57 protein-coding genes, 2 tRNA genes and 2 rRNA genes (2 of these 61 only partly in view) are annotated in these 56,015 nt (G+C 44.5%); 24 read left to right on the forward strand and 37 right to left on the reverse strand.

The window, feature by feature from the left end; genetic code table 11:
* The 3 genes from J8Z24_RS00175 to J8Z24_RS00185 form a co-directional block, all read left to right on the forward strand.
* Nucleotides 1-2,821 (forward strand): 23S ribosomal RNA (locus J8Z24_RS00175) (it extends 64 nt beyond the left edge of the window).
* 114 nt (nt 2,822-2,935) lie between these two features.
* Nucleotides 2,936-3,049, forward strand: a 5S ribosomal RNA gene (gene rrf, locus J8Z24_RS00180).
* A 773-nt stretch (nt 3,050-3,822) separates the two neighbouring features.
* Nucleotides 3,823-4,008, forward strand: a complete 186-nt coding sequence (locus J8Z24_RS00185; RefSeq protein WP_125253577.1) for a hypothetical protein — start codon at nt 3,823-3,825, stop codon at nt 4,006-4,008.
* Between the two features lie 17 nt (nt 4,009-4,025).
* Here J8Z24_RS00185 and J8Z24_RS00190 read toward each other — a convergent pair whose 3' ends face one another.
* From J8Z24_RS00190 to J8Z24_RS00210, 5 genes are all read right to left on the reverse strand, one after another.
* Nucleotides 4,026-4,406, reverse strand: coding sequence for a hypothetical protein (locus J8Z24_RS00190; RefSeq protein WP_176033742.1), 381 nt, complete (start codon nt 4,404-4,406; stop codon nt 4,026-4,028).
* A 9-nt stretch (nt 4,407-4,415) separates the two neighbouring features.
* Nucleotides 4,416-4,916 carry a hypothetical protein gene (locus tag J8Z24_RS00195; protein ID WP_128730125.1) on the reverse strand — a complete coding sequence of 167 codons (501 nt, stop codon included), beginning with the start codon at nt 4,914-4,916 and terminating at the stop codon, nt 4,416-4,418.
* A gap of 96 nt (nt 4,917-5,012) precedes the next feature.
* Nucleotides 5,013-6,389, reverse strand: a complete 1,377-nt coding sequence (locus tag J8Z24_RS00200; protein ID WP_125253580.1) for a class II fumarate hydratase — start codon at nt 6,387-6,389, stop codon at nt 5,013-5,015.
* A gap of 8 nt (nt 6,390-6,397) precedes the next feature.
* Entirely contained in the window at nt 6,398-6,808 is a 411-nt protein-coding gene (locus tag J8Z24_RS00205) for a hypothetical protein (RefSeq protein WP_176033741.1), read from the reverse strand.
* 110 nt (nt 6,809-6,918) lie between these two features.
* On the reverse strand, nt 6,919-7,101 hold the full coding sequence (locus J8Z24_RS00210; RefSeq protein WP_125253582.1) for a hypothetical protein: 183 nt from the start codon (nt 7,099-7,101) through the stop codon (nt 6,919-6,921).
* Between the two features lie 166 nt (nt 7,102-7,267).
* Here J8Z24_RS00210 and J8Z24_RS00215 point away from each other — a divergent pair, with 166 nt between their 5' ends.
* Entirely contained in the window at nt 7,268-7,858 is a 591-nt protein-coding gene (locus tag J8Z24_RS00215) for a DUF938 domain-containing protein (protein ID WP_252095074.1), read from the forward strand.
* Here J8Z24_RS00215 and J8Z24_RS00220 read toward each other — a convergent pair.
* The 3 genes from J8Z24_RS00220 to J8Z24_RS00230 form a co-directional block, all read right to left on the reverse strand.
* Nucleotides 7,838-8,968, reverse strand: coding sequence for a GNAT family N-acetyltransferase (locus tag J8Z24_RS00220; RefSeq protein WP_176033739.1), 1,131 nt, complete (start codon nt 8,966-8,968; stop codon nt 7,838-7,840). The two genes, J8Z24_RS00215 and J8Z24_RS00220, sit on opposite strands and share 21 nt — an antisense overlap.
* Nucleotides 8,961-10,235 (reverse strand): alpha/beta hydrolase, encoded by a 1,275-nt coding sequence (locus tag J8Z24_RS00225; RefSeq protein WP_128730134.1) that lies wholly within the window; start codon nt 10,233-10,235, stop codon nt 8,961-8,963. Before J8Z24_RS00225 ends, J8Z24_RS00220 begins: the two co-directional genes overlap by 8 nt.
* Nucleotides 10,236-10,298: 63 nt before the next feature.
* Complete coding sequence (locus J8Z24_RS00230) at nt 10,299-10,766, reverse strand: Lrp/AsnC family transcriptional regulator (protein WP_125253586.1); 468 nt, start codon at nt 10,764-10,766, stop codon at nt 10,299-10,301.
* A gap of 116 nt (nt 10,767-10,882) precedes the next feature.
* Here J8Z24_RS00230 and J8Z24_RS00235 point away from each other — a divergent pair, with 116 nt between their 5' ends.
* Nucleotides 10,883-12,070, forward strand: a complete 1,188-nt coding sequence (locus tag J8Z24_RS00235; RefSeq protein WP_252095075.1) for a PrnB family protein — start codon at nt 10,883-10,885, stop codon at nt 12,068-12,070.
* Entirely contained in the window at nt 12,057-13,163 is a 1,107-nt protein-coding gene (locus tag J8Z24_RS00240) for an aminotransferase class V-fold PLP-dependent enzyme (protein WP_252095076.1), read from the forward strand. The genes J8Z24_RS00235 and J8Z24_RS00240 overlap by 14 nt, the downstream gene beginning before the upstream one ends.
* On the opposite strand, the gene J8Z24_RS00245 is transcribed toward J8Z24_RS00240, so the two are convergent.
* From J8Z24_RS00245 to J8Z24_RS00260, 4 genes are all read right to left on the reverse strand, one after another.
* Nucleotides 13,160-13,909, reverse strand: coding sequence for an MBL fold metallo-hydrolase (locus J8Z24_RS00245; protein WP_125253589.1), 750 nt, complete (start codon nt 13,907-13,909; stop codon nt 13,160-13,162). The genes J8Z24_RS00240 and J8Z24_RS00245 overlap by 4 nt on opposite strands.
* 128 nt (nt 13,910-14,037) lie before the next feature.
* A tRNA-Ser gene (locus tag J8Z24_RS00250) sits at nt 14,038-14,130 on the reverse strand.
* 18 nt (nt 14,131-14,148) lie between these two features.
* A tRNA-Ser gene (locus tag J8Z24_RS00255) sits at nt 14,149-14,239 on the reverse strand.
* Between the two features lie 223 nt (nt 14,240-14,462).
* Nucleotides 14,463-14,609, reverse strand: a complete 147-nt coding sequence (locus J8Z24_RS00260) for a hypothetical protein (RefSeq protein ID WP_170178652.1) — start codon at nt 14,607-14,609, stop codon at nt 14,463-14,465.
* Nucleotides 14,610-14,894: 285 nt separating this feature from the next.
* Here J8Z24_RS00260 and J8Z24_RS00265 point away from each other — a divergent pair, with 285 nt between their 5' ends.
* The gene (locus J8Z24_RS00265) at nt 14,895-15,737 is read left to right on the forward strand and encodes a diacylglycerol/lipid kinase family protein (protein ID WP_125253590.1); all 843 of its coding nucleotides are present in this window, start codon (nt 14,895-14,897) and stop codon (nt 15,735-15,737) included.
* Between the two features lie 41 nt (nt 15,738-15,778).
* Here J8Z24_RS00265 and J8Z24_RS00270 read toward each other — a convergent pair whose 3' ends face one another.
* Nucleotides 15,779-16,693, reverse strand: coding sequence for a DMT family transporter (locus J8Z24_RS00270; protein WP_125253591.1), 915 nt, complete (start codon nt 16,691-16,693; stop codon nt 15,779-15,781).
* 108 nt (nt 16,694-16,801) lie between these two features.
* Here J8Z24_RS00270 and J8Z24_RS00275 point away from each other — a divergent pair, with 108 nt between their 5' ends.
* Nucleotides 16,802-18,277 carry an aminotransferase-like domain-containing protein gene (locus tag J8Z24_RS00275; protein ID WP_128731988.1) on the forward strand — a complete coding sequence of 492 codons (1,476 nt, stop codon included), beginning with the start codon at nt 16,802-16,804 and terminating at the stop codon, nt 18,275-18,277.
* On the opposite strand, the gene J8Z24_RS00280 is transcribed toward J8Z24_RS00275, so the two are convergent.
* Nucleotides 18,270-19,055 carry a DUF2884 family protein gene (locus J8Z24_RS00280; RefSeq protein WP_252095077.1) on the reverse strand — a complete coding sequence of 262 codons (786 nt, stop codon included), beginning with the start codon at nt 19,053-19,055 and terminating at the stop codon, nt 18,270-18,272. The two genes, J8Z24_RS00275 and J8Z24_RS00280, sit on opposite strands and share 8 nt — an antisense overlap.
* A 287-nt stretch (nt 19,056-19,342) precedes the next feature.
* On the opposite strand from J8Z24_RS00280, the gene J8Z24_RS00285 reads away from it, so the two are divergent.
* Nucleotides 19,343-19,528 carry a PA3496 family putative envelope integrity protein gene (locus tag J8Z24_RS00285; protein ID WP_010604204.1) on the forward strand — a complete coding sequence of 62 codons (186 nt, stop codon included), beginning with the start codon at nt 19,343-19,345 and terminating at the stop codon, nt 19,526-19,528.
* A 152-nt stretch (nt 19,529-19,680) separates the two neighbouring features.
* Here J8Z24_RS00285 and J8Z24_RS00290 read toward each other — a convergent pair whose 3' ends face one another.
* The 3 genes from J8Z24_RS00290 to J8Z24_RS00300 form a co-directional block, all read right to left on the reverse strand.
* Nucleotides 19,681-20,133 carry a c-type cytochrome gene (locus tag J8Z24_RS00290; protein WP_252095078.1) on the reverse strand — a complete coding sequence of 151 codons (453 nt, stop codon included), beginning with the start codon at nt 20,131-20,133 and terminating at the stop codon, nt 19,681-19,683.
* A gap of 87 nt (nt 20,134-20,220) precedes the next feature.
* The gene (locus J8Z24_RS00295) at nt 20,221-20,685 is read right to left on the reverse strand and encodes a DUF2721 domain-containing protein (RefSeq protein WP_125253595.1); all 465 of its coding nucleotides are present in this window, start codon (nt 20,683-20,685) and stop codon (nt 20,221-20,223) included.
* Nucleotides 20,686-20,697: 12 nt separating this feature from the next.
* The gene (locus tag J8Z24_RS00300) at nt 20,698-21,204 is read right to left on the reverse strand and encodes a TlpA family protein disulfide reductase (RefSeq protein ID WP_252095079.1); all 507 of its coding nucleotides are present in this window, start codon (nt 21,202-21,204) and stop codon (nt 20,698-20,700) included.
* 120 nt (nt 21,205-21,324) lie between these two features.
* Between J8Z24_RS00300 and J8Z24_RS00305 the strand changes: the two genes are divergently transcribed.
* Nucleotides 21,325-21,753, forward strand: coding sequence for a YqaA family protein (locus J8Z24_RS00305; RefSeq protein WP_128731991.1), 429 nt, complete (start codon nt 21,325-21,327; stop codon nt 21,751-21,753).
* A 21-nt stretch (nt 21,754-21,774) separates the two neighbouring features.
* On the opposite strand, the gene folX is transcribed toward J8Z24_RS00305, so the two are convergent.
* The 6 genes from folX to J8Z24_RS00335 all read right to left on the reverse strand — a co-directional run bounded on the left by folX (nt 21,775) and on the right by J8Z24_RS00335 (nt 28,469).
* The gene (gene folX, locus J8Z24_RS00310; protein WP_252095080.1) at nt 21,775-22,143 is read right to left on the reverse strand and encodes a dihydroneopterin triphosphate 2'-epimerase; all 369 of its coding nucleotides are present in this window, start codon (nt 22,141-22,143) and stop codon (nt 21,775-21,777) included.
* Nucleotides 22,144-22,150: 7 nt separating this feature from the next.
* On the reverse strand, nt 22,151-22,705 hold the full coding sequence (gene folE, locus J8Z24_RS00315; RefSeq protein ID WP_125253598.1) for a GTP cyclohydrolase I FolE: 555 nt from the start codon (nt 22,703-22,705) through the stop codon (nt 22,151-22,153).
* A 6-nt stretch (nt 22,706-22,711) separates the two neighbouring features.
* On the reverse strand, nt 22,712-23,428 hold the full coding sequence (folM, locus tag J8Z24_RS00320) for a dihydromonapterin reductase (protein ID WP_252095081.1): 717 nt from the start codon (nt 23,426-23,428) through the stop codon (nt 22,712-22,714).
* Nucleotides 23,429-23,503: 75 nt separating this feature from the next.
* Nucleotides 23,504-24,340: an NAD(+) synthase gene (gene nadE / locus J8Z24_RS00325; RefSeq protein WP_252095082.1), complete on the reverse strand. Its 837-nt coding sequence runs from the start codon at nt 24,338-24,340 to the stop codon at nt 23,504-23,506.
* A 61-nt stretch (nt 24,341-24,401) separates the two neighbouring features.
* The gene (locus J8Z24_RS00330; RefSeq protein ID WP_125253601.1) at nt 24,402-25,031 is read right to left on the reverse strand and encodes a YceH family protein; all 630 of its coding nucleotides are present in this window, start codon (nt 25,029-25,031) and stop codon (nt 24,402-24,404) included.
* An 87-nt stretch (nt 25,032-25,118) separates the two neighbouring features.
* Nucleotides 25,119-28,469: an ATP-binding protein gene (locus tag J8Z24_RS00335; protein WP_252095083.1), complete on the reverse strand. Its 3,351-nt coding sequence runs from the start codon at nt 28,467-28,469 to the stop codon at nt 25,119-25,121.
* A gap of 182 nt (nt 28,470-28,651) precedes the next feature.
* On the opposite strand from J8Z24_RS00335, the gene J8Z24_RS00340 reads away from it, so the two are divergent.
* A complete protein-coding gene (locus tag J8Z24_RS00340; protein ID WP_252095084.1) occupies nt 28,652-30,937 on the forward strand; it encodes a penicillin acylase family protein in 2,286 nt (761 codons plus the stop codon).
* Nucleotides 30,938-30,974: 37 nt separating this feature from the next.
* Here J8Z24_RS00340 and J8Z24_RS00345 read toward each other — a convergent pair whose 3' ends face one another.
* Nucleotides 30,975-32,042 (reverse strand): GGDEF domain-containing protein, encoded by a 1,068-nt coding sequence (locus tag J8Z24_RS00345; protein WP_252095085.1) that lies wholly within the window; start codon nt 32,040-32,042, stop codon nt 30,975-30,977.
* Nucleotides 32,043-32,199: 157 nt separating this feature from the next.
* Here J8Z24_RS00345 and J8Z24_RS00350 point away from each other — a divergent pair, with 157 nt between their 5' ends.
* The gene (locus J8Z24_RS00350) at nt 32,200-33,726 is read left to right on the forward strand and encodes a carbon-nitrogen hydrolase family protein (protein ID WP_125253605.1); all 1,527 of its coding nucleotides are present in this window, start codon (nt 32,200-32,202) and stop codon (nt 33,724-33,726) included.
* A 2-nt stretch (nt 33,727-33,728) separates the two neighbouring features.
* Nucleotides 33,729-34,043: a DMT family transporter gene (locus J8Z24_RS00355; RefSeq protein WP_128731190.1), complete on the forward strand. Its 315-nt coding sequence runs from the start codon at nt 33,729-33,731 to the stop codon at nt 34,041-34,043.
* Here J8Z24_RS00355 and J8Z24_RS00360 read toward each other — a convergent pair.
* Nucleotides 34,030-34,899, reverse strand: coding sequence for an EamA family transporter (locus J8Z24_RS00360; RefSeq protein ID WP_125253607.1), 870 nt, complete (start codon nt 34,897-34,899; stop codon nt 34,030-34,032). The genes J8Z24_RS00355 and J8Z24_RS00360 overlap by 14 nt on opposite strands.
* A 318-nt stretch (nt 34,900-35,217) precedes the next feature.
* Here J8Z24_RS00360 and J8Z24_RS00365 point away from each other — a divergent pair, with 318 nt between their 5' ends.
* Nucleotides 35,218-35,604 carry an MAPEG family protein gene (locus J8Z24_RS00365; RefSeq protein WP_125253608.1) on the forward strand — a complete coding sequence of 129 codons (387 nt, stop codon included), beginning with the start codon at nt 35,218-35,220 and terminating at the stop codon, nt 35,602-35,604.
* Here J8Z24_RS00365 and J8Z24_RS00370 read toward each other — a convergent pair.
* Entirely contained in the window at nt 35,582-36,292 is a 711-nt protein-coding gene (locus tag J8Z24_RS00370; RefSeq protein WP_252095615.1) for a pseudouridine synthase, read from the reverse strand. The two genes, J8Z24_RS00365 and J8Z24_RS00370, sit on opposite strands and share 23 nt — an antisense overlap.
* Nucleotides 36,293-36,369: 77 nt before the next feature.
* On the opposite strand from J8Z24_RS00370, the gene J8Z24_RS00375 reads away from it, so the two are divergent.
* Nucleotides 36,370-36,675, forward strand: coding sequence for a DUF6482 family protein (locus J8Z24_RS00375; RefSeq protein WP_128731192.1), 306 nt, complete (start codon nt 36,370-36,372; stop codon nt 36,673-36,675).
* A 19-nt stretch (nt 36,676-36,694) separates the two neighbouring features.
* On the opposite strand, the gene J8Z24_RS00380 is transcribed toward J8Z24_RS00375, so the two are convergent.
* On the reverse strand, nt 36,695-37,576 hold the full coding sequence (locus J8Z24_RS00380) for a dTDP-4-dehydrorhamnose reductase family protein (protein ID WP_176033723.1): 882 nt from the start codon (nt 37,574-37,576) through the stop codon (nt 36,695-36,697).
* A gap of 115 nt (nt 37,577-37,691) precedes the next feature.
* Between J8Z24_RS00380 and J8Z24_RS00385 the strand changes: the two genes are divergently transcribed.
* Nucleotides 37,692-39,026, forward strand: coding sequence for a hypothetical protein (locus J8Z24_RS00385; RefSeq protein ID WP_252095086.1), 1,335 nt, complete (start codon nt 37,692-37,694; stop codon nt 39,024-39,026).
* 33 nt (nt 39,027-39,059) lie between these two features.
* Here the strand turns inward: J8Z24_RS00385 and J8Z24_RS00390 are convergent, their stop codons facing one another.
* From J8Z24_RS00390 to lptM, 7 genes are all read right to left on the reverse strand, one after another.
* Nucleotides 39,060-40,571 carry a peptide MFS transporter gene (locus J8Z24_RS00390; protein ID WP_252095087.1) on the reverse strand — a complete coding sequence of 504 codons (1,512 nt, stop codon included), beginning with the start codon at nt 40,569-40,571 and terminating at the stop codon, nt 39,060-39,062.
* An 83-nt stretch (nt 40,572-40,654) separates the two neighbouring features.
* Entirely contained in the window at nt 40,655-41,356 is a 702-nt protein-coding gene (locus J8Z24_RS00395; protein WP_176033720.1) for an HAD-IA family hydrolase, read from the reverse strand.
* Between the two features lie 2 nt (nt 41,357-41,358).
* Entirely contained in the window at nt 41,359-42,282 is a 924-nt protein-coding gene (xerC, locus tag J8Z24_RS00400) for a tyrosine recombinase XerC (RefSeq protein ID WP_176033719.1), read from the reverse strand.
* The gene (locus J8Z24_RS00405; protein ID WP_147389220.1) at nt 42,279-42,902 is read right to left on the reverse strand and encodes a DUF484 family protein; all 624 of its coding nucleotides are present in this window, start codon (nt 42,900-42,902) and stop codon (nt 42,279-42,281) included. Before J8Z24_RS00405 ends, xerC begins: the two co-directional genes overlap by 4 nt.
* Complete coding sequence (gene dapF / locus J8Z24_RS00410) at nt 42,899-43,729, reverse strand: diaminopimelate epimerase (RefSeq protein ID WP_125253616.1); 831 nt, start codon at nt 43,727-43,729, stop codon at nt 42,899-42,901. The genes J8Z24_RS00405 and dapF overlap by 4 nt, the downstream gene beginning before the upstream one ends.
* A gap of 127 nt (nt 43,730-43,856) precedes the next feature.
* On the reverse strand, nt 43,857-45,110 hold the full coding sequence (gene lysA, locus J8Z24_RS00415; RefSeq protein ID WP_252095088.1) for a diaminopimelate decarboxylase: 1,254 nt from the start codon (nt 45,108-45,110) through the stop codon (nt 43,857-43,859).
* Nucleotide 45,111: 1 nt separating this feature from the next.
* Nucleotides 45,112-45,288: an LPS translocon maturation chaperone LptM gene (gene lptM, locus J8Z24_RS00420; protein WP_128731199.1), complete on the reverse strand. Its 177-nt coding sequence runs from the start codon at nt 45,286-45,288 to the stop codon at nt 45,112-45,114.
* Nucleotides 45,289-45,443: 155 nt separating this feature from the next.
* On the opposite strand from lptM, the gene cyaY reads away from it, so the two are divergent.
* From cyaY to add, 7 genes are all read left to right on the forward strand, one after another.
* Nucleotides 45,444-45,764 (forward strand): iron donor protein CyaY, encoded by a 321-nt coding sequence (gene cyaY, locus J8Z24_RS00425; RefSeq protein WP_252095089.1) that lies wholly within the window; start codon nt 45,444-45,446, stop codon nt 45,762-45,764.
* Nucleotides 45,764-46,420: an alpha/beta hydrolase gene (locus J8Z24_RS00430; RefSeq protein ID WP_176033717.1), complete on the forward strand. Its 657-nt coding sequence runs from the start codon at nt 45,764-45,766 to the stop codon at nt 46,418-46,420. Before cyaY ends, J8Z24_RS00430 begins: the two co-directional genes overlap by 1 nt.
* Before the next feature lie 45 nt (nt 46,421-46,465).
* On the forward strand, nt 46,466-47,398 hold the full coding sequence (locus J8Z24_RS00435; protein ID WP_252095090.1) for a DUF2914 domain-containing protein: 933 nt from the start codon (nt 46,466-46,468) through the stop codon (nt 47,396-47,398).
* A 104-nt stretch (nt 47,399-47,502) separates the two neighbouring features.
* Nucleotides 47,503-48,441 carry a hydroxymethylbilane synthase gene (gene hemC, locus J8Z24_RS00440; protein ID WP_128731202.1) on the forward strand — a complete coding sequence of 313 codons (939 nt, stop codon included), beginning with the start codon at nt 47,503-47,505 and terminating at the stop codon, nt 48,439-48,441.
* Nucleotides 48,442-50,259: a uroporphyrinogen-III C-methyltransferase gene (locus J8Z24_RS00445; RefSeq protein ID WP_252095091.1), complete on the forward strand. Its 1,818-nt coding sequence runs from the start codon at nt 48,442-48,444 to the stop codon at nt 50,257-50,259. It begins immediately after the preceding gene.
* The gene (locus J8Z24_RS00450; protein WP_147389215.1) at nt 50,256-51,359 is read left to right on the forward strand and encodes a heme biosynthesis HemY N-terminal domain-containing protein; all 1,104 of its coding nucleotides are present in this window, start codon (nt 50,256-50,258) and stop codon (nt 51,357-51,359) included. The genes J8Z24_RS00445 and J8Z24_RS00450 overlap by 4 nt, the downstream gene beginning before the upstream one ends.
* A 132-nt stretch (nt 51,360-51,491) precedes the next feature.
* Nucleotides 51,492-52,487, forward strand: coding sequence for an adenosine deaminase (gene add / locus J8Z24_RS00455; RefSeq protein ID WP_252095092.1), 996 nt, complete (start codon nt 51,492-51,494; stop codon nt 52,485-52,487).
* 20 nt (nt 52,488-52,507) lie between these two features.
* On the opposite strand, the gene J8Z24_RS00460 is transcribed toward add, so the two are convergent.
* The 3 genes from J8Z24_RS00460 to ubiD all read right to left on the reverse strand — a co-directional run bounded on the left by J8Z24_RS00460 (nt 52,508) and on the right by ubiD (nt 55,334).
* On the reverse strand, nt 52,508-52,918 hold the full coding sequence (locus J8Z24_RS00460; RefSeq protein ID WP_373865578.1) for a CBS domain-containing protein: 411 nt from the start codon (nt 52,916-52,918) through the stop codon (nt 52,508-52,510).
* A gap of 152 nt (nt 52,919-53,070) precedes the next feature.
* Nucleotides 53,071-53,784, reverse strand: a complete 714-nt coding sequence (gene fre, locus J8Z24_RS00465) for an NAD(P)H-flavin reductase (RefSeq protein WP_252095093.1) — start codon at nt 53,782-53,784, stop codon at nt 53,071-53,073.
* 77 nt (nt 53,785-53,861) lie between these two features.
* Nucleotides 53,862-55,334: a 4-hydroxy-3-polyprenylbenzoate decarboxylase gene (ubiD, locus tag J8Z24_RS00470; protein ID WP_252095094.1), complete on the reverse strand. Its 1,473-nt coding sequence runs from the start codon at nt 55,332-55,334 to the stop codon at nt 53,862-53,864.
* 456 nt (nt 55,335-55,790) lie between these two features.
* On the opposite strand from ubiD, the gene J8Z24_RS00475 reads away from it, so the two are divergent.
* Nucleotides 55,791-56,015, forward strand: partial view of a sensor domain-containing protein gene (locus J8Z24_RS00475; RefSeq protein ID WP_502934630.1) — the beginning only. The gene runs 2,388 nt beyond the window's last position; 225 of the gene's 2,613 nt are visible here — the first part of the coding sequence; the start codon lies at nt 55,791-55,793; the stop codon falls past the right edge of the window.

Below are 56,015 nucleotides of genomic sequence, written 5' to 3' on the forward strand. Positions count from 1 at the left end.
CTTGCGATAAGCCTAGTCAAGCCAGTAAGAGGCGCTTGAGACTAGGATTTCCGAATGGGGAAACCCACCTGCTTGCAGGTATCGTTAACTGAATACATAGGTTAACGAGGCGAACGCGGAGAACTGAAACATCTAAGTACCCGTAGGAAAAGAAATCAACCGAGATTCCGAAAGTAGCGGCGAGCGAAATCGGAGCAGCCCTTAAGCTTTAGTGTAGTTAGTGGAACATGCTGGAAAGCATGACGAAACAGGGTGATAGTCCCGTACACGACAACTTATCAAAAGTGAAATCGAGTAGGTCGGAGCACGTGAAACTTTGACTGAATATGGGGGGACCATCCTCCAAGGCTAAATACTCCCAACTGACCGATAGTGAACCAGTACCGTGAGGGAAAGGCGAAAAGAACCCCTGTGAGGGGAGTGAAATAGAACCTGAAACCGTGTACGTACAAGCAGTAGGAGCCTACTTGTTGGGTGACTGCGTACCTTTTGTATAATGGGTCAGCGACTTATATTCTGTAGCGAGGTTAACCATTTAGGGGAGCCGTAGCGAAAGCGAGTCTTAACTGGGCGCTTAAGTTGCAGGGTATAGACCCGAAACCCGGTGATCTAGCCATGGGCAGGTTGAAGGTCAGGTAACACTGACTGGAGGACCGAACCCACTAACGTTGAAAAGTTAGGGGATGACCTGTGGCTAGGAGTGAAAGGCTAATCAAACCGGGAGATAGCTGGTTCTCCCCGAAATCTATTTAGGTAGAGCCTCGGACGAATACTTACGGGGGTAGAGCACTGTTAAGGCTAGGGGGTCATCCCGACTTACCAACCCTTTGCAAACTCCGAATACCGTAAAGTACTATCCGGGAGACACACGGCGGGTGCTAACGTCCGTCGTGGAGAGGGAAACAACCCAGACCGTCAGCTAAGGTCCCAAAGTGTATGTTAAGTGGGAAACGATGTGGGAAGGCTAAAACAGCTAGGAGGTTGGCTTAGAAGCAGCCACCCTTTAAAGAAAGCGTAATAGCTCACTAGTCGAGTCGGCCTGCGCGGAAGATGTAACGGGGCTAAACATACCACCGAAGCTACGGCTGCATACGTAAGTATGCGGGGTAGGGGAGCGTTCTGTAAGTGGCTGAAGGTGTGCCGGGAGGCATGCTGGACATATCAGAAGTGCGAATGCTGACATGAGTAACGATAATGCGGGTGAAAAACCCGCACGCCGGAAGACCAAGGGTTCCTATCCCATGTTAATCAGGGTAGGGTGAGTCGACCCCTAAGGCGAGGCTGAAGAGCGTAGTCGATGGGAAACGGGTTAATATTCCCGTACTTGGTATGAATGCGATGGGGGGACGGAGCAGGCTAGGCAAGCATGGCGTTGGTTGTCCATGTGAAAGGCTGTAGGCTGGCGACTTAGGAAAATCCGGGTTGCTAAGGCTGAGAGTCGAGACGAGCCACCACGGTGGTGAAGTTGTTGATGCCCTACTTCCAGGAAAAGCCTCTAAGCTTCAGTTCATACTGAATCGTACCCTAAACCGACACAGGTGGTCAGGTAGAGAATACTAAGGCGCTTGAGAGAACTCGGGTGAAGGAACTAGGCAAAATTGTACCGTAACTTCGGGAGAAGGTACGCTCTTACTTGTGAAGACTTCGCGTCGTAAGCAGGCGAGAGCCGCAGTGACCAGGTGGCTGGGACTGTTTATTAAAAACACAGCACTGTGCAAAATCGTAAGATGACGTATACGGTGTGACACCTGCCCGGTGCCGGAAGGTTAATTGATGGGGTTAGCTTAGGCGAAGCTCTTGATCGAAGCCCCGGTAAACGGCGGCCGTAACTATAACGGTCCTAAGGTAGCGAAATTCCTTGTCGGGTAAGTTCCGACCTGCACGAATGGTGTAACCATGGCCACGCTGTCTCCACCCGAGACTCAGTGAAATTGAAATCGCAGTGAAGATGCTGTGTACCCGCGGCTAGACGGAAAGACCCCGTGAACCTTTACTACAGCTTGGCACTGAACATTGACCCTACATGTGTAGGATAGGTGGGAGGCTTTGAAGCGCAGACGCTAGTTTGTGTGGAGCCGACCTTGAAATACCACCCTTGTAGTGTTGATGTTCTAACTTAGGCCCCTGAATCGGGGTTGAGGACAGTGCCTGGTGGGTAGTTTGACTGGGGCGGTCTCCTCCCAAAGAGTAACGGAGGAGCACGAAGGTTTGCTAAGTACGGTCGGACATCGTACGGTTAGTGTAATGGTAGAAGCAAGCTTAACTGCGAGACAGACACGTCGAGCAGGTACGAAAGTAGGTCATAGTGATCCGGTGGTTCTGAATGGAAGGGCCATCGCTCAACGGATAAAAGGTACTCCGGGGATAACAGGCTGATACCGCCCAAGAGTTCATATCGACGGCGGTGTTTGGCACCTCGATGTCGGCTCATCACATCCTGGGGCTGAAGTCGGTCCCAAGGGTATGGCTGTTCGCCATTTAAAGTGGTACGCGAGCTGGGTTTAGAACGTCGTGAGACAGTTCGGTCCCTATCTGCCGTGGGCGTTTGAGAATTGAGAGGGGCTGCTCCTAGTACGAGAGGACCGGAGTGGACGAACCGCTGGTGTTCGGGTTGTGATGCCAATTGCATTGCCCGGTAGCTACGTTCGGAATCGATAACCGCTGAAAGCATCTAAGCGGGAAGCGAGCCTCGAGATGAGTTCTCACTTTGACTTAGAGTCAACTGAAGGGCCGTTGAAGACTACAACGTTGATAGGCGAGATGTGGAAGTGCTGTGAGGCATTAAGCTAACTCGTACTAATTACCCGTGAGGCTTAACCATACAACGCCAAAGTGGTTTAGCGACAGAAGTTAATAGACTGAAGTAGACAAAAGAATTTAATAGCTTTTTCCAGATTTATATTAATGAAGGATACTTCATTAATGAACAGAATTTCCTGATGACCATAGCGTTTTGGAACCACCTGACCCCATGCCGAACTCAGAAGTGAAACAAAACAGCGTCGATGATAGTGTGGGCTTCCCATGTGAAAGTAGAACATCGTCAGGGCCTTATTAGAGAAACCCGTTGCAGCAATGCGACGGGTTTTTTGCTATGTGGGGTTTGAAAAGAAAATCTCACAAGATAATCAACACCTCGAAAAGCAATCAATACATTACAAAACAATCAACACATCGCGAGGTAAACTCGCTCCCACCAGGACACCACCATAGTGCTGCACTGGTAGGAAGCGGTTTACCCGCCGAAAAGAAACCCTTTGCAGCAATGCAGCGGGTTTTTTGCTATGTGGGATTTGAAAAGAAAACCTCACAAGATAATCAACACCTCGAAAAGCAATCAATACATTACAAAGCAATCAACACATCGCGAGGTAAACTCACTCCCACCACAACATCAACATAGTGCAGCACTGGTAGGAGGCGGTTTACCCGCCGAGCTGTTGGGTTTGCCAAACAAAAAGAATAAAACATCCTACTTTGTAACATCGCGAGGTAAACTCACTCCCACCACAACATCAACATAGTGCAGCACTGGTAGGAGGCGGTTTACCCGCCGAGCTGTTGGGTTTGCCAAACAAAAAGAATAAAACATCCTACTTTGTAACATCGCGAGGTAAACTCGCTCCCACCACAATATCAACAAAGTGCAGCACTGGTAGGAAGCGGTTTACCCGTCGAGCTGTGCATCTGTACGACGTAAGAAATAGTAGGCTGTTCTTATTGTATTTTTGCTGGTGTGATCAACTATTCGGTTTTATGTAATAAGGGCTACATGGAAGGGCTAATTAACGATATGATTGACTAAAAACAGAGGGACTCAGTGTGTCATTTCATTTAATTGCGCTATTAGTTATATTTGCACTGTTTGGTACTTCAGCCACTTACCTAATTCGTTTTATGTACAGCTACTGGGTGAAAAAGCGGCTCGAAGTAAAGTACATTATCAATGCGAGTATTTGTGGACTTTTAGTCATGCTTGTTTCTGTGATCAGTGAACTTGCACGATGATTTAAGCACTTGTCAGTTTAAAGTGGTACTGCTTGGCAAGTGTTGGCAATACATAGTGTTTGCACTGGCATCACTGGCTCACAACTCACCGCTGGTGCTTTTTCTTCGTTATCCAGCTTTTCTTGTCTGGTAATATTGGCGACGACTTTTTCAATTTCTTGTTCATTGGTATGTTTGGTCGAATAAATTATATATTCTCTTGGACCCCCACATGTCAATCGCTCACCTATACCAACCACTTTACATTGGTAGCTTGCGTCACACTCAATACTAGCTCTGATATCTGAGAGCGTATATTGGCTATCTAGGCTACTTGTTACACTAGTTGATGTCATTTCACAGCCAGGTAGCACTATAAGGAGTGCACTGATGCAAGTGAGAGAGATAGCTAACTTCATTAATTGCCTCTAGTATGCAGAATGGTTCTTTTGGAGTTTAACACATTTATTTTCAACGCATTGTGTTGCCGGTTCAATTAAATGCTGACAGATACTCATCATTTGATTTTGCTTATTAAAAGCACGCTCAAGCTTTGTGATTTGATCCGCTAACTGCATTACTTGTTTTTCATTCGCAGACTTTGTTGAGTACACCAAATAAGAAGAAGGGCCGCCGCAGGCTCGAGCGCCAACTGCGATCACTTTGCATTGTGTATTGGTATCGCAACTTTTGTCAGCACTTACGTCTTCTAGTGATTGTTTGTAGGCGGCAATATCTGAACTATCTAGTTTTTGGCTGTCTACTTGGATGGCTAAGTTTGTCTCTTTGGGTTTTTTATCTTCAGCTTGTAGCCCGCTCTGCGGCTGTGCGTTAGTGGTATTTTGCGTTGTTACATCTTTTTTAATTGCTTCTCCCTGGCAGCCAAATAATAAAAATGTAACCAGTAAGGTGGGGATCATTTTGTTCATTATATGCTCTCCTCATGTTTGCTAATTAAACTACGCAAGTCCTTGAGGAATAGCAAGCTCAACAGCCTGTATCCTTACAGGCTGAAAAGGATTTATTTATAAACCGCCTTTGGTAAGTTTGTTCGGGTCAAGTAATGACTTGAGCTCAGCTTCACTCAGATCGGTTTGCTCCGCAGCCACCTCGATGATAGGGCGACCTTCTTTGTATGCTAGTTTGGCTATTTGTGCTGCTTTTTCATACCCGATCACAGGGTTCAGTGCAGTCACAAGGATCGGATTTTTTGCCAGAGCTTTTTGAATATTTACTTCATTAACTGTGAAGCTGGCAACGGCTTTATCAGCTAGAAGTCGTGCTGTGTTTGAGAGAATTTCGATACTCTGTAATACATTCAATGCAATCACTGGCAGCATCACATTTAGCTCAAAGTTACCAGATTGCCCAGCAACACTGATTGTGGCGTCATTACCTATCACTTGAGCACTGGCCATTGCTGCTGCTTCTGGAATAACGGGGTTTACTTTTCCTGGCATAATGGAAGAGCCGGGTTGGAGCGCCTCAAGCTCAATTTCACCTAATCCAGCAAGGGGACCAGAATTCATCCAACGTAAATCGTTAGCGATTTTCATTTGCGCCACGGCAAAAGTTTTAAGTTGTCCAGAAAGTCCCACAATCGCGTCTTGTGAACCGATATGGTAAAAAAAGTTACTGCCTTGGCTAAATCGGATCCCGATGTTAGTGCTCAGGTTTTGGCTAAATAATTTCGCGAACTGTGGATCGGCATTAATACCTGTGCCTACCGCCGTTCCACCTTGACCTAACTCGTACACTTTTTCTAATGAATGAACAATTCCCTGACAAGCGTTGTCTACTTGCGCTTGCCAGCCACTTAATGCCTGTGCGAATGTCACAGGCATAGCGTCCATTAGATGAGTTCGGCCGGTTTTGACATGATGACCGACTTGTTCTGCTTTTTGTTCAATACTACGAGATAAGTGTTTTAGTGCGGGTAATAGGTCATATACAGCAGTAATTGCACTACTGACATGAATGGCTGTTGGTATCACATCATTCGAGCTTTGACCCATATTAACATCGTCATTAGGGTGTACAGTCAGTCCGCTAAGTTGTGAGGCTAATGTGGCTATCACCTCATTGGCATTCATATTTGAACTGGTGCCAGAACCAGTCTGAAAGACATCAACAGGGAATTGATCTAAGTGTTTGCCATCAATTAGCTGTTGGCAGGCAGTCACTATTGCTTTTGCTTTGTCACTTGGTAGATGGCCAAGGGATTGGTTGGTTTCAGCTGCAGCTTGTTTGATGTAGGCCAGCGCTTTGATAAAGCTACTTGGCATGGTGATGCCACTAATAGGAAAGTTGTTTACTGCACGCTGTGTTTGCGCCTTGTAGAGCGCATGCTCTGGAACATCTAGTGTTCCCATACTATCGGATTCTTGACGAAAAGTAGTCATCGTTGCTCCTAATAAAAAGGGTTAAACTGCTGGCAGGTTTGGCACGCATCTCGCTGGAGCTTAAGAAATTGCTGCGACGAAGTATGGTGATGTTTATAAAACCGTTTTAATGCCAGCAAAGGCTTGAATAATTGATCCATACATTGCTTACGTATGGCTGTATCAACGAGAGGATCGGCAATCTGCTCTAATAGCTCAGATAATGTACTTCTGAGATAAAACTCTTGCAGCAGCGGGTTATTGTGGCGCTCATACCATTTAGCCATGTCTATTCCTGCTGAGATATATTCAGCAACTAAGAGCGGGGCCTCTAGTTGTGGCCGCTGGCAGTGGCGATTAAGCTTCGCACGGTAAGTCTGTAATAAAGTAGCAAGCTGCATAGATACAAAACCAAACGATGTAATGATAACAATTATCATTACATCGTTTGGTTAGCAATTCAAGCTTTTGTATTTACCCTACCAAACTTGAGTTTGGTATTCACCATAGCAGCTCACTATGAGTCTGAAATGAATTTAAAAAGTGAGTGTTAATTATAACCAAGGAGATACTGCTGTTCGGAATGTTCTTTTTCTTGCTCTTCAAGCTGCATAAGATTAGCGACTTCTTGCCGATAGGCGCGGCTTTTGGTGAACGCGTTTTTTCGCTGCTTCAGGACAAGTCCTTCGCTTTTTAGTTGGCTAGGCATTTGGGTGATCTCTGAAATTTTCATGCTCGCTTCTCCTCTTAGTACTCTTTAAACTTAGCAGAAGTCGTACCAAAATAAATTTCTTTCTGAATTTTAATCATTTAGTGAAACTTTGGGCTATTTACCTTGCAATTAATATAAAAGCTTGCCTCAATGAGGCGCATAATTTGATCAAAATAGTGCAAACGAGATGACAAAACCTTACTCTCAAGCGTGTGAAAACAATAAACATCCGATTTTAGAAAAGCTTACTCCTTATCTAAACAAGCCTGTGGAAGTCCTAGAGATAGGCTCCGGTACGGGTCAGCATGCAGTGCACTTTGCTGCGGCATTACCGCATTTAATATGGCAAACAGCAGATAGAGAGGTCAATCACGCTGGTATTTATGCGTGGCTGGATGACGCTGAGCTTGAAAATGTTTTACCACCATTGGCGCTAGACTTACACCATGGGTGGCCTATTAATCAGCGTTATGATGTGATTTATACTGCTAATACCTTGCACATTGTGTCATCAACCCTCGTGGAACGTTTAATTGCAGGAGTTGGACGGCACCTTAAAGAAAGCGGCTACCTGATAGTTTATGGGCCGTTTAATTATCAAGGCGAATTTACCAGCGAAAGTAATCGAGAGTTTGATACCTATCTAAAGTCGCAAGACCAGGATAGTGGTATTCGCGATCAAGAATGGGTATTGGCGCTTGCTAAAGAGCAAGGCCTTACACTACAGCAAGACTATGCGATGCCGGCTAATAATCGCTTATTGGTGTTTAAACGGTAGCTTTGCTTGGCACTCGATAAAGTAATGCTCGAGTGCATCAGCTTCGCGCTTGGTAAAATCTTCAAGCGCCTGCTGAAAGTCAGGTTGAAATAAGCGGTGATACGATTGCCTCCACACCGGCTCAAAGCCCCTCACCAGCTTATGCTCACCCTGAGCACCGGCATCAAAGACTGCAAGTTGGTTAGCAATGGCGTACTCTATACCTTGATAGTAACACAGCTCAAAGTGCAAAAAGTCGTAACTATCCTCAATCGCGCCCCAATAGCGACCATACAAGGTGTCACCATCCACAAGGTATAAACTAGTGGCAATAATGTCGTGGTTTAAGTAGGCACAGCAAAGGCGAAACTTATCTGGCATTAAGATGATAACTTGCTGGAAAAAGTCGCGCGAGAGATAGCCTTGGTGTCGTGAGCGTTTAAGGTAGGTAAGTTGGTAGCTGAGAAAAAAGGCATCGAGCTGTGCTGTGCTTATTTCTTTGCCATCAATCCAACTGATATTAATACCTTGGGCAGTCACGGCTTGGCGTTCTTTTGTGACCATTTTACGCTTTCTTGACGTGAGTCGCGCGAGAAAATCTTCGAACCCTGCGTAACCTTTATTGTGCCAATGGAATTGTACATTGCGGCGCATCGTTAAATGACTTTGAGTGAGTAAGTCGCTTTGTTGACAAAAATTAATATGGACGCCACTAATCCCCAGTGGAGCGAGGCTCGTGAGCGTCGCGTTAATATATTCAAGTAGATCAGCAGAGGGTGCTTTAGTTAAGATCCTTGGTCCCTGCGTGGGCGTAAAGGGGACGCCACACAGCCATTTAGGATAATAATCTACTCCATGACGCTCGTAGGCTTCAGCAAAAGCCCAATCAAAAACGTACTCGCCATAAGAGTGCGATTTAATATAACCTGGCAAAATCGCAATTAACTCACCTTGGCGTTCAATCATTAGATGATGAGGTATCCAGCCCGTTTCTTTGCTGGTGCAGCCGCTTAACTCTAATGCAAGCAGCCACTCGTAACTTGTAAATACATGTGGTGGTGAAACACGTTCCCACTGCGCTTCTGTCACTTCTGTCAGAGAATGAATAAATCTGTGTTGGTACTCAGTCATTGTGGCCGTCAAAAAATGCGAGCAGTGCTTGCTCAAAGTTGCTGTAATCAGGGTTAAATGTGATCCGTGCCAAAGGTTTGTGTTGCTTCATGTTTTCTTCGTGACGCTCACCAAAATGGACAGTTTTACCAGTGCGGCAGTTAACGAAGGCTTGGTCTTTTAAGTGGTAACTGGTGCAGTTACGATAAGGGCCTTTTTGGCCATAAAAAATATGATCAGGTGGCTGTAAAATACCAATATGAGACATATCGACAATGTTGTCGGCTCTCACGCTCCGATAATTCACACCCTGCTTAGTCGATGGCGTTTCCGAGTAGATAAATTGGGTCAATGCTGACTTAGGTTGCCACTTTTCGAGTAACTTTGCCGTTGCATGATTGTCTATAGTGGTATCAACATCGCTATAGCTGATAAACATCGGTACATTTGGCAAAGTAGAGAGTGATTTGAGTGGTGCCATAGCCTGATGGGCCAACGTTGCGCCATGCCACGGGAAAGATTCATATTTGGCGAAATCCAAATCAGCGTCTTCATCTATCCAATTGACAAATGGCACGTAATCAATCCATTTGGCGAGCCAACCATTCTTATTATGTGGCTCTGTAGCGGGAGAGATCAGTGCAACAGCTTCTAAATTATTGGGCTTATGCTTCGCTATGCTACTAAGCATCAAAGCGGCACCTGTAGAATAGCCAAGTACGGAAAAATGCGTAAAATCTTTGCTCGTCTGTGAAATGGCATAATCTGTATGTGCTTGCCAATCGTCGATATCGACTTCGGTTAAATCACTCGCTGCGGTGGCGTGACCTGGCAGTAACATGGTTCTGACATTGTATCCTGCTTCATAGAGCGCTGCTGCGAGATAGTGAAAAGTAAAAGGAGAGTCAGTTAGTCCATGGATAAGCAGCACAGCCTTATCTTTGTTGTCATGGTCAAGTGTAAATGGCGCAATCAGATCACTTACCTTCGGGTTTGTAAGATTCAGCAATCTTGCTGTCGGTGTCATTAACGGGCATGGTAGTGCGGCGCGAGGATTGCGATTTTCAATAACTGTTTTGGTCGAGCGAATATAATCGTCAAAGCTAGTTATATTCGTTATATCAATAGTGACAGGACCTTTATCAATTGCTTCACGAAATAACCCTGATGCTTTGCTTTTGGTGAATAGCGACATATCACTTACTTGGGTTGTGCAATCTTGGGCAATGGCCAAAGGTGAAACAAGCAAGCTACAAGCTAGTACTGTGGAGGTGAAGTAGTGACGCATATTCAATCCTTTTAAGCTATAGGTTTGAAGCAGTATAGCGAGATCACGTGACAATAAAAACGCTCAACGGATCGGTAATATGCGTTTTGCAAAAGTTTGCTTTAGGACAATCGTTGATTCAATCCCGCTAATGACCTTACAGGCGCCCAGTTGATGTTTGGCAAATTGCTCATAACTAGGTAAATCCTTTGCTACGATTTCCAATAAATAATCATAACTGCCAGAGATCACAGAACAGCTGATCACCTGATCTTCAGATTCTACGTGTTGTTCAAATAACTGGGCAGCCGCTGCGGTATTTTCACTGAGTTTTATAAACGCATAAACCAAGATACTCAAATTAACCTGCGTTCTATCTAGTGCAGCATGATAACCAGAAATCACCCCCGTCTCTTGTAACCGCTTTACGCGTCGTAGACAAGGGGTATCAGAAAGGTTGGCTTTTTCAGCGAGTGAGGCATTACTCAAACGGGCATTATGTTGTAATGCGGCCAGGAGCAGTTTGTCCTTAGCATCAAGATTTTCTGACATAAGCGAAATAAAAGAGTGATTATTGCTAATCAGTATTAAACTTTTAGAGAAAATTGGCAAATTATGCTCTTGGTGATTTGTTAGCCTTAATAATGGAATAATCACGAGAAGTAATCATGAGTTCATTAGCCGTACAATTTGATGCTTGGATCAGAGGGCAGTTTGTTGACATAAACGATAAGCTTGAGCACCTTTACTGGCAGCAACAAGATAAAGCGAACGTTGAAGGCGTTGGCGAAGCACTAAAAATACAGTTACAAGAAGAAGGTAATCGACTGATCCAAGCCTTATTGGAGGAAGGCAATACCGATGAAGGATTTGATCAGGCTTTTGATTTATTAGGCAATGTTGGGCTTTTTATGGCCGCATGTCGGCGTCATGAAATTACCGAACCAAGTCGCGAACAGGTTTCGCCATTAAAACAAGCTTCTGCACTGGCTATGCACATTGGTGCCTCTTTGGGGGTTACACCAAGGTTTGCTACCGCACATCTCACTACCCATAATCGCGCAGTGAATGGGGTATATAAACGCTTTACCTCACACCCCGCAGAGCGCTTATTTATTGACTACAATACTCAGGCTATTCTTGCCTATAAACGAGCGTCCGAATCGTTAATGAAGGTACATCATTTGGGCATTTCTCATCCCATGTCATTGGTGCTACTCAAACAAGTTAAGCAAGCGCTGCTTGAAGTAATAGAGTCTAATCGAGCATTGTTTAATGCCTTAGACGCTGAAGCGTTCTTCTATGTGGTGCGCCCTTACTACAAACCATACCGAGTTGGTAAAGAAGTCTATCGTGGCGCTAACGCTGGAGATTTTGCGGGTATCAATGTTATCGATATGATGTTGGGATTGTGTCCAGCTAATGATATTAGTTATGGTCAAATGCTGGTGGATAAATTCTTATTTATGATGCCTGAAGATCAAGCTACATTAAGAGAGTGTATGCGTACACCTAATCTTATGGATGCTTTTTTGGCAGCATTGAATACACCAAAGCGTGAGTGGTTTGCGCCTGCTGCTAATTTGTTTGTGCAAGTATGTAAACTCCATGGCGATACAGCTATTCAGCATCATAATCAACTGGTAGAAAAGTATATTGCCAAACCTTCGCAGGCGATGCAGCAACAGCATTTGAGTAAGGTGACAGCCAGTGGTCCACCTTTAGAAGTCCTATTGCAGCAGCTTGCGGACTTGCGCGATCGTAGGGCAGCGGCTAACCGCGACGATATCTTCACACGATACAATGACTTGAAACGACTGCGTGAGGCGCTAGGAGAACAGAATGACAACCTTTAAAGATGATTTTCACTTAGCGCCTGGCCACTATTTATTAAGTCACTCAGTTGGTCGTATGTTGAAATCAGCCGAGGCTGATTTTCAACAGCAGTTTATTTTGCCATGGCAGCAGCTGAATCAAGAACCTTGGCAGCAATGGCTCGATGGTATCGAGCGATTTACCAGTGCACTGGCTGAATTGCTGAGCTCAGAAGCTAGGCTATTTTGTCCACAAACCAATTTGTCTAGCGGCTTAACAAAGTGGGCGATGAGCTTGCCTGAGAGTGGTATTCGCAAAGTTCGTGTATTGATGAGTGAACAAGATTTCCCGAGCATGGGATTTGCGCTACAAAATGCGTTGGATAATGTCGAGATTGTGTATATTCCAGAGTCATTTGATATGTATGATCTTGCGGTATGGCAGCAATATATCGATGAGCAAATTGATTGGGTTTTTGTGAGCCATGTATACTCCAATAGTGGCCAGCAGGCACCGGTGGCTGAAATTATTCAATATGCAAAACAACAGGGTTGTCGCACCATTATTGATATCGCTCAGTCACTTTGTGTGCTGCCTATAAACTTAAATAAATGGGATGCTGATTGTGTCGTAGGATCTTGTGTTAAATGGAGTTGTGCAGGTCCCGGGGCTGGTTTTATGTGGGTGAATAAAAGTATCCTACCTTATTGCGAACCAAAAGATGTTGGCTGGTTTTCTCATCAAAACCCATTCGAGTTTAATATCCATCATTTTGAACCTAATGAGAGTGCACTACGCTTTTGGGGAGGCACACCAAGCGTTGCGCCATATATCTATGCAGGTCATAGCCTGAATTATTTTGCAAACGTAGGTATTAACACGGTGCGTGAACACAACGTTACCTTGTTGGCAAAACTCCAAAAGGCATTACCTGAATTTTATTACTCTCCGATAGATCAGAGTATGTGTTCTGGAACCGCTATTCTAGATTTTGGGCCATATCATGAACAAGTCAGGTCGCGTCTTAAGCAAGCCAACATTGCTGTTGATAATAGACGTTACGGTATCCGTATTTCCCCTCACATTTATAACGATCAGGCAGATATTGAGGCGCTGCTTCATGTTGTTAATTAGCGACCGAGACCCAAAGCGCGCTTTGTTTTCTTTTTCACAGAGCGCCAATGGGTCATTGGTTGTTTAGGCGCATTTGCGATTAACGCATCGAAATCAATGTCGCTTGCAGGCACTTCTCCTTGATGTGCCAATATCAAGGAGTGAGGCTGTAATGCTTTTACTTTGGCTAGCGACAATCGATATAATCGAGGATAGAAGACTGGAAAGGGTGCAACAAACTGCCCTTTTACCTTGACGGTCAAATCTGCAACATACATACGCCCGCTAGGTTGATGTAGTAAGCTAATGTCTCTGTCGGTATGGCCTGGGGTATGAATAGCTTGCCACTGCTCGAAATAAGGCAGCTTATCACCATCGGCCAAGAAAAAGTCTGGTGCAAGGCGTCTTGGGTACCACAGGTTACGTTTCGCTTTACGCTTTCTTCCCGCAACCCATAGAGCCAGCGCCATATCAGAAAGGTGCATCATGACACCATCGATACCACGATACCACTGACTGGGTGCATTTGCCGTCGCTATTTTAGCGCCAGTGAGTTTTCTGAGTTTGTGCGCACCACCGGCATGATCTGGGTGCATATGTGTGACGACAATAAGTTTGAGTGCACTAAGAGGTTTTTGTAGTTGCTGAATAAAATGACAGACCACGTCAACATCGGCACGACAGCAACCATCAAGTAACAGTAGCTCTGAGCCGTGCTCAACCAAATAAATATGTTGAATATAACCCTCTAAGGTATGGATTTTCATTAGTCATACTCATATCCCTAATCAGATATCAACATAGCATAGGTTAAAGACATCTGACCAGTTGTCATATGAACGTGATAAATTTCAGGCATAAAAAAACCGCAATTAAGCGGTTTTCTTATAAGTCATGGCGGAGGGGGAGGGATTCGAACCCTCGATAGGGCTACAAACCCTATACTCCCTTAGCAGGGGAGCGCCTTCAGCCACTCGGCCACCTCTCCGGCGCAATACTTTAAAAATGGCGGAGAGATAGGGATTTGAACCCTAGATACGCTATTAACGTATGCCGGTTTTCAAGACCGGTGCTTTCAACCACTCAGCCATCTCTCCATGGGCAAAGATAATACTTAGCGATTTAAGCGCTGTAAACCATTTTTAAACTGTTTGCTTAAAAAATGTTCTAAAAATAGGTTTTTTTTAAAATTGTGCCAGAAATTAGCGGTTTGACAGGGGGATTTTATCAAAAGTACTGGTTGAAGTGATGCTTTTGTGGTCTATTTAAACAAATGCTGACGAGAGCATGGCGGGTTGGGACGCCATGCTCTGTGCAGACTTACTTATACATAATCACGTCTTTTAACGCTAAGTGTTGACCACAGACTGCGAGCCACTTCGTCAAATTGAGTCGACGTTGTTTCGTTGCTTGCGTTTGGTTAAGCGTGTTTTGTGATGGGCTGCAAGGCGCAGCTGAATTAAGCATGTCTGGCTCCTAATTAAACTATGGTTGAAAACAAGGCTATTTTGCACGCAATTTGTTCAAATTTAAAACGATAAAAATTACTGTTTTCGGATAAAAATAACTAATGTATTTTGTGTTTTTCCCTGTTTGTAAAATTGTGATTTTGCATATTTATGCGAATGGGTATTTATCTTGTGTTCGATTAACTTCAATTAAATCATTTGTTTGGTTTTCTTTGTTTTGTGTGCCAATTGTTTTATTGGTTGTTTATTCATATAAGTTGATTTTTTGTATTTGAGAGGCTTTATGCTGGTGGTGGTTAACCCTTTATCGGGTGCTGAGGGAGATGCGCAGATCGCATGGTTAAAGCAACAATTAAAACAACAGCAGATAACGGCAACTTGGTTTAATACCACCGGCAACTTTGTATCAGACAGAGATGCAATAGTAAAAGCGACGACGACAGGGACGACAGTAGTAGTAATTGGTGGAGATGGCACCTTACACTTAGTTGCCAACGCCATCGCTCGGCGTAATAATCCACTCGCCTTGCTTCCTGCTGGTACGGGTAATGATTTTGCACGGCAGTTTAACTACTCCAAAGCACAGTGGCGAGCTGCCGTATTTTCAGATCAAGTTACCAATATTGACTTGGGTAAAGTAGATAGCCGCTGGTTTGTTAATGTTGCAGGCGTTGGGTTTAACGCGCATGTAATGAATAACTTGGGGCAAAAGAAGCGCTTGGGAAAGCTTAGCTATACCTATGCGGGATTAATTTCGCTATTTAGTGCAAAATCAATCTGCTATCACAGTAAAACATGGCCTGAGCACGGTATGATGCTGTTGCTCGCCAATGGTAAACACTTTGGTGCAGGGCTAACTCCTGCGCCTATGGCCAGCTTGAATGATGGGCAATTGGAGCTGTTGTGGTTTACACCGAAAACACATTGGCAGCGGGTGGTAGTATTTGCCAGTATGTTGCTTAAGCGCCATATTGGCGCGAAAAATGTGCATCACGACCGTATTACCGAACTTTGTATAGCACAAGCGGGATATGATATTGAGGCCGATGGTGAAATTGTTGGGCGCACACCAGCAACCATCACATGTTGCCGCCAAGCGTTGAGCATAAAAAAAGCGCCATCATAAAATGGCGCTAAAAAGTAAGAAGCCAAAGTATTGGTAAAACCTCAACTTCTAACTGGGGACCGAATGGACAACCATGTGTAAATGCGATCCAAAGGAGTTAATACAATTGCATTGCCAAGGATGACCAAAATAAATCCAATGAACGTATTTTGTTGCCATTCAAAGCCTTCAAACAAAGTGCTCAACGCTACAGCAACAAACGGAAATAACACAATTAAATAACTGGCTTTCTCTGGACCAATATTCTTGAGCAAAGAGAAATAACAACCAAAAGCAATGACGGTGCCAAATACACTAAGATAAATAAGTGACCACCAATAAGATGCAGGAGCTTGGTTGATAAATTGATGCTCACTGAAGGCCACATAAGTGGCCAGCATGATGGCGCTATATAGCATACCCCAAGCATTTCCTGCCATTACATCAATTTGCTGGTTTGAGTTACGCACGCTCACCATATTGCCAAGTGACGCGACTACTGTTCCCGATAGAGCTAATAATAACCCCATGAAGGCATCGCTTTGCAAATCAAATGCGACCAAATCGTGCCAAAATAAGCTGACTATACCAAGCGTGCCGAGCGACGCACCAAAGTAAATACGTTTGGCAATTGGCTTGGCAAAAAACAGCTTTGTATTAATGATATTGACGACTAGCAATAAAGAAAATGCAATCGAAGCCATTGCCGAATTTAAATGTGCTTGAGCCCAATACAGAAATAAATAGTTAGCACCAAAGTTACACAGAGCGAGTAAAATAAAAAAGCCATGATCGCGGCGGCAAAAGCGCATCGGCACCCGTTTGTAAAAAACAAATACCCACATACAGATCGCCGCAAGACCAAAACGGTAAAATAGCGATACGAACTCATTAACGTTGCCTAGCTGATACTCGATGGCCAGCCAAGTTGAGCCCCATATCAACACGGTAATAGTATAGAGAAACAGATTTTTCATGATCGGCTCTAAATTAAAACAACAGTAGATGTGCGTAGTGTACGCTGCTATTCTGTATAAGCTATATACAGAATTTGTTATTTTAAACCTATACAGATTATTTTATTTATGAGTACAGTGATCGAGCGTCAGCAATCCGCTTTTTTATATCAACAAGTAATCCAAATGATTTTATTAATGGCGGAGCAAGCGTCTATTTTGCCGGGAGAAAAACTGCCATCACTTCGCGCAATGGCGCAAAATCTGAATGTCAGTATTCCAACTGTTAAGCAGGCCTATCAAACACTAGAGGCGCAAGGAAAGGTCATCGCGAAAGAAAAGTCAGGTTATTTCTTATGTGAAGATCCTCCTGTAAAACATTCACCGAAACGCGCAAGATTGCCAGCCAACCCTGTCGTTGTGAATAAACAGGCATTGATTGAGCAGGTGTACTGTGGCATTCATCAATCGCACGCTGTGCCACTGGGGATTGCAAATCCAATTGCGATCGCAGGTACGGAGCAGGTGCTCGCAAAAATCATGCGCCGAGTGATGAAAGAAGCTGGCAGTGAGTTGATTAATTATGGTCCGATGGATGGTTTGGATAGTTTAAAAAAACAAATAATAAGGCGTTATTTGGATATGGGGCTGGCAGTTAGCATGGATGAGCTTGTTATTACTAATGGTGCTCAAGAGGCGCTAGCAATTGCGCTACAGGCGGTAACACACCCCGGTGATGTCATCGCTATTGAGTCGCCATGCTACTTCGGCATTGTTGAGCTAGTAGAAAACTTAGGGCTGAAAGCAATTGAAATACCTGTGTGCCCTGACGATGGTATTTGGCTTGATGATTTAGAGAAAGCTTTGGATAAACATGATATTCGTGCTTGCGTCTTTTCTACCAGTATAAGTAACCCGCTGGGAAGTTATATGCCAGATGCTCGACGTGCGCAATTAGTGGAGTTACTGGAGCAGCGAGAGGTGGTGCTGATAGAGGATGATGTATATGGCGATCTCTACTTTACCGAACAGCGTGGTATACCTGCGCAGGCTTACAGTAAAAAGGGGTTAGTGATCACCTGTGCTTCTTTTTCAAAAACGGCAGCACCAAGCTACCGAGTTGGCTGGATGGTAGCGTCGCAATTTAGTGCAAAAGCGAAGCGTATCAAACGCGCATTGAGTTGTTCATCCTCTTTGATGAACCAATGGGCTTTAGCGGATTTTCTCAGCTCAGGAGGATACGAGCGCCACTTAAAGCTCGTTCGCAAACGGCTCATTGAAAATCGCGATCGCATGATCCTTGCGGTAAATTTTGCATTTGGGGATGAGGTTCGTGTTAGTCGCCCCAAAGGTGGGTGCGTGCTGTGGCTAGATTTGGGTAAGCAAGTAGATGGCGCTGTTTTATTCCAGCAAGCGTTAGCAGCAGGTATTAGCATTACACCTGGCACGCTTTTTAGCGCGAGTAAAAAATATCAAAACTGTATTCGTATAAGCTATGGCTTACCATGGTCAGATGAATTGGAACAAGCCATTGTGACATTGGGTAAACTGGCTGAAATACAAAGAAAAAGGGGGGATCTGACCCCCTTTAATGGTATTACTTAAATTTAAATAACTGATAGGCGGACATCTCAGGAATAGCGTTTGCAACAATGGCTTCGTGATGGGCTATCTGCTCAAACTCACCACATAAGCTGTCGGCTTTTTGCTCGATGGCTTTTGCTTGCTGTGTCACTTTGGTCTCTATTTGTGTCGCAAAGTCTTCCATACGTTGCTCAAAAGCACTCATATCACCACTTGAATTTGACATTTCAGTGCCAATCGTCACAAGTAAGCTGCCGATTGATTGCATCATCGCCCCTTTGATAACGGTTTCTACTTTTTCACTAAATTGCTCATCAAAGTTATTACCAAAGTCATCGAAGGTTTGTTTGCCCATGACGAATGCACCTTGCTGGTAAAATGTACCGTGTACTTGAGTTTCAAAATCGTTTATCACGGCATGAATATCATCGAGATTGGTTAGGTTGAATGTTGTGGCAACCTCGTTGAGCGCAACTCCTGCTAGTTTGATGCCCTCAAAGGCGATATTGGCGACTTGGGGGAGTCGGCCCCTTAGTTGTTCACTGTATTGCGTTAGCATCGCTTTTTGTTGTTGATTGAGGGGGATGATGTCGCCATTGAGCGTAAGGGTTCCTTGACTGGTGATCTCTGCTGTTGCATGGCTTGCTGTGGTGATAACTAAATTATCCGGTGTGATACGAACGTCATTTTGAAACTCGACTTCACAATTTTCATCGTTAAAGGTAACGGTATGCTGTTCATGCGCTGCAACCGTGGTGCTCATCATTGTTGCGGCGGTTAGTAAGATAATTTTATTCATGGTCAATCCTTATTGGCTCAGTGACAAATATGACATTACAAAAAAGGTGCCAATTAATAAGTTTAATATAATCAAAGTTTTGCGGTTTTTAGGTGTGGAATGAAGTGTCTAAGAAATAATGGAATTGACTAAAATTTAGCTATTCTTATCACTTTCTACAATCCGATAAAAATTTTTTATTGTGAAGACAAAAAAGTCTCACTTTTCAGAATGCAAATTTAACGCTAAATAGTGATCTTGAGAGACGGTTCTCATTTTATTAATGACTATATTATTTGGAGTAAGTTGTGGGTAAGACATTCTCTTACGATGCGCTTGATGATGATTTTGCTGATGATGAATTTGAAAAGTTGGGTCGTAACCAACATGATAAGCAAAAACGTAAAGTCAAAAGAAAGCTAGACGACTACTTAGAGCAAAAACGCCTACGTAGAAATCTAGGCGACGATGATTTCGACTATATTGACGATTGATATTGTACGTCTATCACGAATAAAGTTGTGAATACTATTATCGCTAGATAATAGGGTGGTTGGATGACGTAAGGCCAGAGGTATAAAGGCCTGAAACGGATTACACACCAGCTCACAGACCTCATAAGCAGCCGCATACGCGGCTGTTTTGTTTAGTCTTTGAATGACTGGTGGCAGTCTTTGCAGCCCTTCGCCCAGTCTTTAAACGCTGAAGCGATGATCTTCTTATCACCTGATTCTGCAGCTACCGCTAGTGCTTGTGCGTATTCGGCAAACTTTTTGGCTTTGCCATCAAACTCAGCACGGTCTGACCAAATGGCCGGTAGTGCGTCAGTGTTCCCTTTATCTGAACCTTCGATAAAAGCTTCCCATGGCATTTTTGATAATTGTGCAGCATTTTGTGCGCGTTGCTTAAATGCTTCGGCATCGAAAGGTACTTTGCCCTTTAACATGTCCCCCATGTTACCGATTTGGAAGCGGATCAGCTGGAAAGATGCTTGGCGGTATTGAATGGCATCTTCCGCAGATTCAAACATAGTGTTCGCCTGTGCGGTTGCCGCAAGGCAGCTCAATAGTGTGACGGTAAGTAGTTTCTTCATAGTCATAAACCCCTAATTATTTTCCCTATTGTCAGTGTAACTTTTAAATACAAGCAAACAATTGCGATGAATGTCATCGATAATTTACCGATGTTAGCTCTCAATATCTTTGAATATCATACCTCGACGCATGCTACGGGTAGCAAGAAAAATTTCTGCTAGCAAGGAAACAAATGCACCAATCAGTAAAACCATTGCAGCGATAAAGCAAGCTGACAGCGTAATGCCAAGTGGCATACTGTACAAGTGTGACATGAACAGGAGCATAACCACGGCACAAACTAAAAGTGCACTAAGGACGCTCATACTAAATGCGATATGAATAAAGCGAGAGCGCTTTAATAAAGCTCGCATTTCACGACAAAAGTGCATTTTTAGCTCTTCGTCTTGTGTGCTATTGATTTTTCTATCTAGCAAGCGCGCTCTGTCAGTAATTCTCGCTAACCGATTTGACAGTACCCCTAAGGTCGCTGCAATCCCTGTTATTAAAAACACCGGTGCCACAGCGGTTTGAATCACTTTTGCCATGGTAAGAATGCTAACAACATCAGGCGTCATGGTAGTACCTCATTAATTCCAGCGTAGTTTTGATAATGTGTTTGGCTGCTCGCCAATAAGTGTCTGTAATACGTTATTTTGCTCATCGAGTAATATTAACCTAGGTATCCCTTTATTTGCATAGCTGTTGTAAATCGTACGGTTAGGATCAGCGACAAAGTGGATAGGTAGTGCTTGGGTATCATTGAACTGTTTCAGTGTGGTCTGATTTTGCTCGCGGCCAATGGCAATAATCGTTAAATTTGACATGTTGAGTAACGAAGACGCTTGCAACTCGTTCAATAGCCGCTGTGAGTCAGAACACCAAGTTGCAAATAATATCACCAGTTTTTGGTGCTCAGCTTCAAATGCGACTTTGTTATCGTTAATATCGGTTAGGCTTAGATGTTTAAAGCGCTCGCCCACTTGAATATAGGTTTGATACCCAGATGCAATCGGTGCTTCATGAGACGTACTGCATCCGTTTAGCCCGGTTGTGAGCAAAGTAGCAAGCAGCAAGGGTTTTATTATTGTTTTCATGCTTTGTCCTATGAGCGTGTGAGTATTTTTGAAGTATGGCGTGTATTTAAGTATATTGCCCCACTTGGATAATTTCTTAAAGCCTAATTGCTAACGCAGATTGGTATCACCTTCGTCACTATGATTTATCTTTCGTTATTTGGACTTGCGTTTATTGCTGCTACCTTACTTCCTGCCTCCTCTGAGCTAGCACTCAGCGGCTTGGTGACACAACAACAAGGTGAGTTGCTGTGGTTATGGGTTGCGGCAACAACTGGCAATTTGCTTGGGAGCTGTGTGAATTATTATTTAGGGTGGTTTATCGTCAAGTGGCGGGATAGACGGTGGTTTCCAATTTCTCAAAAGCAGTATGATGCCGCATGTGCCCACTTTAACCGCTATGGTAAGTTTTCATTGTTATTTGCGTGGTTGCCTATTGTTGGCGATCCGTTGACCGTGGTGGCAGGTTCTTTAAGAACGTCATTTACTTGGTTCTTTTTATTAGTGGCGCTTGGAAAAGGAGTACGCTATGCGCTCGTGATATTCCTTGCCCTACAGGTGATGTCATAAGGCAAGGAAGGGCAACGTTATTTACCGCTTATTTCGGTGCCAATCGAGAGTCAAAGAAACCGAGTCTGCAAATCTGAGTGCATGAGGCTTATCCACAGTTACTTTTGCATAAGTAACATCTTCGTGACGATGGCACTCAGACAGAATGTCGGCAACCAACTTTTCAAGTAACAAAAAATGCCCTTCTTCAACCACGGAGATAACCGCTTTAGTCACGGTTTTATAGTTCAGCGCGTGGGTGATATTATCATGGTCTAAGCATGCCGTATCCGCCGGATAGTGGATCTCAAGGTTGATAACGACATCTTGCTTTTTTTCTCGCTCTTCAGGGTTAAAGCCAATAAAAGTGCGAAGTCTTAGATTTGTTACTTTAATGATGGCATTGGACATACAGTACTTATCCTTTCACTAACTGCAAAAACTCGTTACGTGTTTTAGGGTCGCTTCTAAAGTTACCAAGCATAACCGAGGTGCGCATGCTGGAGTTTTGCTTTTCTACGCCACGCATCATCATGCACATGTGTTTAGCTTCAACAATGACACCGACCCCTTTGGCGCCTGTTACTTCTTCCACAGCTTTGGCAATTTGGTGGGTAAGTTGCTCTTGGATTTGAAAGCGTCGTGCAAACATGTCAACAATACGTGCAAACTTTGATAATCCAAGTACTTTGCCATTTGGAATATAAGCAATATGGCAACGCCCCACAAAAGGCAGAAGGTGGTGTTCACACATGGAGTACAGTTCAATATCTTGGATCAGTACCATGTCATCTGCATCTGAGGTAAACACAGCATTATTGGTGATTTCATCCAATGTTTGTCGGTAACCTTGAGTCAGATACTCCATTGCCTTTGCTGCTCGTTTGGGGGTATCTAGTAATCCCTCTCGACCCGTGTCTTCGCCAACGGCTGCTATGATTGATTTATAACTCTGTTGTAATTCGTCTTGCATAATGCGCTACCTCAAGTGACGACCGCCGTCGATTTGTATCGTACGACCCGTCATGTAATTACTATTTAAGATCATTTCAACGCTGTTAATGACTTCTTTGCTCCCAGGCTCTATTCCCATGATAGACTTTTTCAATGTTTTTGCTTTGTATTGTTCACTATCATCTTGGTTAAAGATAATCAGTGAAGGTGCAATGCTATTAACTTTGACCTTAGGTGCAAATTTGGCGGCAAATGATCGCGTTAGATTATCTAGTGCTGCTTTGCTTGCGGCATAAGCAATATGTTTTGGGCTACCTTTTTCTACTACGTAATCAGTAATGTGGATCACATCACCAATGGCATCGTCGGCAGCCAATAACTCGCCTAATGCTTGATTAATCAAATAGGGTACTTTTGCATGTATTCGCATCATGTTGTCAAACAGGGTTGCGTAGTCAGGGTTATTGGCTTCACAATCCCAACTTGATGCGTTGTGAATAATGGCGCGTAGTGTGTTTGTGCGTGAGCGAATGTCCGTGGTCAGTTTGGTAATTGTATCTGGCTGATCAAAATCAGCATGAATACAAGTGACGCCTTGTGTCTCTAACTCACCGATCACTTGGTGCCTGGTTCTATAGGTTAATATGACCGGCTGTTGGCGCGCGATAAAATGATGCACCATAGCAAGTCCAATGCGCTGGGCGCCGCCAGTTATTAAGATAGGTGCAGCTGCTTGGCTCATAAATCAGTCACCTTGAGAGGTTAAGTAAAGTAATGGCTGTGGTGCAATGCAAGCACTGCACCGTCAGAAATTGAGTTATAACTCGTCGTAAACCGTTGGGATAGGTTGGCGTTTGTGCTGTGTTCGCTGATAAATGGTAATGAGCTTTTCACTCACTTCATCACTGATAGGTTTGCCCTCAAGGAAGTCATCTATATCGTCATAACTCAAGCCTAACGCCTCTTCATCAGCAAGACCTGGGCGGTCACACTCAAGATCAGCCGTTGGCGTCTTGTTTACTAGGCCCGTTGGAGCGCTTAGGTATGCGGCTAACGAGCGAACTTGACGTTTCGATAGACCAAACAGCGGGGCGAGATCACATGCTCCGTCACCAAATTTAGTGTAAAAGCCGGTGATATTCTCTGCGCTATGGTCAGTACCAACAACTAGGCCACGAGTAAGGCCGGCAATTTCATATTGCGCAACCATGCGCTGGCGTGCTTTGACATTGCCTTTGATAAAATCGACGCTGGTTTGAGATGGTAGAGTGAGCGCACTTCCTGCCATTGCGCCCAACGCTTGCTCGTGCATAGCGTCGGCACCAGGTTTAATATTCACGGTTAAGCGCTGGCTTGGCTGAATAAAATCAAGTGCAAGTTGAGCTTCATCTTCATCTGCTTGGATACCATAAGGTAGACGCATAGCGATAAATTGATAAGCACCCGTTTCATGCTCTGCGTTAAGTTCATTAATGGCTAACTGGCATAAGCGTCCGCAGGTTGAAGAGTCGACACCGCCACTGATCCCAAGTACGAGAGTGAAGCAGCCAGAGGCTTGTAACCGCGCTTTCAAAAAAGCGATCCGTCGTTTAACTTCAAATTCTGGGTCAATAACAGGCTGAACTTTCATTTCAGCCATGATTGCTTCACGCATACTGGTTCCTCAATACTTTCAGGGGCTATAAGCTTATATTATGTTGTGATGAGCGTGTTTTTTAAAGTCCTAAATGCTGTTTGATTGTAGCCAGCTCTTGTTTTAGCTGCTCTATCTCAGCCATTAAGCTCTCAAGCTCTGTCTGGCTTTGTACTGCTGGCTCTGAATCGCTGGCGATGGCGCTGGTTTGTTCTGCTTGATCGCCGAATAAATGTTGGTACCTACTCTCTCGCTTACCGGGTTCTCTAGCAAGTTTCATAACGTGTTCGTTTTGCTGCATAGTGGCAAGTGTGGACTCAACCTCTTGGACCGATGAAAATTCGGCTAAGCGATTACTACGAGTTCTCAATTCGCCAGGTGTTTGCGCGCCTCGCAACAGTAACAAGCAAACAATGGCCTTTTGCTTAGCGTCTACCTTCAAGTGGCCAAAGTCACTGTTACAAAAGCGTTGGCTATACTTATCTACGCGACCAGATAATGCCTCGTCACAGGTGATCAGGCGTTTCTCTTGCAAGCGCTTAAGGGTGTCTAAAACTTGATGTTGAGAAAGTTCCATCACCGGATCACGGTTGGACTTTTGGTTACATGCGTTGGTAAGGCCGTTAAGAGACATGGGATATTGTTCAGGAGTTGTGACTTGCTTTTCAATCAAACTACCTAGTACACGTTGTTCATGAGCATCGAGTTGCATCGCTTTCCTTATTATCATTGTGGTTGCTAGCATCGCCTTGGTAAGGATTAATATAACGCTAATCAATCAGGTAGCAAAGTAGGTGAGCTAATTTTGTTGTGTAATAGAAGAGTCAAATCGGCTGTCTTCTGGTGGCAGCATCTGCCATATTTTCGCTTTCAGGTCATCAAAATTAATTGGCTTACTGAGATAGTCATCCATGCCGGCATTTAGGCACTTTTCTCTATCACCTTGCATCGCATTGGCGGTGAGTGCAACAATCACACAACCTTGATGTACTTTTCCAGCAACGCCTTGGCGTATTTGTTGGGCAGCTTGGTAACCATCCATAATAGGCATTTGGCAGTCCATAAATATCAGATCATAAGGTACTTTTATTGACTGTAGGTGGGTAAGTGCCAACTCGCCATTTTCTGCGCATACCACAGTGATACCTAGGCGTTCTAACATAGTGGTAGCAACAGTTTGATTGATTTTATTGTCTTCAACCAGTAATACGGTGCGACCGAGCAGCGGTTCTTCATCATTGGAGGTATGGTTACTACTGGACTGCGTCGGATCGGTAAATGTTGCATTGAATACACTGAGTGCGGCATGGGGAGTTATTGGATAGTAAACGCGCTCACAGTAACTAAAAAGATCGATGGCAAGATTATGTTGCTCCTCAACTGCAACCGCATGCACCACCTTGAGTTCGAGCAATGCTGTTTTTAGTGTTTGTTGTTGTGAGAGTGGTGCTGCACATAGCTGTTCGGCATCTAAAATGACGGCTAGATGTGATGGAGTGCTGTGAAGCTGAGTGAGCAGGGTCTCTATTTGATCAACGCGAAGACAAGTAATGTTCCATGGTTTAAGTAGTTTATTATAGTCTTCAGCTGCTTGAGTTAATACATACAAAGTCGCGTCGTCAGCATGTGTCTGTACAGGGATAGGTTGCGCTTGATTCAACAGTACATGACAAGAAAAAGTACTGCCAATACCTTCTTTACTGAATGCTTGCAAGTCGCCACCGAGTAATTGACTAAGTTGCTTTGCGATGGTCAGTCCAAGTCCGGTACCACCATATTGGCGCGTTGTTGAAAGATCTGCTTGTGTAAATGAGTCAAACACCTTATTAAGTTTTTCTTTAGAGATGCCTATCCCAGTGTCTTCAACACTACACCACAAGTGTGTTTGCTCACCAATTTGTTCAGTGTGGCAGCTGAGCGTAACCGACCCATTATGAGTGAATTTGATGGCGTTACTGAGTAAATTATTGAGTATCTGTTTAAGCCGGTTTGGATCAGTTTGCGCCTTTCCTACCTTCATTCCCGACAAGTCGATATGTAATTTGTTGTTATTGGCATCCGCCGTGCGCACAAAGCTGCACAGCATATTGCTTAGCATTTCTATTAAATCAAACTCAACCAGCTCAATTGTGAGTTTTCCCGCTTCGATTTTGGAAAAGTCGAGAATATCATTAATGATTGTGAGGAGTGATTTTGCAGAGCTATGCGCCAGAGTAAGCTGGTGGTGCTGAGTTGCTGTTAGCTCTGAATGCATGGCAAGTTCTATCATGCCCATTACCCCATTCAGTGGGGTGCGGATTTCGTGGCTCATACTAGCTAAAAACTCTGCTTTCATCTTTGCTGATTGTTCAGCAAGATCTTTATCTATAATGGCTTGGTTTCTTGCTCGTTGATGCGCCTTGTTGATAAATAAGCTACCGAGCATCGCGGCAATAGATTTGGTGAGCCGAATATCACTTTGCCCCCATGCTGGATTGTCAATTTCATACTCTGAACACAGCACACCTAAGGTATTATTTTTATGGCTTATGGGACAGCAAAGCATGGCTTTAATCTCAAATGGCTCAAGGTAAGTTGCAGATAATGCCAGTGTTGCTGGATGATTTTCAGCTTGTTGCGCGACGATCAGCTGTCCAGTTTCTATTTCATTAAAAAAAGCAGGTGCAATGGCTTTTCGCCATGGTGGGAAGTGCACTAGATTATCTACCGTAGCATTAGAGAAGCACACAGGAATAAGAAGCGTTTTATCATCATTAAACTGCCAGATACTGACTTTATTTGCCTCTACCCCTTTTTTACATGTTTCAGCGCATAGCGAAAAGGCCTTATTTAGCTGGTTATTCAGTAGTGCCTCGTGAGAACTTAAATAAGCCAGTAGTTCATTATTTTTAGCAAATTTGTCATGCTCCATTTCCATTAACTTGCGCTTGTTGATATTTTGGATTGAACCAAAAATATGGGTCGTGCGCTTGCCTTTTCGTACTGAGCGCGCTTTTACTAAGACCCATAATTCGTCCGCATTCAGGGTGTGAATGATGAACTCTCCTTCAAACTCGGTACCGGTTTTGATGATGCTATCAATACACTCTTGCAGACGTCTTCGATGCAATCCAGCTTTAAAAAACTCTGTGGTATTCATCCATGTTGGTTGAAAGTGCCTAGGCACACAGAAAATGCTTCGCGTTACATCTGACCAAATAATATCACGCGTACTCACATTGATTTCCCATGCGCCTACTTCAGCTAATATGCCCATGTTAGTGAGTGCTGCGCTGTTTCGTTGCAACTGGGTTAGTAATCGGGTGATAAAGACAAACGCAGCGATAAAAATGATAATAAGTGCGATGATGGCGAGCCGAAAAGGCCATATTGAAGCGGCTTCTGGCTGCCAGCCTATCCTCGGGGCTGCATATAATTCCCACTGCCCTGATGGCACATTGACGCTAAAAGCGATAGGCGACAAAGAATGAATATTGCTGTTGCCGTAAAAATACTCGCCTTCTTGGCCTTTACCATCAACGCCTTGAATCGCAACAAGGTATCGGCTTTCCAGTGCCATTAAGTTGGTTTGTTGATATAAACTCTCCATATCCAGCACGACGGATAACAATCCCCAAAACTGTGTTTTATCCTTGAACACAGGGATTCTAGCAATGAGCCCAGTCCCACCTTGTAATAGCTCTAAAGGTCCAGCCATTACTATTTCGCGACTTTCTTTTGCGAGTAAAGCGCCATATTTTTGTGTGGGATGAGTGCGGTAGTCCAGGCCTATGGCTTTTTCATTACCCTGTAGTGGATAGACATAATCAAGCCGCATATCTGGGGCTGCACCAATATTTCTGAGTACTTGACTGGTCTCGAATAGGGGTCTTGCCAGTTGCTCAAAGCGAAGTTGTGAAAGCGTGGTTTGGTCGGCAAGTGCAATTCCAAGCCCTCTAACCAGTTGCACATTTTTGGTGAGCACACCTTCTATCTTGGTACGATATACATTCACTTCTTCGGTAGCTCGGCTCTTTTCCATAGCAACAAGACGGCGATAATTAACCTGATCAACATACCATGCTACGGCTATGATCAAGACGAGCAATAGCCAGAAGCTAGACTTGATAAAGCGAAACTTAAGCGGTGAAGTTGATAGTTCTGAAGTCATGGGGCTATTGTGTTTAAGACGATGCTTTAACTATAGTTCAGTACACGCAAAGCGAAATCTAATTGAAAAATAAAATGCTTTAACTTGATTGTCTTATGGTTATGGCAGAGTTGGTCTATCAGTTGATGACGTGCTATATCTTCTAAGCCTAAATTGCGTAGCTGAAAAAGTTAAGGATATTCATGTTTACTTGGATTAAACGATTTACTGTTGTTGTACTCTTGTTATTGCTAATTGGAACGGCAGGCATTTATGGTGCTTTGGCGCTAAGCCTTCCTGCGCTAGATGGAAAGGGAAGTGCTGTGGGGATTGATGCGCCTGTGGTGTTAGCTAGAGATGCGCTAGGCCAGGCTGTCGTGTCTGCAAGCTCCCGAGCTGATGCGGCTTATGGACTTGGCTTTGCGCATGGACAGGATCGTTATTTTCAGATGGATTTATTAAGGCGTAATGCTGCAGGTGAGCTTAGTGAGTTATTTGGTGCTGCAGCAATCAAGCGCGATGAAAAGATGCGCTTTCATCAGTTTAGAAAACGGGCAAGACAAATTGTGATGTCTTTACCACAATCACATAAGCAAATCCTAACTCGGTATACGCAAGGTGTGAATGATGGCCGTATACAGTCGGGGTTTACCAGCTTTGAATACCTGTTATTGGGCGCCGAGCCACAAGCTTGGCGGCCTGAAGATAGCCTGTTGACTATCTTTGGTATGTACTTGGATTTACAGGCTGGCACCTATGAACGTGACGAAGCACTCATCGTATTAGAGCAAAAATTTGGCCATGAGATGCTTGACTTTATTCTACAGCCAAGTCGGTATCAAGCCGCATTAGATAACAGTGTAATAGACTCAGCAGTTGCGACTATTCCAACGTTACCGCAGCCGCTGAGCACTTACCTTCCCAGCGCAATCGCAGATCAGCCGTTGTATGGCAGTAACAATTGGGCAGTGACGGGCGCGTTAACAAAAACTGGCGCTGCTATGCTCTCTGATGATATGCACTTGGGCCTGAATGTACCTTCAATCTGGTATCGTGCACAATTAAACTATCAACATCAAGGGCAGGCTGTGCAGGTAACCGGAGTTTCTTTACCTGGTGCACCTGCCATTGTCGTTGGTAGTAATAATAGTATTGCTTGGGGGTTTACCAATAGTTATGTCGATATGGCTGATTGGGTAGCGTTAGCTGCTGATACTAAAACCCAGCTTATTTCTGAAGTAATTAAACTGCCTGATGGTAGTGAGCATATTTATCAATTAGAAATGAGTGCCTTTGGCCCTGTGAAGCAAATCGGTGATGATAAGTATGCACTTAGCTGGGTTGCACATCAGCCTTATGCCGTTAACTTGGAATTAGTGGGAATGGAGCTACTGGCAGATGCAGCGGCGGCGGCGACTCATGCAGTAAAGGTCGGTATTCCAGTGCAAAACTTGATGGTTGTGGATAAGAAAGGCGCTGCCGCATGGACATTAATGGGGGCGGTACCTGCTAGAAAAATAACCCACGATACTACTGCTGCAATGCGTTCATATGAGCAAGCATGGCAAGAGAACGAAGTGAATCGTCCTGTCGTGCAAAATCCATCTAACGGTAAATTATGGACTGCTAACTCTCGAGTTGTCTCTGTAGAGGATGATCAGCGCTTTGGTGACGGTGGCTATGCTCTGGGTGCACGAGCGGTACAGATCCGTGATGGCCTTATGGCAAAACAAGCCTTCACTGAAAACGACTTTTATCAATTACAATTAGATAACCAAGCTTTATTTTTAGCACCATGGCATGAGTCACTTGTTGACTTGTTACGTCACCATGAGCCATCACAATACCAACAAGACTTGGCAAAGCTCGACGCATGGCAAGCTTGTGCTTGTGCTGACTCTGTCGGGTATACACTAGTTAAGTATTACCGTAGTGCACTAATTGACACCTTGTACGCACCGATAGAAGCTGGGCTGCAACAAGAGCAACTGTCATTAAAGCCGGTGAAGCGTTACCTAGAGCCTGGGCTGTGGCAGTTGTTAACGCATCAGCCTGATGATTGGCTTGGTCAATATGACTCTTGGCAAGATTTACAGCTTGCGGCCTATGAGTTGGCGAAGCAAAGACTGCGAGATGCTTATGGCAGTAATATGGCTGCATGGCGCTGGGGAGAGGTGAATGCACTGCGGGTGCAACATCCATTTTCGCAGCAGATCCCCATGCTCAGTGGACTATTGGATATGCCGACCGTACCAGCATTTGGTGATACGTTTATGCCAGCTGTACAAGGTTCAGCCTTTGGTGCCTCACAGCGCTTTATCGCACAGCCAGGACATCTTAAAAACGCGATTTTAACAGTCGCTGGTGGGCAAAGTGGGCACCCACTCTCGCCTTTTTATCGTTCAGGCTTTGCTGAATACAGCGCTGGAAGTAATACGCCTTTGTTACCGCAGCCTTTGACTCACGAAATACGTATTTCACCGCAATAACCTTATTTTAGTCATGTTCAGCAAGGGTGGGGTGCAGTTAACTCGTTTGGGTGGTAGATATCGAGGGCGCAGTTGTAATGCAGTTGCGCCCTAATTCTTTGCTGCGATAAAGCGCAGCATCTGCATGATGAATAGCCTGCTCAAAAGACTCGCTGTGATCCCAGTTGGTGATACCGAAACTCATGGTGATTTTGATTATGTTATTCTCAAACTTGATACTTTCAGTGGCTTGGCGTAATTGCTCGATGCGTCGCATTGCTTCATCGCCAGAGCAAGGCGCCAATACAATCAAAAACTCCTCACCGCCCCACCTCACAGCGATATCTGCTGGCAGCATATGTGATTGTATTGTCTTTGCGACAGTCTTTAAAATCTTATCCCCCTTACCATGACCAAAGGTATCGTTAATTTTTTTGAAGTGGTCAATGTCAGCCATCACTAAACATAATGGTGAGTGTGTGGATATGCAGCTTTCTTTCGCATGGGTGATAAGCTCTTTGGCATAGCGGCGGTTAAACATTTTGGTAAGCGGGTCATGCGCAGCCAGCTCTGCTAGCTCATCGCGTTGCTGTACGGTCATTTTACGAATATGACTAATGGTATAAATCATTGGAATACCACATATCAGTACATTAGCAAAGTGCACATACGGCACCAACTCTTGGTATCGGTAATGGTAGATGACATCGTCAAATAACAATTTTAGCGTGGCAAAAAGCGTGATAAGCACGACAGAGTAAATAACCGCGTGCCTGAGCTTGAGCTGATAGTCCAGCAGCATTAAACAAGAAACAGTCCACAAGTAATATTGAAACCCAAGAGACATTCCTAAGTAGGCACATACTAAGGTGGCGTGCAATGCGACCTCTAAGCAGAATACACGTAGTGCGAGAGAAGGTTTGTTGTTATCGATGAGTTTAATACCGATATACCACATAGTGACGCTACCAATATTGACAATAGCAAGCGTCTCCACTTGAAGATGCCAAAATGCCCCGAACAGCACGACATGCAGCCACATACAGTACAGCGCGACACGACGCAATAAGGCAAATTTCAGTGCCTCGACTTGATCTGGCCTGCTGTAAGGGTGGTGTTTAGTCAAACCTAAGCTCTTGAGTTATACACAATAAAACAAGTATAGAAGGTTAGTTTTGATTTGCTGCTTATTTATCCTAAGCTCAGGTTAATCTACTCAGTATCGAGTAAGGTTAACTGTGATAGAGTAGAGATAGGAAGGTAACCTAAGCTTTGGAGTTGACATGTCTATAGAAAAAGCGCGGATCACGCTATGTAACCTAGAAAAGTCCGATTATGACCAGGTGAAGCAGTTAATGGATGAAGCCTATCCTGATCTTGGAGGCGCATGGCCAAGCCACACAATCTTTAGGTTAATTGACCAATTCCCTGAAGGTCAAATTGGCGTGAAGGATGGTGAGCGAATTGTTGGTATCGCGCTGAGTGTGCAAGTCGATTATCAAACATTCTCGAATCCACATACTTACGAGGATATTGTGGATGCACACAGTCGAATTTTTAGTGATAGTAATGCAGATGCGTTGTACGGTCTAGATGTCGTTATCGCCAAAAGTCATCGCGGGCTGCGGTTAGGACGCCGGTTGTACGATGCCCGAAAAGAGCTGTGTCGTCAGTATAACTTGCGGGCGATCCTCGCTGGTGGTCGAATCCCATTATACAAGCAATATCGCCGCAGCATGTCGCCGATGGAATATATCAATAAAGTAGATCACAAAGAACTTCATGATCCTATTTTGAGCTTTCAGCTGGCTAACGACTTTCAAGTCAAACGTCTACTCAAGCAATATTTGCCGGAAGATCAAGATTCAGAAGGTTACGCGACGTTATTAGAGTGGAACAACATATTGTTTGAGCCGACAGATACAGTTATTGAGAGCAAAAAAACCATTGTGAGAGTTGGTGCGGTACAGTGGCAAATGCGTCGTGTGGAGTCGGTAGAGGAGTTGATGCAGCAAGTGGAGTACTTTGTTGATACGGTGTCAGATTACCAAAGTGATTTTATCCTTTTCCCAGAGTTTTTTAATGCCCCCCTGATGGGACTTGGCCAATACAAAAATCAAACTGAAGCTATTCGTGCTTTAGCCACTTATACCGAGCGATTTCGTGAAGCAATGTCGCAAATGGCAATCGAATATAATGCCAATATTATCACCGGCTCAATGCCATTGCTCGAAGGCGATAAGCTTTACAACGTCAGTTATCTTTGTCACCGCTCGGGTAAGGTCGATGAGCAACGTAAAATTCATATCACCCCACATGAAGACTATGATTGGGTGATAAAGGGTGGTGATAAAATAGAGGTGTTTGATACCGATGCCGGTCGTGTCGGGATCCAGGTTTGTTATGACGTCGAGTTTCCAGAGCTTTCTCGCATTATGGCTGAGAAGGGTTTAGACATCTTGTTTGTGCCATTTTGGACAGATACCAAAAATAGTTACCTGCGCGTTAGGCATTGTGCGCAAGCTCGAGCAATAGAAAATGAATGTTATGTGGTAATCGCGGGGAGTGTTGGTAACTTACCACAAGTGGAGAGTTTAGATGTACAGTATGCGCAATCGGCAGTACTCACACCATCAGATTTTGCTTTTCCACACGATGCTGCGCTTAACGAAGCCACTCCCAATACCGAGATGCTGCTATTCAGTGATTTGGATTTAGATAAGCTCAAAATATTGCATAGTGAAGGAACTGTGCGTAACTTACGAGATCGCAGAAAAGATCTATATTCGGTGGAGTTGAAAGCGCAGTAACGATGGCATGGATTTACTTAATTATGGCTGGCTTATTTGAGATAGGCTGGCCGGTTGGTTTGAAAATGGCGCAGCAAGCAGAGACGAGATGGCTAGGAATTTGTATCGCTGTCGGCTTTATGGCGCTCAGTGGATGGATGTTATGGATGGCACAAAAACAGATCCCGCTTGGTACGTCTTATGCTGTTTGGACAGGCATTGGTGCTGCGGGGACATTTTTGGTCGGGATCGCCTTTTACGGAGATCCCAGTACCTTTATGCGTTATTTGGGTGTGTTGCTGATTATCAGTGGCGTCGTGGTACTTAAGTTAGCATAACCAAAACTGCGGCGATGGCGATCAGCACCAGTCCCGCTGAATCACGCTTTTTTATCGGTGCCTTGAGCCACAAAACAGAGATAAGTAATGTAAAAAAGACCTCTACTTGGCCGAGTGTTTTTACATAAGCAACATGCTCAAGGCTCATGGCGCTAAACCAACCAATAGAACCAATACAGCTACTGACGCTAATTGCAGTGGTCAGCTTTCGGTGCCGCCAAAGTATCAACCATGACTGAGGCTCTCGCAGTGTCATATAAATACTCAACATCAGTGTTTGGCATAATAACACCAGCAGTAACACCCAAGCTGCACTATGAGGAAAAGGTAAACCGGCGGCAATACTGGCCTCACGTACCCACAATGAAGTAAGCGCAAAGCAAGTGCCGCAAGCAAGCCCGATAAGTGCGGTTTTACATTCTACAGTGCGTAAACTAAAGCCACTGAGTAGCATCACAGCAATCGCGCCAATAAAAACGCCAAACCACCCGAGTAAAGTTAAGCTAGAACCAAAAAACAGCACACCTAACATAGCCGCAACCAACGCTTCGCTTTTTGCCAGTCCAGCACCGATGGCATAGTTATTTTGCTTGAAAAGCACGACCATCAATCCCGTTGCTAAGATTTGCATGACGCTGGCACCAAAGACATAAAAGAGAAAATGTGTGGAAATGGCAAGCGGTGCTACTGGGTTGAATTGGTAGAGTAGCCACAAATATAACAGGGCTAGGGGACTTGCAAGAATAAATCGCGCGAGGGTAACACTGGCCGTTGAGGCACTGGCGCTCAACTGGCTTTGAAAAGCATTTCGCCAAGCTTGCGAGAAAGCGGCTAACAGCGTGAATACGATCCACATTATACTTGAGCTCTAACAGTCGATGATGCAGCTCAGCATACAATAAAGACTCAATTAAGCATAAATGAATTATAATAATAGTGAAAATAATTTATTTTACTATCAATGGGCTAGCCCAATTTTACTTGTGCAGTCTGACGACAAAATAGCGCTGCGACAATTTGCCACATTTTAAATCTGAAAAATCGAGCTAAGATTAATATCGATGCTACGAGATTTGGCCATAGGTAAGAACCGTTGTTCTAGCTTATGGCTTTTCTTTTTTTAACTATTCTGCTCTACTGAGAGTCGCGATATTAATAGTTGAAGGAGTATCTTTTGAACATCTTAATTATCTGTGCAATTCTTGCCATCTTATTACCTTACTTTGCCAAAATTCCAGTCGCAGTGGCAATGAATAAAGAAGGTGGTTACGACAATAAACACCCTCGAGAGCAACAAAAAAGATTAACGGGGCTTGGTGCCAGAGCGCTTGCGGCACATCAAAATTGTTTTGAGTCATTAGCCGTTTTTGCAGTGGCCATGGCGGTTGCATTTGGCACCCAAACTTATACTCCTTTGATTGAGTGGTTAGCCATCGGGCATGTTACGGCTCGGGCGCTGTATTGTGTGCTTTACTGGCTGAATATCGATGTACTTCGCTCTATTGTATGGGCACTTGGTATGGGATGTGCTGTTGCAATCATTGTTGTGTGTGGGTTGTAGTTTGGGCAAAGAAGTCAGCTGCAATTTCTTTTATTTCACCACTATCAATCTGTAATTGTGTCAATTGTAGTGCTGCAATCCGGACGCGATGCAAATCAATAACGTGGTAGCCACAATAATGCGCCATTTTTCTTATTTGCCGATTGAGGCCTTGGCGCAAAATAATCTTAAATCGATCGGGGGCAATTTGCTCTACCACACACGGTAAGGTGACTTGCCCTTTGATTGGTATGCCTGCTGCCATTTTGGCGCAAAATGCAGCATCAATAGGCTTGTCGACTTGTACTTCATATTCCTTTTCCTGATGCTGATCCGGATGGATCAGGCGTTGGCATAGCTCACCATCATTGGTAAGTAGTAATAGCCCTCGGCTATCTTTATCTAGTCGGCCAATTGGGTAAACACGACAGGACTGAGGTAAAACATGATAAATACTGTGCGGGTCGTGTGGCTTTACTTTACAGTCAATACCGACCGGTTTGTAATACGCAAATAGTCGTCTAGGTTCGGGCTTAGCAACAGCAATATTATCGACAGTGATATGGTCTTCAGGTGTGACGTGGTCGATATGATTGGCTAGGCGACCATTGACCATCACGCGTTGACTATCAATTAGACGCGAAGCCTGTCGCCGTGAGCAGACACCACAATGGCCGAGATATTTTGCTAAACGCATTGGGTAGGACATAAACTGAATTGAACTGTTATTGAGCACCATGCGTATTGTAATGTATCTACTTGTAAATTTGGATCTCTTTGCTGAGCATGGCGATATTATTTTCAAAACTAAAACACCATCAACCACTACAAAAAGTCATTGTTCATTCGATAGATTTGGCGCTTTATCAGGTGAGTGTAGTTGTAAACAACGTAGAGTATTATGTCAAAGAGGAAAATGGTGAGTTTTTAAAAGCACATAACCCACTGCAAATTCAAAAACGTCTGTCTGATATTAGCTACGTGGAAATGGTGATAAGGCATCAAAGTGCCTACGATGAAATGATAGGGCATCCCGTCTCGGCTAGCGATAACACCTTGGAAGTTCCCTTCGGTCGAAATGGGCTGTTTTAGCCCACCGTCAGGTTATGCCTCATTGACAACGAGGCATATGAGTAGACAGTACGTCTGCAACAGCCGTTGCAAAGTCACGCTGGTGATTGATCCCATACTGTAACAACCTAGTGTCTTTGAGCGCACAGTTTTTTGGCCGCTTGGCGTCACCACTCGGTGTCGCTCGTGAAGTCACAAGATGGCTTGGCACATCTAGTATTTGCGCCATGATCGTCGCCATCTCGTATTTAGTGAATGCTTGATTGCCACTAATATGGATGATTCCTGTCACGTCTGGGTTGGCGATAACATCATTGAGCGTTAATGCAATATCATCGACATGTGTTGGATAACGGATAGCCCAGTGGTCATGGCTAGCACTTGGGGAATCAAGTAGCTGCTGGGCAATAATAGTGACCGCAGACTCTTCCAATGTCGTCACTTCTCCATATAACACCGGCACCCTAACAATGGTATGTAACTCACTGTCCGCTATAATTGCTCGTTCTGCAGCCTGCTTTGTTTCACCATAAAAATTAATCGGGTGCGTTGGGTCTGACTCAAGGTATGGGGGGGATGTACCGTCAAAAACATAATCGGTACTGATAAAGAAAAAGCGGATCCCCCGTTGGCGGCATGTTTTAGCTAGAAACTCTGTTGCAGCCACATTGAGTGCCAACGTCCCTTGGTGGTCACGCTCACAGTACTCGGGTCTTCTTTCGGCAGCGGCGTGGATCAAGTAGTCAGGCTGGTGTGTGTCTAAAAAGCTTAGCACCGCTGTTTGATCTCCTAAGTCTAATTGGTGTAACGGGGCCACTGCACGGCTAAAACCACACCCAATAACTGTGTGGTGGTGGCTTATTTTTTGGCACAGTGCGCGACCAAGTAAACCTGTTGCACCTGTGATCATAACAGTCGACATGATGATGCTATCCTTCATGAAAAAAGAGTTTGTACAGTAGCAAAATCGCAATAAAAACTACAGGTTCATATTGGTTTGCGTTAAGTTAATGTCAGGACAAAGAACAAGGAAAAAAATGAATAAAAAAGTTTTGTTGGCAAGCCTAGTCATATTCTCCTCGCACGTACCTGCTGCACAAATATGGATGAAAGGCAGTGACTGTGACATTAACGAGAGTGCAACGGTTATCAATATTTTTCGGCAGCACTTTGATTCAATCACAACGTTAATGGGAAAAGAACCCCGTAGAGAGCAAATAGAAACAGTCGCCACTGACTTGCTAGATGGAGTAAAACGGTCACTATTTGAGGCGCTGATCGAGAAATCTGAAGAGCAAGGTCGCGACCTAATCATAGACAAAGTGGTACTAAAAGAGAGGTTAAAAGATAATGGAAAACTTGTCGCTGTATCAGGGCGCATATTTGCTTATCCTGTGATAGCATGCCGCACAAAAACAGCCATCACGGCTGATAATTATGAAATGATTACCGCGACTGCTTTTTCCAAAAAGACACACACAGTTTCATCTCAAATTACAATTGATCTTAACGCCAAGCGTGCTGAGCAAAAGGTGACCCAAGTTAAAGATACCGCAATTACACCCACAGAGGTATTTGGGGTAGCCTTGGGTGATACCTTTGCTGCCGCAGAGCAGCAAATAGGGCGCTTTACACTCGTATGGCCGGTTAACAGTCACCAAAAACTAGCCACGATTGGCCGTAACCACGCATTCTTGTTTGAACACGACAAGCTGGTAGGTTATCAATATGCGTTTACCTTATTGCCCGTAGCATTGGCAAACTTAATTAATATCCACGATATTGATGCCAAGGTGCAAGTCGAAGATGAGTCTCTTGCTATTATCCATCGACCTTTGAGCCAACATCATGTCTCTGTGCTAACTGCACGCTATGCTAATGTCGCTTTCTTTCAAGAGGGGAGATATACCAAAACTCCAAACACTAAGTTGTCTGAGTTAACGATAGGTCGCTTTCACATTGATGAGCCGACTACGCCACCCTGTTATCAAGGTAAAACAGATATAGACTTGTTTATCGAGCAGCAGCAATCTCATCTTATTCAATGGCAAGATGTTGAACGCAAAACAATATTGTATACGGGGTGCCATCAGCTTATGGAGTTGAACAAGTTAGGTAAAGTAACCTCAGTAAAACTACAAGAAGCATGGTCTTTGCGTAATGCCAACTTGATTGGTTTGGCATCAATATCTCAGGTGCTATTACCATGGCAGTTTTATGGTATTAGTTATCTTGATCCACAAAGTGCGGCGTCAAAACTAGGTAAAGTTGAACGTTTTTATGACACCATAGAGGTGGCTGCACCCAAGTGGGTGGGTCACTTTAAGGCATACGAAGGGCAGTTGGTTTCAGCTGAATTTGAGAAGATGTAGGAGCATGACGCCCCTACACTTACATCATGGCGGTTAAGCCGTTTGCTCAGTGAGCGGCTTTTCAGATTGTTTCTCCCAATGCTTGGTTTTTAATCCAAGCACACCTACAAAAACACCAATACCGATTGTGAATAGTGCAATTTGCAGATAGAGGTTTGGAAGATCAGCGATATTATTAGGGTCGAAGCTGCCTGCTAGTAGACCTGAGAAAATATTGCCAATAGAGTAAGTTAGTACGAATACGCCCATCATCTGTCCAGCAAAGCGCTTTGGAGATAACTTACTGACTGCACTAAGTGCAACCGGGCTTAGACATAGCTCGCCAACCGTATGAAGAAAATAAGTGGTGATCAGCCACATAGGTGCTACTTTCAAGCCCTGTGCAGCATATTGAGAAGCGAAAAACATGACAATAAAGCCACTTGCCATAATAAGTAATCCGATTGCACATTTAATACTGTAGGTCGGCGTTATCATGCGCTTAGCTAAGTTAATCCAAAGGGCGGCAAAAAACGGTGATAAGATAATGATGAAAAAAGCGTTAGTTGACTGAAACCAAGCTGTAGGAATACTGAAGCTGCCGATCAGGCGGTCTGTATAATCTCGGGCGAATAAGTTCAGCGATGAACCTGCTTGTTCAAAGCCAGACCAAAAGCACGTTGAGGCTACGCAAACCAAAAATAATGCCCACATACGGCGCTTTTCATTGTCATCTAAGTTACCAGCAAAGTAAATGTAGCCATAGTACAAGAAAAAGGTGATCGTAAAGGCGATAGCGACATATTTTGCCAGTATAACGGGGTCGATGATCAGTACACCGGTAAAGGTGGCAATTGTCACAGCAGCAACAGTCGCAACGGCAAGGGCGATTGCACTCCATGCTTTAGTACTTTGGCTGGCTGACATAGGGTTGGTTGGAACATGGCCAACAGTTGCAATGTGACGACCTGTTAAGCGGTAAGTGATAAGGCCAATAGCCATACCAACAGCCGCAGCGCCAAACGCCCAATGCCATCCGATATTTTCCATAAAATAGCCACAGACCATATAGCCAATCACAGAGCCTAAGTTGATACCCATATAGTAAATGGCATAGCCACTATCTCGACGGTTGTCTTCATCACTATAAAGTTGGCCAACCATTGCGCTGATGTTTGGCTTTAATAATCCAGTCCCACAGGCAACGAAGATGAGCCCGACAAAAAAAGAAAATTGGCTGGGTATGGCAAGAATAATATGGCCGATCATAATGATAATACCGCCATACCAAACGGCACGTTGGCCACCGAGCAAGCGGTCAGCTATCCAGCCTCCAGGCAACCCTAAAAAATAGACTGAGCCGGTATAGAGACCATAAATTGCAGCAGCTGATGCAACTGTAAAACCAAGTCCTTCTTGTTGTAAGGTGGCGGTCATAAAAAGAACGAGCATGGCGCGCATGCCATAGTAACTCATGCGCTCCCACATCTCAGTGAGAAAAAGAGTGAGTAGGCCTTTGGGATGGCCAAAAAAGCCCACATCACTTGTGGTGTCCTGTGATGACATAATTTACTTCCATTATTATCGTTTTTTGGAAGTCAATATTAGTACGTTATTCGAGCACTGAATGCAACCACAGTAGAGAAACATTACATCATGTTTTTTAACATCTGTATGTTATCTATTTCTATATTTGCTAATCCTTGATAGCGGTATTGAGTAAAGTTATTGCGCAGCCAGACGCTTGATGCACCTGCGCGATGTGCACCTTGGACGTCCGTATCTAGGCTATCACCTACATGGAGTAACTGTTCTGGTGTAATATTAAAATGCTGACAAGCAAGGTGATAAAGTTCAGGGTGAGGTTTAGCACGACCATCAATGCCAGCGCGAAGCACTAAGTCAAAGCTATTCCTTAGGTTAAATTTCTCTACCTCTACATTACCGTTTGTGATGGCGATAATATGAAACTTACGACGTAATTGTGTGAGTAAGTCGATAACGGAGTCGCTGACGACAATATTGCTACGGGCATCTGCAAACGCTTGGTAAGCACGTTGAGTAGCATCTGCTGCTGCATCATGTTCATATCCCAGTATGGTGAAACCGAGATGGAGAGCAGCTTGACGCCATCGAGTGGCGTTTTCCGCCAGCGTCCGGTCTTGTTTGAGCGCTTGATCACGACACTGTAACCAAAATGTTTCCCCTTTGGCACGCCATTTTGGGATAGCGTTGAGGTGATCGGTCATTGCTTGAACCGCAGCAATAATAATTGGGCGGTTATCGTATAGCGTGTCGTCTAAATCAAAACTAATCGCGCGGATAGTTGAAATAGGCTTATTAAATCGCATGATTACTCGTCTTTTTGTTTTTTCGCTCTAGGGTGAGCACTATCATACACTTTTGCTAGATGTTGAAAATCTAAATGGGTATAGACCTGCGTGGCTGACAAACTAGCGTGACCAAGCATTTCTTGGACTGCTCGCAAGTCGCCACTAGACTCAAGTAAATGGGTGGCAAAAGAGTGTCGCAGTTTATGTGGATGAATAGGTGTACTTATCCCTTGCTTCAGCCCCCATTCTTTCATCCTTGCGCGCACATGCCGTGGACTTATCCGGCGCTTTAATTTGCTGACAAAAAGCGCAGGCTCTTCTGGCGGAGCATACTGTGAACGGATATTCAGCCAGTCGTCTAATGCGTTGAGCGCTTTGCCCCCAACGGGAACAATACGGGTTTTACCACCTTTACCTAACACTCGGATCTCGCCATCTTTCACATCTAATAGGTTTGCACCAACTAACTCGCTCAGCCGTAACCCACTGGAGTACATTAATTCCATCATGGCTTTATCACGAACAGCTAAAGCATCATCTGATGGAATTTCTAATAATTGCCCCATTTGGTCGACATCAAGGTTTTTTGGTAATGGCTTTTGAAATTTAGGGCCTCGGATCCCTTGTGCCGGGTTTACGACAGCTTGCTTTGATTGCGATTTTAGTTTTAGAAACTTGTATAAACTGCGGATACAACTGAGTTTAAGGTTGATGGTTCTGGGGTTGTAATTTTGGCTTCGCAGTTTCATGCTGTAGCGACGGATCTGTTCGCCACTAACTTGTTGCCAAGCACTGGCGTACTGGCAAAAATATAAGGCTGCTTGAGTGAGTTGCGTCCGATACTGGTTCAAGGTGTGCTCAGAGTAGTGCTTTTCATGGCGAAGGTGTGCCATAAAGGCGGTGATTGGCTCTGCCCATTCATCGGTTAGCGGCGTTTGGGTCATGCCAGCGCTTCGAGTTTTAGCGTTAACGTTTGGATAAATGCTGCGATCAACATATTATCATGCTGTGGTGAGAAGTGTTCAGCTGAGCGGCTAGCAAACGCGAGAATGTAGTTCCCTTGTTCCGATGCCGAAATGCGATATAGTGCAACGGAGCCAACCTCAAAGTCGCTAAATAGTTGTGCTGCAAATTGCTGGCTGATACGACCGAGATAGCAGTTACTGCTGGTTAGCTTCGCTGTAACCAATTCAGACACTGAGTCGTCAATACTGATAAGCTTACATTGAATGTCGCTGTAGGCATCAAAGCGTTGTGCCAATGTGTCATTAATCGCGTTTAGCTCCGTACAGCGCATGATGGCCAGCTGGCATTGCGTAAGCTGCTTGAAGATCAGCTCATTGGCCGTTGCATGTTCAATCATGTCGCGGATCTGCTGTTTTAGCGTGTCGACTTCCTGTCGCAACAGGCGCTGTTGATGCAAGGAAAGGTCAGGTAATCCTTGCTGTTGGTGGTGTAATTTCAACTCCAACATAAGATAGGGATGGCGCAATAAAAAGTCAGGGTGCGCGCGTAGGTATTCTACAACGTGTTGCTCTGTCACCTCGCTTTCTTTTTGGGTCATATCGCTATTTGTCCGTCAAAAACGTGTTCCGCCGGTCCGGTCATTTTCACCACTTGGCCTTGACCTGCCCAGCGCACCTGCAAGCTGCCGCCAGGTAGGTCAACCCTAACCGTTTCATCCAGCTTTCCTTGCATAATACCGGTAACTACAGCAGCGCAAGCGCCAGTGCCACATGCCAAGGTTTCACCCGCACCGCGTTCCCACACCCGTAACTTTATATACTCTCTAGATACGACTTCCATAAAGCCGATGTTGGCTTTTTGTGGAAATCGTTCATGGTGTTCTAGTAAAGGACCAAGCGTGTGAACATCTGCGGTGTCAATACTGTCCACAATGATTACACCATGTGGGTTGCCCATCGATACGGCACTACAGAACACGGTATGTTCATCAGCTCTTAAAATATAGGTGTTTTCTTGCTTATTTGCACGAAACGGAATGGCTTGTGGATTCGAATTTGGCTTGCCCATATTGACTGTCACTTGACCGTCTTTCTCGATGTACAGAGTAATATTGCCCCCTTTGGTGGATACATTCACCTTGTGCTTATTGGTGAGTCCCTTCATCCGTACGAAACGGGCAAAGCAACGAGCACCATTACCGCATTGTTCAACTTCATTACCGTCAGCATTAAAAATACGATAATGAAAGTCCAAGTCGGGAGAGTAAGGCGCCTCGACCATTAATAACTGGTCAAAGCCAATGCCAAAATGGCGATCTGCAAGCTTTTTTATTTGGTCTCGAGACAAGAATACATTTTGAGTGACATTATCTATCACCACAAAGTCATTGCCTAAACCGTGCATTTTTGAAAAGTTTATAAACATAGAGTGGTTATCTTTTGGTATAAAACCATGTCCTCACTTTGCTAATACTTTGCCATGGATACATCGACTAGGGAAGCGGCTTAATGTAAAGCTTTATGCTGCCCCCTAGGTTATGTACTAAGTTGGGTTATTGTGGCAGTAGTTGTTCATATTGCCACAGAGACTCTAGTGGTTCTCTTTGGCGAATTAAGTGATGCTGGTCGTTATCCACCATAACTTCTGCACAACGAGGGCGAGAGTTATAATTTGAGCTCATGGTAAAGCCATAGGCACCAGCACTGCGTTGTGCTAATAGATCACCTGCTTTTAGTTTTAGTACTCGGTCTTTACCTAAAAAGTCACCTGTTTCGCATACAGGGCCAACCACGTCATAATTTATCGACTCTACATCGTCTCGCGGCGTGACTGGCACAATATTTTGCCAAGCTTGATATAGCGACGGGCGCAGCATATCGTTCATGCCGGCATCAACAATTGCAAAGTGCTTGTGTGCAGTTGGCTTAATAAATTCGACTTTAGTGACTAGAACCCCCGCATTTGCCGCGATGGCACGACCGGGTTCAAAAATAAGTTCTAGATCAGTAAATTGCTCCAGTCTGGCTTTAATTTCTGCAGCGTATGCACTCGGGTGCGGTGGTTTTTCACCATCATATGGTACACCAAGGCCGCCACCAATATCCAAGTGATGTAAGTAAATCCCCGCTTTTTCCAGCTGTGTGATTAGCGCAAGCACTTTATCTAAAGCGGCTAAAAATGGATTAACCTCAACTAACTGAGACCCGATGTGGAAGTCGATCCCAACTACTTTTAAGCCAGGTAGGGCATAGGCGAGCTGGTACACATCAAATGCAGCCTTGATATCAATACCAAACTTATTTTCTTTCAAGCCCGTCGAAATGTAAGGGTGAGTCTTCGCGTCAATATCCGGGTTTACGCGCAATGAAATAGGCGCGATTTTATCTAGCCTAGTCGCTACTTCACTGATCCGGTGAAGCTCTGCAATCGATTCAACATTAAAACACTTTATACCAGTATCAAGCGCAAACGCGATTTCATCTTCTGTTTTTGCGACACCAGAAAAGACGACTTTTTGTGGATCTCCACCGGCTTTAAGTACACGAGCAAGTTCACCCTTTGACACAATATCAAAACCAGAACCAAGCTGAGCTAAGACATTCAAGACGGCAATATTGGAGTTTGCTTTTACTGCATAGCACACTAAGTGGGGATGACCGGCTGCGGCATCCGTAAAAGCGTGATAATGCCTAACGAGGGTTTTTTTCGAATAGACATAACAGGGAGTACCATATTGCTTGGCTATATCGCTAATCGAGACATCCTCTGCAAATAACTTACCATCTCGGTAATTGAAATAATCCATTTTAACGCTCCTGTTGTTCTGCTGCAGGCTGGTTTGCTTGTTCTACTTTCGATTGGTTTGATTTTTTAGCCTGTTGCTCAGGCAAATAAAGCGGACCGCTTTGACCGCAACCCGATAATCCGATTAAAGTAGTAAAAACAAGTGCCGTTACGCTAAATTTATAAGGTGTCGCTTTCATTAGATAATTCGTGTCAGTGCCTTTATAATCGCAGAGTAACAGAATTGATAAAAAAAGCAGCTTTTCGCTATTGAAATTTCGTCTTCATCAAATTGCTCAAATAGCGAGTTAAGCTTAGGCACCATGCCGTAGTGCGTCAGTAAGAGGAAATCACGATGACAGAAAGTGAATATCATGAGTTAGCCGATGCGCTAATGTTGACTATTGAAGAGCAGATCGATGATTGTGACGCTGATTTAGATTACGAATCAGCAGCGGGAATTCTAGAGATTATTTTCCCTGACAAGAGCAAAATTGTTATCAACAAACAAGCACCATTGCACCAAGTATGGGTGGCGACTAAGTTTAATGGTCATCACTTTGAATTGCGTGGTGATCAGTGGATTGATAATCGCTCCGGTGCTGAGTTTTGGCAATTTATGAGCGACGCAGCCACGAAGCAAGCACACACCCCTATAGAGTGGCAGCACGATTGATGTTGGAGTTTGTAGAACACCCCGCCGTGGGAGAGCATAAAGCGAGCATCATTTGGTTACATGGCTTGGGCGACTCAGGTAATGGCTTCTTACCGATTGCACCTGAGCTAAACTTACCAGGTGAATTAGGCGTAAAATTTATTTTTCCACATGCACCAGAGCAGCCGGTCACCATAAATGGTGGTATGGTCATGCGTGCTTGGTATGATATTAAATCATTTGATCTGGATAAAAGAGCGGATGAGCAAGGTGTGCGAGACTCTTCAGCTCAGGTTGAAGCGTTAATTCAGGCACAGTTAGATAAAGGTATTCCAGCTAACCGTATTATTCTTGCTGGGTTTTCTCAAGGTGGCGTGATTGCGCTTCATCTTGCACCGCGTTTGGCTGTAAAACTAGCTGGTGTCATGGCACTATCCACTTATATGTGTGTGCCTGAAAAACTGAGTGCAGAAGCGAAGCAAACTGAACTTGCGATTTTTATGGCACACGGTAGTGCAGATCCAGTGGTTCCAATGTTTGCTGGTGAACAAGCCTTTAATACATTAAAGCAGCAAGGTTATGAGGTAAGCTGGCAAGACTATCCCATGGAGCATCAGGTTTGTCTTGAAGAATTAAAAGCCATTCGTGCTTGGCTTATTGAAAGACTGAGTGATTAATATCACTTAGTATCACATGCAGGTGACAGATACAGGAGCAAAGCAATGTCACAAAAAATTGTCATAAAAACGTCGGTGAGTAAGCAGCCTTCAAAGCCCTCAGCGGTGACCTATCAATGGCACTGGAAGCGCATTTTTATGGCAACGGTGGCATTTGCTGGCATTGCAACTGCGGGTGTCTACGGTGTCGTCAACAGTGTGAATGCTGACGAAGATGATGGCCAAGTTGTCGCCGTCACGATTGATATCGACAGCGCTGATGATATGGCTGTAGCGTTAGACACGAGTGAGGCTCTACCTAGTGTAGCGCAAGGAACAGCTGACAATGAATCGCCTGTTACAGCTGTGCTTACCACGAATACCGCTTCAGATCTTGCATTGAATGAAGTGGTGCAGCAACCTGTTGGAGAAACAGAAACAGAAACAGAAACAGAAACAGAAACAGAAACAGAAACAGAAACAGAAACAGAAACAGAAACAGAAACAGAAACAGAAACAGAAACAGAAACAGAAACAGAAACAGAAACAGAAACAGAAACAGAAACAGAAACAGAAACAGAAACAGAAACAGGGCAGATAAAGCGATTTAACCCAGATGCGCAGGTAGCAAGCGTAGCGCTGGGAGCAAAGATTGATACACAATTTATTAGTCGAGCGGTGTTAACCACGATGGTTGATAATCGCGAGCCGACTAATGTACTCAAAGACATTATCTCCGCAGCGCAAATCAAAGAGAAACTTTACTTTTTCACTGAAGTACATGCTCTCAAGGGGGAGCTTGTATCGCACTTGTGGTTTCATCAAGATGAATTAATGGCTGAAGTTGAACTACCTATTGAAGCGATGCGTTATCGAACCTACTCGAGTAAAAATATTATGCCGAGTCAAACTGGCGACTGGCGAGTTGAAGTAGTAACGAATGCTGGACAGTTATTAGCACAGAAGTCATTTCGCATCGTTGATAATACACAGCAATGATCTGACCCACTCATGCTGAGGCCGTTCATTTGTGCGGCCAAGTTACCAAATATAAGAATATACAGCGACGCTTTGAGTTGCTGTACTAACGCAAAAGGCAAATCATGACAGAACAAGTTTCCGTATTACGTATTGCGACTCGTAAAAGCGCGTTAGCGCTTTGGCAAGCTGAGTTTGTAAAAGCTGAACTTGAAAAACACCATGCAAACTTAAAAGTAGAGCTTGTGCCAATGTCGACGAAAGGCGACAAAATCTTAGATACACCTTTGGCCAAGATCGGCGGTAAAGGGCTTTTTGTAAAAGAGCTGGAGCAGGCAATGTTAGAGGGCAGAGCTGACATTGCTGTGCACTCAATGAAGGACGTGCCTGTTGATTTTCCTGAAGGGCTAGAACTGCACACTATTTGTGAGCGAGAAGACCCAAGGGATGCGTTTGTATCTAATACTTATGCGTCACTGGCAGAGCTACCAAAAGGTGCAATAGTGGGCACTTCTAGTTTACGACGCCAGTGTCAAATTCGAGCGGCACGTCCTGATCTGGTAATTAAGGACTTGAGGGGGAATGTGAACACCCGCCTAGCCAAGTTGGACGCCGGTGAGTTTGATGCCATTATTTTGGCCGCAGCGGGACTTATCCGTTTAGAAATGATTGATAGAATCGCAAGCTATATTGAGCCTGAAGCTTCGTTACCGGCAAATGGTCAAGGCGCGGTGGGCATTGAGTGTCGTAGCAATGATGCACAGACCAAAGCCTTTTTAGCACCACTTGAACATACTGACACGCGCATTCGTGTACTTGCTGAGCGAGCAATGAACCGTCGTTTAGAGGGGGGCTGTCAGGTTCCAATCGGTGCGTACGCTGAAGTTTCGGGTGATCAAGTACACTTACGAGGTCTAGTCGGTGCAATTGATGGTAGTGAAATCTTGCGTGGTGAGTGCCGTGGTACTGTCGCAGAGGCTGAGCAACTTGGCATTCAACTCGCCGAATCGTTACTTGCACAAGGAGCAGACAAGATTTTAGCTGAGGTTTATAAGGACGCTTAAATGAAAGTTGCGCTGACTCGACCTGTTGGAAAATCTGAGCCGTTATCTGAGTTATTGTCACAGCAGCAGATAAGCTCTGTGATTTGCCCTGTACTAAGGTTAAATGAAGTCGCGGTTAGTGACGCGGCTCAGGCGATGATACATGAAGCCGAGTTAGCCATTTTTGTATCACCAGATGCAGTGCGCTATTTTAGCCAATTAGCAGTACCATTAGCGGGGCATTGCGCAGCCTTTGCTGTTGGTGAAGGCACGGCCGATGCTATACAGCAAACTCTTAATATCAAGGCTAAATATCCTAAGCAACCAGACTCTGAAGGGTTGCTTGCACTTCGGCAGCTGTCGTCGGTTGAGGGTAAACGTGTATTGTTGGTTAAAGGCAAAAGTGGGCGTCCCGTTATTGCCCAAACCCTCAAAGCAAGAGGTGCCATCGTTGATAGCTTGGCGGTGTATGAGCGCACAGCGGTAAAGGATACCTCGGATAGCTGGTTAGACCACTGGCGAAGCCAGCAGATTGAAGGTATAGTCATTACCAGTAACAGTGCAGCGGATGCGATTTTTAATACGCAGTCGTCAGCAAGTAAAGATTGGTTGGCTCAGCGTACTTTCTTTGTTGTGAGCCAACGTATTGCTGAGCATGTACAGCAATCCTATAACATTGAACAGTCTCAAATTGTGGTATGTCATGGCCCTGATAATCGTGCCATCGCAGGGAGTATCATCGACTATACCAGGCAGCAAGGGCGCAAAATGACTCAGTCTGAATCGCAAACAAAGCATACAAATACTCAGCAAACACAAAGAGCAGTTGAGCAAACGGTCGCATCACATCAAGCAAAAACAGGAGTGAGTAAGGTTGCGCTCTTGGCGTTACTCGTCGCGCTTGGTAGTGGTACTGGTGCTGGCTATGTTTATCTACAGCAACAACAACAGTTGCAACAAACGTTATTGGCTAATCAAGCAATTAGCGCGGAAAATCAGCTCCTAAGTACACAATTGAATGGCGCTAAATCACAACTTCAGCGGGTAGAAAAAGTGCTCGACTCGCTGCAAGGTGATGTCACAAAGCGATTGGCTGAGCAACAGCAAAATGTGGATACACAGCTTATGCAGACGCTTGCTAAGGCGCAGCAGCAAGTAAGTGGTGCAGTTGCCTCAGAAGCTTTATATTTACAGCGCTTAGCTACGTTTAAGGTTGCAGCAGAACAAGATTACCTTGGTGCTGTTGCTATCCTTGAGCGGTTGTTAGAGAGCTTAGCGTCTGAGTCCAACACCGCAGTGGTGAAACAGGCGATTGCCACCGACATTGCTACCTTGAAAGCTTTGCCCAAACCACAAACAGAGTCGCTCTATTTCGAGCTTCATGGCTTGCTGTCTCAGGTTGACGTGCTAACGATTAAAACCAAACAGATCCCCCAAACGAGTGTGAGTGAAGACGCTGTGTTATCGCAACAGGTTGATGATTGGAAAGCAAACTTACAGCGCTCTTGGCAGAGATTAGTTGATGACTTTATTACCATACGCCATCATGACGAAGTGATCATCGACCCGCTCCTTGATAAGAATGAACAGCTACTTATTCGCGCTCAGCTACGTGCTTATTTGACTCAGGCGCAAGCGGCACTAATGGATCAACAAGCAGGCATTTATTTTAGTGCCCTTGATGGTGCAGCCGAAACACTGGCGCGTTATTTTGACACCCAGCACCCCTCGGTGAATGCGATGCAACAGGCGCTGCACAAACTAAGCCGCAGCGAAGTGCAACGCCAAGATTCTGTTGAACTAGCAACGCCTGCGGCTGTGAAGGGGTGGCTCAAATGATGGCAAAAATCATTACTTTCGTACTCATTTTCATTGCCTTAGCTGCGAGCCACCTACTGATTGATGAAAAAGGCTATGTGCTTATCTCCTTCAATCAAACTACGATTGAAGGCAGCATAGTGTCTTTCACTATCTTGTTATTACTCGCTATCACAGCTTTAGTGTTGCTGGGTAAGATAGTGCGTTGGTCGTGGCGTCACCTAATAAATACCAAAGGTCACTTTTCAAGAAAGCGTAAATTAAAAGCGCAGCAAGCTTGGGATGAAAGCTTGTGGCTATTAATTAATGGTGAAGTAGAGCAAGCCGCAACGTTGTTAGCAAAAACGCCGCAGCCAGATGAGCGTCAAGACTATGTTCGCGCCATCGCTGCAAAAGCAGCTTTGAAGCAAGGGGATATTGTTAAAGCCAATACTGAGTTAGAAGCGATATCCGATGATAACCAAGGACAGCTTGCGACGCTGTGGCTTGAAGCCAATAATAGTGAGCAAGCGTTGGCTTTATTAGATGACAAAATGTCAGCGGCGAAGCCAACCGCTGCGGTGCTAAGTGGGTATATTGCAGCATGTGTTGAGGCGCAGCAGTCTGAACAAGCCACGACACAAATTGCAAAGTGGCATAAAAAGCTAAATTGGAGTGATGCACAGTGGCAAACTCTGTTTGAGCGCTTGTTTACAGCCACACCAGAACAAGCTGACACTTTGTTTAATATGCTACCTAAAGCTGTAAAGGCACATGCAGTACCTGCGCTAACCAAAGTTAAGTTACAACAGGGGCGTATTGCAGAAGTCACTGGAGACTTGAAGAAGTTATTGAAGCAGGGTCAATATCATCAATTGGCTGAATATCTGCAATACAATACACAGGCTAACGCAGAGCTTAAATTAGCCTTACAACAACAGTTGAAAAAGCACCCTGATGATAAAGAGCTATTGTTTGCACTTGCGTGCCTTTGTAACGCAGAAGCGGATTATGAACTCGCCGCTAAGATTTTTGACTCATTAAGTGCCCACCCATGGGAAGCGCGCTGGAGTAAACAAGCTCAGCTCGCCTACGAAAAAATACATACCTACGAAAAAGCGTATTTAATCGCAAAATCGTAACAAACAGCCTGCCCAGCGATGTGCAGGCTTTTTTGTATTAAAGTTAGCTATACTCAAGACTGACATTTGTCCTTGCTATCTTAGGTTAGGTGCGTATGATCCCAAAAATTTTAACTGCAAATCGAGCCTCTTATGATCAATAACACACTTCCGCTATTAGATTTACATCGCCACTTAGATGGTAACGTTCGTGCGACAACGATTTTAGAACTTGGCCAGCAGTTTAATATGGAACTCCCTGCTACAGATATTGAAAGCCTGCGCCCCCATGTGCAAGTGTTAGACAATGCCCCCAACCTCATGGCGTTTCTTGAAAAACTAGATTGGGGTGTAAAGGTACTAGGTGACTACGATGCTTGTCGCCGTATTGCGGTGGAAAATGTTGCCGACGCAGTTGCACAAGGTATTGATTACACTGAGTTAAGGTTTAGCCCTTACTACATGGCAAAAACCCATAATCTACACCCGCAGGGCGTGGTTGAAGCCGTAGTCGACGGAGTGCAAAGTGCAGTCAAGGGTCAAGACATTCAGGTTAACCTGATTGGCATTATGTCACGCACATTTGGTGTTGAGAAATGCCAATATGAGCTAGACGCGCTACTTGCCTTTAAGGAGCGGTTAGTTGCGATTGACCTCGCGGGTGACGAGCTGGGCTTCCCTGGCGAGCTGTTTATTGAACATTACAAACAGGTTCGTGATGCTTATCTTGGTGTGACCGTGCATGCTGGCGAAGCTGAGGGCGCGGTAAGTATCTGGCAAGCTATTAAGGAGCTTGGTGCAACACGTATCGGTCACGGAGTTAAAGCAATCCATGACCCTGCTCTGATGGACTATTTACGTGATAATCGTATCGGGATCGAGTCTTGCCTAACCAGTAACATCCAAACAAGCACTGTCGAAAGCTTAACCACGCATCCGTTAAAAGCATTTTTAGATCATGGCGTGTTGGCAACCATCAATACTGACGATCCTGCGGTTCAAGGTATTGAGCTAGATAACGAGTATAGCCATGCAGCTGCGGCGGCAGGTCTAGACTTGAGTGATATCCATAAAGCGCAGCGCAATGCAGTTGAGATTGCTTTTTTAAGTGAGGCCGATAAAAAAGCCTTACTTGCAAAGGAAGCCTAAATTGAACTAGCTGTGTGGGATTATCCCGCACAGCTAAGATAACTTTCTTTGAGTGCCGCAACCACTTGGCTACGCGTCACAATTCCTATGACTTTACCTTCGTTTATGACAGGATAAACCTTAGGGTTATTTTGCTGCATTCGCTGTGCTAGGTCGACAACGGTTGTTGCAGCTTCAACACTCAGGGCAGGCGTTGCCAGTAAATCTCCTACCTGCACTTTACCATCGCAAAAGTAGCTGGAATTAAGCAAAGGCTTGAGCATTTGCTGTTCTGATACAAATCCAACCAGATGACGCTGTGTATCTACCACAGGAGCACCAATTAAATGATGCTTTTGCAGCAAAGTAATGGCATCAGTAAGTTCAGTGTCAGCGGTTAGTGCTGGAAAATCGGGTGACATAATGTCACGAACATAGAGTTTACTCATCATACTTCTCGCGGTCTTTGTGTGTACGAAGAGAATAGCGGGCGAGTGACTTTTGGTAAAATGGATTGTTTTGATTGGTTTGTTCTGTTTTTTCAATGTGTGACTGACGACCAGTCACACATTGAATAAATTGCTATTAAATAACTTAGTTCTGGTTACTTAATAAACGCGAAGGCATCTGCGTACATAAACTCACGCTCTGCGCCATGGTTGATAAAATCATCACGCACGATGCCAATCATGTCAAAGCGCCCAGCCATATAGATGCTGTATGGCTCTAACGAAACAATATCTTTCATCACAGCTTGATGTACATAGCCGCGATGGCCTTGCCAAGCATCGCTGGCATTTTCTACTACAGGAATAAATTGAAAGTGTTTGTTGGATGATGCCCAAGCTTCCATTTCTGCTTTTGCATAAAGTGCTGACTCTTCTTTTACGCCCCAGTAAAACAGTACGGGTTGGTCGTATCCCGTTTCAGCCAGATAGTCAGCCATTGATTTTACGTAAGAAAACCCTGTACCGCCCGCCAGTAATACTAATGGGCGGTTTTGATCCGTGCGTAACTGCGAGATGCCAAGACCCACCTCTAACTGTACGGCTTGCTTGGTATCAAATGCCTGACGTAGGTGCTCTAAAGATTGCATGGCATAAGAGTCTGCACCAGAGGCACCGATATGTAATTCCAGTTGATCTTGAGTCGATGGGCTACTGGCGATAGAAAAAGCGCGCTTGTCTTTTTCTCCAAGTACGACTTGCAGATAATGACCGGCTTCAAACTTGACTGTCTCTTCAGGTTTTAAAATAACTTTGTGAACAAATTCTGTAAGAGGTGTAATAGAAACAACCTCTGCTGCTAATACTTGCATACCTTACCTTTATTAAGCACGTGGCTAAAGTCTGTGCACTCTAGCATAGCTAAGTGAACAATGTTAGATGATATATGTCATTTGGTGTCTATCCCGAGACTGTCCCAGATTTCATCAACACGTTGTTTTATCGTAGGATCCATCACAATAGGCTCCCCCCACTCGCGGTCAGTTTCTCCTGGCCACTTGTTTGTGGCATCCATGCCCATTTTGGAACCAAGTCCTGACACAGGCGAAGCAAAATCTAGGTAGTCAATAGGTGTGCTTTCAACTAGGGTGGTGTCTCTTGCAGGATCCATGCGGGTGGTAATAGCCCAGATCACATCATTCCAATCTCTTGCATTGACGTCATCATCACAAACAATCACAAACTTGGTGTACATAAACTGACGTAGGAAAGACCATACTCCCATCATGACGCGTTTAGCATGCCCCGGATACTGCTTTTTCATGGTGACGACCGCCATACGGTACGAGCAGCCTTCTGGTGGAAGATAAAAATCGACGATTTCTGGAAACTGCTTTTGTAGGATGGGAACAAATACCTCATTAAGGGCAACACCAAGAATCGCTGGTTCATCAGGTGGACGGCCAGTATACGTACTGTGGTAAATTGGATCTTTACGATGGGTAATATGAGTGACCGTCATCACAGGGAAGTCATCTACTTCATTATAGTAACCGGTGTGGTCGCCATACGGACCTTCTGGCGCGAGCTCGCCCGGTTGAATATATCCTTCTAAGACGATTTCGGCACTTGCTGGAACTTGAAGTTCGTTCGAGATAGATTTGACGACCTGAGTTTTGCTACCACGCAGCAACCCTGCGAATGCGTATTCACTCAGAGTATCCGGCACCGGCGTAACGGCGCCTAAAATAGTTGCTGGATCGGCGCCCAGTGCAACTGAGACCGGGTATGGTTCGCCCGGGTGCTCTTTACACCACTCTTGAAAGTCTAGTGCGCCACCTCGATGTGAGAGCCAGCGCATGATTATTTTATTTTTACCGAGTAGTTGCTGACGGTAAATTCCTAAGTTTTGGCGCTTTTTATAAGGGCCTCTGGTAACCGTTAAGCCCCAAGTAATCAAAGGTGCAGCATCACCGGGCCAACAGTGCTGGATAGGTAGCTTGGTTAAATCAACTTCATCACCACTAAGTACAACCTCCTGACATGGGGCTTTTTTTACCTCTTTGGCGGGCATATTTAACACTTGTTTAAATACCGGTATTTGACCCAGAGCTTCTTTAATCCCTTTGGGTGGCTCAGGCTCTTTTAAAAACGCGAGCAGTTTGCCAACCTCTCTTAGCTCGTTGACATCATTTTGCCCCATACCCATAGCAACACGTTTCGGGGTACCAAAAAGATTGGCTAAAACGGGAATATCGAAGCCGATAGGGTTTTCAAATAAAATGGCGGGGCCGCCGGCACGAAGCGTTCGGTCGGCAATCTCAGTCATTTCTAGTTTAGTAGAAATAGGCTGGGTGACGCGAACAAGTTCCCCTTGCTTTTCAAGCTGTTTTATAAAATCACGTAAGTCTTGGTATTTCATTGGCGCACTATGAGTTAAGTTTGGTTTAGTATATCAACTAAGTATATTTTTCCTAGCTGTACGAGTTGGAAGCGTAAATGGTTTAGCAAGCAAATTGACATTATTGCGAATTAGACCATATTTTCAGAATGCACCGTCTTGTCAGTTGGTTTGGTCAGGTGTATAAATTGTTATCTAAAGACGAGTGTGTTGAGTTTTTTTTCATGAAAAAAACAAAAGTCTACATGGCCTGAGGTTTGGATAAGGAATACGCTAAAACTGGCTGCTAAAAAAGCATCATTTATCCAAAGTATAGGATACTTAGTGCCAAAGTTAACGCAGTCTGCGTTGGGTTTACTCCCTTACATGGAGCGAATTTTAAGCGCAGTTGGTGTAAGATGTCGCTCACATGCCCTTTGCTCTATAGCTGCTGCAGTTAGATAAATCGATATCCTAAGGGGTCAGAGTTTGAAGTTGTTGTCGAAAATGCTTGGATGTCTGCTGTCGCTTGTTTGCTTGGGCGCAGGTGCAACTGAGCTGCCATATTATACTTTTTCCAACCATAGTGCTGTGATGCTAATCATTGACCCTGCCACAGGTAAAATTGTAGATGCCAATAAATCAGCAGCAGCGTTTTATGGTTATAGTGAGGCAACGTTAGAGCGTAAAGCTATTCAAGACATCAACTTATTTACTGCCGAA

Source organism: Pseudoalteromonas sp. SCSIO 43201 (assembly GCF_023716725.1).
Taxonomy (GTDB): Bacteria; Pseudomonadota; Gammaproteobacteria; order Enterobacterales; family Alteromonadaceae; genus Pseudoalteromonas; species Pseudoalteromonas peptidolytica.

Excerpts from the sequence above, each read along its gene's own strand:
- J8Z24_RS00435 (WP_252095090.1), top strand. The coding sequence starts at position 46,466 with ATGTCACAAAAAATTGTCATAAAAACGTCGGTGAGTAAGCAGCCTTCA.
- J8Z24_RS00405 (WP_147389220.1), bottom strand. The coding sequence starts at position 42,902 with ATGACCCAAAAAGAAAGCGAGGTGACAGAGCAACACGTTGTAGAATAC.
- J8Z24_RS00375 (WP_128731192.1), top strand. The coding sequence starts at position 36,370 with ATGGCGATATTATTTTCAAAACTAAAACACCATCAACCACTACAAAAA.
- lysA (WP_252095088.1), bottom strand. The coding sequence starts at position 45,110 with ATGGATTATTTCAATTACCGAGATGGTAAGTTATTTGCAGAGGATGTC.
- J8Z24_RS00270 (WP_125253591.1), bottom strand. The coding sequence starts at position 16,693 with ATGAAAAATCTGTTTCTCTATACTATTACCGTGTTGATATGGGGCTCA.
- J8Z24_RS00215 (WP_252095074.1), top strand. The coding sequence starts at position 7,268 with ATGACAAAACCTTACTCTCAAGCGTGTGAAAACAATAAACATCCGATT.
- hemC (WP_128731202.1), top strand. The coding sequence starts at position 47,503 with ATGACAGAACAAGTTTCCGTATTACGTATTGCGACTCGTAAAAGCGCG.
- J8Z24_RS00190 (WP_176033742.1), bottom strand. The coding sequence starts at position 4,406 with ATGAAGTTAGCTATCTCTCTCACTTGCATCAGTGCACTCCTTATAGTG.
- J8Z24_RS00350 (WP_125253605.1), top strand. The coding sequence starts at position 32,200 with ATGTCTATAGAAAAAGCGCGGATCACGCTATGTAACCTAGAAAAGTCC.
- J8Z24_RS00370 (WP_252095615.1), bottom strand. The coding sequence starts at position 36,292 with ATGTCCTACCCAATGCGTTTAGCAAAATATCTCGGCCATTGTGGTGTC.
- dapF (WP_125253616.1), bottom strand. The coding sequence starts at position 43,729 with ATGTTTATAAACTTTTCAAAAATGCACGGTTTAGGCAATGACTTTGTG.
- J8Z24_RS00355 (WP_128731190.1), top strand. The coding sequence starts at position 33,729 with ATGGCATGGATTTACTTAATTATGGCTGGCTTATTTGAGATAGGCTGG.
- nadE (WP_252095082.1), bottom strand. The coding sequence starts at position 24,340 with ATGCGTGAAGCAATCATGGCTGAAATGAAAGTTCAGCCTGTTATTGAC.
- J8Z24_RS00265 (WP_125253590.1), top strand. The coding sequence starts at position 14,895 with ATGCTGGTGGTGGTTAACCCTTTATCGGGTGCTGAGGGAGATGCGCAG.
- J8Z24_RS00220 (WP_176033739.1), bottom strand. The coding sequence starts at position 8,968 with ATGACTGAGTACCAACACAGATTTATTCATTCTCTGACAGAAGTGACA.
- J8Z24_RS00385 (WP_252095086.1), top strand. The coding sequence starts at position 37,692 with ATGAATAAAAAAGTTTTGTTGGCAAGCCTAGTCATATTCTCCTCGCAC.
- J8Z24_RS00340 (WP_252095084.1), top strand. The coding sequence starts at position 28,652 with ATGTTTACTTGGATTAAACGATTTACTGTTGTTGTACTCTTGTTATTG.
- J8Z24_RS00360 (WP_125253607.1), bottom strand. The coding sequence starts at position 34,899 with ATGTGGATCGTATTCACGCTGTTAGCCGCTTTCTCGCAAGCTTGGCGA.
- J8Z24_RS00295 (WP_125253595.1), bottom strand. The coding sequence starts at position 20,685 with ATGACGCCTGATGTTGTTAGCATTCTTACCATGGCAAAAGTGATTCAA.
- J8Z24_RS00240 (WP_252095076.1), top strand. The coding sequence starts at position 12,057 with ATGACAACCTTTAAAGATGATTTTCACTTAGCGCCTGGCCACTATTTA.
- J8Z24_RS00430 (WP_176033717.1), top strand. The coding sequence starts at position 45,764 with ATGTTGGAGTTTGTAGAACACCCCGCCGTGGGAGAGCATAAAGCGAGC.
- J8Z24_RS00445 (WP_252095091.1), top strand. The coding sequence starts at position 48,442 with ATGAAAGTTGCGCTGACTCGACCTGTTGGAAAATCTGAGCCGTTATCT.
- J8Z24_RS00330 (WP_125253601.1), bottom strand. The coding sequence starts at position 25,031 with ATGCAACTCGATGCTCATGAACAACGTGTACTAGGTAGTTTGATTGAA.
- J8Z24_RS00245 (WP_125253589.1), bottom strand. The coding sequence starts at position 13,909 with ATGAAAATCCATACCTTAGAGGGTTATATTCAACATATTTATTTGGTT.
- J8Z24_RS00235 (WP_252095075.1), top strand. The coding sequence starts at position 10,883 with ATGAGTTCATTAGCCGTACAATTTGATGCTTGGATCAGAGGGCAGTTT.
- ubiD (WP_252095094.1), bottom strand. The coding sequence starts at position 55,334 with ATGAAATACCAAGACTTACGTGATTTTATAAAACAGCTTGAAAAGCAA.
- J8Z24_RS00450 (WP_147389215.1), top strand. The coding sequence starts at position 50,256 with ATGATGGCAAAAATCATTACTTTCGTACTCATTTTCATTGCCTTAGCT.
- J8Z24_RS00200 (WP_125253580.1), bottom strand. The coding sequence starts at position 6,389 with ATGACTACTTTTCGTCAAGAATCCGATAGTATGGGAACACTAGATGTT.
- J8Z24_RS00335 (WP_252095083.1), bottom strand. The coding sequence starts at position 28,469 with ATGACTTCAGAACTATCAACTTCACCGCTTAAGTTTCGCTTTATCAAG.
- xerC (WP_176033719.1), bottom strand. The coding sequence starts at position 42,282 with ATGACCCAAACGCCGCTAACCGATGAATGGGCAGAGCCAATCACCGCC.
- cyaY (WP_252095089.1), top strand. The coding sequence starts at position 45,444 with ATGACAGAAAGTGAATATCATGAGTTAGCCGATGCGCTAATGTTGACT.
- J8Z24_RS00205 (WP_176033741.1), bottom strand. The coding sequence starts at position 6,808 with ATGATAATTGTTATCATTACATCGTTTGGTTTTGTATCTATGCAGCTT.
- J8Z24_RS00305 (WP_128731991.1), top strand. The coding sequence starts at position 21,325 with ATGATTTATCTTTCGTTATTTGGACTTGCGTTTATTGCTGCTACCTTA.
- J8Z24_RS00260 (WP_170178652.1), bottom strand. The coding sequence starts at position 14,609 with ATGCTTAATTCAGCTGCGCCTTGCAGCCCATCACAAAACACGCTTAAC.
- J8Z24_RS00390 (WP_252095087.1), bottom strand. The coding sequence starts at position 40,571 with ATGTCATCACAGGACACCACAAGTGATGTGGGCTTTTTTGGCCATCCC.
- folM (WP_252095081.1), bottom strand. The coding sequence starts at position 23,428 with ATGAGCCAAGCAGCTGCACCTATCTTAATAACTGGCGGCGCCCAGCGC.
- lptM (WP_128731199.1), bottom strand. The coding sequence starts at position 45,288 with ATGAAAGCGACACCTTATAAATTTAGCGTAACGGCACTTGTTTTTACT.
- folE (WP_125253598.1), bottom strand. The coding sequence starts at position 22,705 with ATGCAAGACGAATTACAACAGAGTTATAAATCAATCATAGCAGCCGTT.
- J8Z24_RS00290 (WP_252095078.1), bottom strand. The coding sequence starts at position 20,133 with ATGACTATGAAGAAACTACTTACCGTCACACTATTGAGCTGCCTTGCG.
- J8Z24_RS00380 (WP_176033723.1), bottom strand. The coding sequence starts at position 37,576 with ATGTCGACTGTTATGATCACAGGTGCAACAGGTTTACTTGGTCGCGCA.
- fre (WP_252095093.1), bottom strand. The coding sequence starts at position 53,784 with ATGCAAGTATTAGCAGCAGAGGTTGTTTCTATTACACCTCTTACAGAA.
- J8Z24_RS00395 (WP_176033720.1), bottom strand. The coding sequence starts at position 41,356 with ATGCGATTTAATAAGCCTATTTCAACTATCCGCGCGATTAGTTTTGAT.
- J8Z24_RS00280 (WP_252095077.1), bottom strand. The coding sequence starts at position 19,055 with ATGAATAAAATTATCTTACTAACCGCCGCAACAATGATGAGCACCACG.
- J8Z24_RS00230 (WP_125253586.1), bottom strand. The coding sequence starts at position 10,766 with ATGTCAGAAAATCTTGATGCTAAGGACAAACTGCTCCTGGCCGCATTA.
- J8Z24_RS00225 (WP_128730134.1), bottom strand. The coding sequence starts at position 10,235 with ATGCGTCACTACTTCACCTCCACAGTACTAGCTTGTAGCTTGCTTGTT.
- J8Z24_RS00275 (WP_128731988.1), top strand. The coding sequence starts at position 16,802 with ATGAGTACAGTGATCGAGCGTCAGCAATCCGCTTTTTTATATCAACAA.
- J8Z24_RS00300 (WP_252095079.1), bottom strand. The coding sequence starts at position 21,204 with ATGAAAACAATAATAAAACCCTTGCTGCTTGCTACTTTGCTCACAACC.
- J8Z24_RS00210 (WP_125253582.1), bottom strand. The coding sequence starts at position 7,101 with ATGAAAATTTCAGAGATCACCCAAATGCCTAGCCAACTAAAAAGCGAA.
- folX (WP_252095080.1), bottom strand. The coding sequence starts at position 22,143 with ATGTCCAATGCCATCATTAAAGTAACAAATCTAAGACTTCGCACTTTT.
- J8Z24_RS00195 (WP_128730125.1), bottom strand. The coding sequence starts at position 4,916 with ATGAACAAAATGATCCCCACCTTACTGGTTACATTTTTATTATTTGGC.
- J8Z24_RS00460 (WP_373865578.1), bottom strand. The coding sequence starts at position 52,918 with ATGATGAGTAAACTCTATGTTCGTGACATTATGTCACCCGATTTTCCA.
- add (WP_252095092.1), top strand. The coding sequence starts at position 51,492 with ATGATCAATAACACACTTCCGCTATTAGATTTACATCGCCACTTAGAT.